General features: G+C 62.0%; 50 protein-coding genes and 1 other RNA gene (2 of these 51 cut by a window edge). 36 read left to right on the plus strand and 15 right to left on the minus strand.

Annotated features, from left to right (window positions below; genetic code table 11):
• Positions 1-174, minus strand: the start of a protein-coding gene (locus FFM53_RS20690) for a L,D-transpeptidase (protein ID WP_138387055.1). 1,230 nt of this gene lie to the left of the window's left edge; only the first 174 of its 1,404 coding nucleotides appear in the window; it begins with the start codon at positions 172-174; its stop codon lies beyond the left edge, outside the window.
• Between the two features lie 360 nt (positions 175-534).
• On the opposite strand from FFM53_RS20690, the gene FFM53_RS20695 reads away from it, so the two are divergent.
• From FFM53_RS20695 to FFM53_RS20705, 3 genes are all read left to right on the plus strand, one after another.
• Positions 535-1,371 carry an aldose 1-epimerase family protein gene (locus FFM53_RS20695; protein WP_138330491.1) on the plus strand — a complete coding sequence of 279 codons (837 nt, stop codon included), beginning with the start codon at positions 535-537 and terminating at the stop codon, positions 1,369-1,371.
• A gap of 71 nt (positions 1,372-1,442) precedes the next feature.
• Entirely contained in the window at positions 1,443-1,781 is a 339-nt protein-coding gene (locus FFM53_RS20700; RefSeq protein ID WP_138330492.1) for a protein tyrosine phosphatase family protein, read from the plus strand.
• 73 nt (positions 1,782-1,854) lie between these two features.
• A complete protein-coding gene (locus FFM53_RS20705) occupies positions 1,855-2,199 on the plus strand; it encodes a RidA family protein (protein ID WP_138330493.1) in 345 nt (114 codons plus the stop codon).
• A gap of 45 nt (positions 2,200-2,244) precedes the next feature.
• Here the strand turns inward: FFM53_RS20705 and FFM53_RS20710 are convergent, their stop codons facing one another.
• From FFM53_RS20710 to FFM53_RS20725, 4 genes are read right to left on the minus strand one after another with little or no spacing between them, the layout of a single operon-like run.
• On the minus strand, positions 2,245-3,903 hold the full coding sequence (locus FFM53_RS20710; protein WP_138387056.1) for a thiamine pyrophosphate-binding protein: 1,659 nt from the start codon (positions 3,901-3,903) through the stop codon (positions 2,245-2,247).
• Between the two features lie 13 nt (positions 3,904-3,916).
• Positions 3,917-5,119 carry a succinate--glutarate CoA-transferase gene (gene caiB / locus FFM53_RS20715; protein WP_138387057.1) on the minus strand — a complete coding sequence of 401 codons (1,203 nt, stop codon included), beginning with the start codon at positions 5,117-5,119 and terminating at the stop codon, positions 3,917-3,919.
• A 38-nt stretch (positions 5,120-5,157) separates the two neighbouring features.
• Complete coding sequence (locus tag FFM53_RS20720; protein WP_138387058.1) at positions 5,158-6,111, minus strand: DMT family transporter; 954 nt, start codon at positions 6,109-6,111, stop codon at positions 5,158-5,160.
• 48 nt (positions 6,112-6,159) lie between these two features.
• Positions 6,160-7,089, minus strand: a complete 930-nt coding sequence (locus tag FFM53_RS20725; protein ID WP_138387059.1) for an alpha/beta fold hydrolase — start codon at positions 7,087-7,089, stop codon at positions 6,160-6,162.
• A gap of 158 nt (positions 7,090-7,247) precedes the next feature.
• On the opposite strand from FFM53_RS20725, the gene FFM53_RS20730 reads away from it, so the two are divergent.
• From FFM53_RS20730 to metF, 4 genes are all read left to right on the plus strand, one after another.
• Positions 7,248-7,988 carry a ribonuclease T2 family protein gene (locus FFM53_RS20730; protein ID WP_138387060.1) on the plus strand — a complete coding sequence of 247 codons (741 nt, stop codon included), beginning with the start codon at positions 7,248-7,250 and terminating at the stop codon, positions 7,986-7,988.
• 97 nt (positions 7,989-8,085) lie between these two features.
• A complete protein-coding gene (gene ettA / locus FFM53_RS20735; protein ID WP_011652822.1) occupies positions 8,086-9,735 on the plus strand; it encodes an energy-dependent translational throttle protein EttA in 1,650 nt (549 codons plus the stop codon).
• A gap of 162 nt (positions 9,736-9,897) precedes the next feature.
• On the plus strand, positions 9,898-10,923 hold the full coding sequence (locus FFM53_RS20740) for an ArsR/SmtB family transcription factor (protein WP_138387061.1): 1,026 nt from the start codon (positions 9,898-9,900) through the stop codon (positions 10,921-10,923).
• Position 10,924: 1 nt separating this feature from the next.
• Positions 10,925-11,827: a methylenetetrahydrofolate reductase [NAD(P)H] gene (gene metF / locus FFM53_RS20745; protein ID WP_138387062.1), complete on the plus strand. Its 903-nt coding sequence runs from the start codon at positions 10,925-10,927 to the stop codon at positions 11,825-11,827.
• Between the two features lie 480 nt (positions 11,828-12,307).
• On the opposite strand, the gene FFM53_RS20750 is transcribed toward metF, so the two are convergent.
• The 5 genes from FFM53_RS20750 to FFM53_RS20770 all read right to left on the minus strand — a co-directional run bounded on the left by FFM53_RS20750 (position 12,308) and on the right by FFM53_RS20770 (position 17,575).
• On the minus strand, positions 12,308-13,213 hold the full coding sequence (locus FFM53_RS20750; protein ID WP_138387063.1) for a DMT family transporter: 906 nt from the start codon (positions 13,211-13,213) through the stop codon (positions 12,308-12,310).
• Positions 13,214-13,437: 224 nt separating this feature from the next.
• Positions 13,438-14,655: a lytic murein transglycosylase gene (locus tag FFM53_RS20755; RefSeq protein WP_138387064.1), complete on the minus strand. Its 1,218-nt coding sequence runs from the start codon at positions 14,653-14,655 to the stop codon at positions 13,438-13,440.
• An 81-nt stretch (positions 14,656-14,736) separates the two neighbouring features.
• Positions 14,737-15,534, minus strand: a complete 798-nt coding sequence (locus FFM53_RS20760; RefSeq protein WP_129419869.1) for a glycoside hydrolase family 25 protein — start codon at positions 15,532-15,534, stop codon at positions 14,737-14,739.
• 125 nt (positions 15,535-15,659) lie between these two features.
• Positions 15,660-16,334: a class I SAM-dependent methyltransferase gene (locus FFM53_RS20765; RefSeq protein WP_138330502.1), complete on the minus strand. Its 675-nt coding sequence runs from the start codon at positions 16,332-16,334 to the stop codon at positions 15,660-15,662.
• On the minus strand, positions 16,331-17,575 hold the full coding sequence (locus FFM53_RS20770; RefSeq protein ID WP_138330503.1) for a BtaA family protein: 1,245 nt from the start codon (positions 17,573-17,575) through the stop codon (positions 16,331-16,333). Before FFM53_RS20770 ends, FFM53_RS20765 begins: the two co-directional genes overlap by 4 nt.
• A 217-nt stretch (positions 17,576-17,792) precedes the next feature.
• Here FFM53_RS20770 and FFM53_RS20775 point away from each other — a divergent pair, with 217 nt between their 5' ends.
• Positions 17,793-19,220: a serine hydrolase domain-containing protein gene (locus FFM53_RS20775; RefSeq protein WP_138387065.1), complete on the plus strand. Its 1,428-nt coding sequence runs from the start codon at positions 17,793-17,795 to the stop codon at positions 19,218-19,220.
• Between the two features lie 44 nt (positions 19,221-19,264).
• Here the strand turns inward: FFM53_RS20775 and FFM53_RS20780 are convergent, their stop codons facing one another.
• The 3 genes from FFM53_RS20780 to FFM53_RS20790 form a co-directional block, all read right to left on the minus strand.
• Complete coding sequence (locus FFM53_RS20780; RefSeq protein WP_138387066.1) at positions 19,265-20,209, minus strand: lytic transglycosylase domain-containing protein; 945 nt, start codon at positions 20,207-20,209, stop codon at positions 19,265-19,267.
• A gap of 115 nt (positions 20,210-20,324) precedes the next feature.
• The gene (locus FFM53_RS20785) at positions 20,325-20,960 is read right to left on the minus strand and encodes a LysE family translocator (protein ID WP_003541440.1); all 636 of its coding nucleotides are present in this window, start codon (positions 20,958-20,960) and stop codon (positions 20,325-20,327) included.
• A 57-nt stretch (positions 20,961-21,017) separates the two neighbouring features.
• Positions 21,018-22,229: a pyrophosphate--fructose-6-phosphate 1-phosphotransferase gene (locus tag FFM53_RS20790; protein ID WP_029873407.1), complete on the minus strand. Its 1,212-nt coding sequence runs from the start codon at positions 22,227-22,229 to the stop codon at positions 21,018-21,020.
• A gap of 411 nt (positions 22,230-22,640) precedes the next feature.
• On the opposite strand from FFM53_RS20790, the gene FFM53_RS20795 reads away from it, so the two are divergent.
• The 18 genes from FFM53_RS20795 to murB all read left to right on the plus strand — a co-directional run bounded on the left by FFM53_RS20795 (position 22,641) and on the right by murB (position 42,380).
• On the plus strand, positions 22,641-23,348 hold the full coding sequence (locus tag FFM53_RS20795; RefSeq protein ID WP_025395328.1) for a J domain-containing protein: 708 nt from the start codon (positions 22,641-22,643) through the stop codon (positions 23,346-23,348).
• The gene (locus FFM53_RS20800) at positions 23,345-24,106 is read left to right on the plus strand and encodes an N-acetylmuramoyl-L-alanine amidase (protein ID WP_138330507.1); all 762 of its coding nucleotides are present in this window, start codon (positions 23,345-23,347) and stop codon (positions 24,104-24,106) included. The genes FFM53_RS20795 and FFM53_RS20800 overlap by 4 nt, the downstream gene beginning before the upstream one ends.
• Positions 24,107-24,367: 261 nt before the next feature.
• Positions 24,368-24,988, plus strand: a complete 621-nt coding sequence (locus FFM53_RS20805) for a lytic transglycosylase domain-containing protein (RefSeq protein ID WP_138330508.1) — start codon at positions 24,368-24,370, stop codon at positions 24,986-24,988.
• 81 nt (positions 24,989-25,069) lie between these two features.
• Positions 25,070-26,260, plus strand: a complete 1,191-nt coding sequence (locus FFM53_RS20810) for an NAD(P)/FAD-dependent oxidoreductase (protein WP_138330509.1) — start codon at positions 25,070-25,072, stop codon at positions 26,258-26,260.
• Between the two features lie 87 nt (positions 26,261-26,347).
• Positions 26,348-27,523: an NAD(P)/FAD-dependent oxidoreductase gene (locus FFM53_RS20815; RefSeq protein WP_138330510.1), complete on the plus strand. Its 1,176-nt coding sequence runs from the start codon at positions 26,348-26,350 to the stop codon at positions 27,521-27,523.
• A 157-nt stretch (positions 27,524-27,680) separates the two neighbouring features.
• Positions 27,681-28,078: RNase P RNA component class A (gene rnpB, locus FFM53_RS20820), an RNA gene on the plus strand.
• Between the two features lie 413 nt (positions 28,079-28,491).
• Positions 28,492-28,929 carry a division/cell wall cluster transcriptional repressor MraZ gene (mraZ, locus tag FFM53_RS20825; protein WP_026188472.1) on the plus strand — a complete coding sequence of 146 codons (438 nt, stop codon included), beginning with the start codon at positions 28,492-28,494 and terminating at the stop codon, positions 28,927-28,929.
• A 17-nt stretch (positions 28,930-28,946) separates the two neighbouring features.
• Positions 28,947-29,972, plus strand: a complete 1,026-nt coding sequence (rsmH, locus tag FFM53_RS20830) for a 16S rRNA (cytosine(1402)-N(4))-methyltransferase RsmH (protein ID WP_138387067.1) — start codon at positions 28,947-28,949, stop codon at positions 29,970-29,972.
• 1 nt (position 29,973) lies between these two features.
• Positions 29,974-30,450, plus strand: a complete 477-nt coding sequence (ftsL, locus tag FFM53_RS20835) for a cell division protein FtsL (RefSeq protein WP_138387068.1) — start codon at positions 29,974-29,976, stop codon at positions 30,448-30,450.
• Positions 30,450-32,210 (plus strand): peptidoglycan D,D-transpeptidase FtsI family protein, encoded by a 1,761-nt coding sequence (locus FFM53_RS20840; protein ID WP_138330513.1) that lies wholly within the window; start codon positions 30,450-30,452, stop codon positions 32,208-32,210. The genes ftsL and FFM53_RS20840 overlap by 1 nt, the downstream gene beginning before the upstream one ends.
• 6 nt (positions 32,211-32,216) lie before the next feature.
• Positions 32,217-33,737, plus strand: coding sequence for a UDP-N-acetylmuramoyl-L-alanyl-D-glutamate--2,6-diaminopimelate ligase (locus FFM53_RS20845; protein WP_138387069.1), 1,521 nt, complete (start codon positions 32,217-32,219; stop codon positions 33,735-33,737).
• On the plus strand, positions 33,734-35,167 hold the full coding sequence (locus FFM53_RS20850; RefSeq protein WP_138387070.1) for a UDP-N-acetylmuramoylalanyl-D-glutamyl-2,6-diaminopimelate--D-alanyl-D-alanine ligase: 1,434 nt from the start codon (positions 33,734-33,736) through the stop codon (positions 35,165-35,167). The genes FFM53_RS20845 and FFM53_RS20850 overlap by 4 nt, the downstream gene beginning before the upstream one ends.
• A gap of 22 nt (positions 35,168-35,189) precedes the next feature.
• Positions 35,190-36,290: a phospho-N-acetylmuramoyl-pentapeptide-transferase gene (gene mraY, locus FFM53_RS20855; protein ID WP_003541415.1), complete on the plus strand. Its 1,101-nt coding sequence runs from the start codon at positions 35,190-35,192 to the stop codon at positions 36,288-36,290.
• A 7-nt stretch (positions 36,291-36,297) separates the two neighbouring features.
• Positions 36,298-37,710 carry a UDP-N-acetylmuramoyl-L-alanine--D-glutamate ligase gene (gene murD / locus FFM53_RS20860; protein ID WP_138387071.1) on the plus strand — a complete coding sequence of 471 codons (1,413 nt, stop codon included), beginning with the start codon at positions 36,298-36,300 and terminating at the stop codon, positions 37,708-37,710.
• 1 nt (position 37,711) lies between these two features.
• Positions 37,712-38,866, plus strand: coding sequence for a putative lipid II flippase FtsW (gene ftsW / locus FFM53_RS20865; protein ID WP_017988955.1), 1,155 nt, complete (start codon positions 37,712-37,714; stop codon positions 38,864-38,866).
• 6 nt (positions 38,867-38,872) lie between these two features.
• Positions 38,873-39,997: an undecaprenyldiphospho-muramoylpentapeptide beta-N-acetylglucosaminyltransferase gene (gene murG, locus FFM53_RS20870; RefSeq protein ID WP_138330517.1), complete on the plus strand. Its 1,125-nt coding sequence runs from the start codon at positions 38,873-38,875 to the stop codon at positions 39,995-39,997.
• Complete coding sequence (gene murC, locus FFM53_RS20875) at positions 39,994-41,409, plus strand: UDP-N-acetylmuramate--L-alanine ligase (protein WP_027683743.1); 1,416 nt, start codon at positions 39,994-39,996, stop codon at positions 41,407-41,409. Before murG ends, murC begins: the two co-directional genes overlap by 4 nt.
• On the plus strand, positions 41,406-42,380 hold the full coding sequence (gene murB / locus FFM53_RS20880; RefSeq protein WP_138387072.1) for a UDP-N-acetylmuramate dehydrogenase: 975 nt from the start codon (positions 41,406-41,408) through the stop codon (positions 42,378-42,380). The genes murC and murB overlap by 4 nt, the downstream gene beginning before the upstream one ends.
• Before the next feature lie 4 nt (positions 42,381-42,384).
• Here the strand turns inward: murB and FFM53_RS20885 are convergent, their stop codons facing one another.
• Both FFM53_RS20885 and FFM53_RS20890 read right to left on the minus strand, forming a co-directional pair.
• Positions 42,385-43,314: a UDP-glucose 4-epimerase family protein gene (locus FFM53_RS20885; RefSeq protein ID WP_138387073.1), complete on the minus strand. Its 930-nt coding sequence runs from the start codon at positions 43,312-43,314 to the stop codon at positions 42,385-42,387.
• A 115-nt stretch (positions 43,315-43,429) separates the two neighbouring features.
• A complete protein-coding gene (locus tag FFM53_RS20890) occupies positions 43,430-44,743 on the minus strand; it encodes an MFS transporter (RefSeq protein ID WP_138387074.1) in 1,314 nt (437 codons plus the stop codon).
• 269 nt (positions 44,744-45,012) lie between these two features.
• Here FFM53_RS20890 and aqpZ point away from each other — a divergent pair, with 269 nt between their 5' ends.
• The 10 genes from aqpZ to ligA all read left to right on the plus strand — a co-directional run.
• Positions 45,013-45,699 (plus strand): aquaporin Z, encoded by a 687-nt coding sequence (gene aqpZ / locus FFM53_RS20895; protein ID WP_138387075.1) that lies wholly within the window; start codon positions 45,013-45,015, stop codon positions 45,697-45,699.
• Between the two features lie 272 nt (positions 45,700-45,971).
• On the plus strand, positions 45,972-46,898 hold the full coding sequence (locus FFM53_RS20900) for a D-alanine--D-alanine ligase (RefSeq protein ID WP_138387076.1): 927 nt from the start codon (positions 45,972-45,974) through the stop codon (positions 46,896-46,898).
• Positions 46,886-47,818 carry a cell division protein FtsQ/DivIB gene (locus FFM53_RS20905; protein WP_138387077.1) on the plus strand — a complete coding sequence of 311 codons (933 nt, stop codon included), beginning with the start codon at positions 46,886-46,888 and terminating at the stop codon, positions 47,816-47,818. The genes FFM53_RS20900 and FFM53_RS20905 overlap by 13 nt, the downstream gene beginning before the upstream one ends.
• Positions 47,815-49,146 carry a cell division protein FtsA gene (ftsA, locus tag FFM53_RS20910; RefSeq protein WP_012758279.1) on the plus strand — a complete coding sequence of 444 codons (1,332 nt, stop codon included), beginning with the start codon at positions 47,815-47,817 and terminating at the stop codon, positions 49,144-49,146. Before FFM53_RS20905 ends, ftsA begins: the two co-directional genes overlap by 4 nt.
• A 56-nt stretch (positions 49,147-49,202) precedes the next feature.
• A complete protein-coding gene (gene ftsZ / locus FFM53_RS20915) occupies positions 49,203-50,915 on the plus strand; it encodes a cell division protein FtsZ (protein WP_138387078.1) in 1,713 nt (570 codons plus the stop codon).
• 262 nt (positions 50,916-51,177) lie between these two features.
• Complete coding sequence (gene lpxC, locus FFM53_RS20920; protein WP_012758277.1) at positions 51,178-52,134, plus strand: UDP-3-O-acyl-N-acetylglucosamine deacetylase; 957 nt, start codon at positions 51,178-51,180, stop codon at positions 52,132-52,134.
• 256 nt (positions 52,135-52,390) lie between these two features.
• Complete coding sequence (locus FFM53_RS20925; RefSeq protein ID WP_029873425.1) at positions 52,391-53,260, plus strand: outer membrane protein assembly factor BamD; 870 nt, start codon at positions 52,391-52,393, stop codon at positions 53,258-53,260.
• Positions 53,261-53,265: 5 nt separating this feature from the next.
• A complete protein-coding gene (gene recN, locus FFM53_RS20930) occupies positions 53,266-54,939 on the plus strand; it encodes a DNA repair protein RecN (protein WP_138330524.1) in 1,674 nt (557 codons plus the stop codon).
• 99 nt (positions 54,940-55,038) lie between these two features.
• Entirely contained in the window at positions 55,039-55,566 is a 528-nt protein-coding gene (locus tag FFM53_RS20935) for a DUF6886 family protein (RefSeq protein WP_138330525.1), read from the plus strand.
• Between the two features lie 308 nt (positions 55,567-55,874).
• Positions 55,875-57,671 carry the 5' portion of an NAD-dependent DNA ligase LigA gene (gene ligA / locus FFM53_RS20940; protein ID WP_138387079.1) on the plus strand. The gene runs 360 nt beyond the window's last position, so only the first 1,797 of its 2,157 coding nucleotides appear in the window; the start codon lies at positions 55,875-55,877; its stop codon lies beyond the right edge, outside the window.

Consider the following 57,671-nt stretch of genomic DNA (forward strand, 5'->3'; position numbering starts at 1 on the left):
GGCGTAGATATAGCCGGCTGGAATATAGTCGAGGATTTCGCCGCTCGGCGTCACAAGCACGATATCGCTCTGGCGGCGGTCGCGGAACTGCTGCGCGCCTGCCTCTGGCGGTGTAGCCGCAAGGGCAGTCAGAACGGCCGCGAAGCAAAATGCCGACTTCAAAAAGCGATTCACGTCTCATACCTCGAACAGTGACTGGCAGACACACACCTGCGAATTTTGACGCTAGTGTGGAATTTATGAAAGCGTGCTGAACAAAATATGAAAATCACTAAGATTTCCTTTTGCTCATAAACGTTTGCGTCCTTGTGTCAGTTCCGCAAAATCCACGGTTGCTGCAAAAACGCAAGATACGGGCGACGCCGATTGACGAATGGCGGCCCGAAACCTAACGCTAGCGCATCCTTCTTTGCGAAAATCGATTCCGTTTTTCGGAAAGCATGATGCGTTGTTTCAAAGTGTTAGAGCGTCCTTTGTGCGTCCGAAAGGACGCATGGCGCTCTAAGGGGCCGACCATTCCCCGAGGAGACCGTGATGATCGAATTTGCCGCCGCAAGCGGGCCGCGCCTGATGCTGGACGAAACATCGGTACTGGATATCGGCGGATGCATCGTCGAAGGCGTCGACATCGCTCCGAAACGCGCCATTCCCGATGACGGCGACCCGCGAATCGATCACTCGCTCGAGGGCTTCCTCTTCACCTGCGGGCCGGACCATATCCGCCACCGCCAGCCGATCCCCGGCCGGGACGGCGGCAAGGTCTATCCGCTGCACGGATCGGCTTCTAGCCATGCGGCAAAGGTGTTGTGGACGAAGTTCGAGAACGGCAATGCCGAATGCCGCGCCGATATCGACATCACGACTGTCGAGGGACTGCCGCAGCGCATCGAGCGGCTGTGGCGGATCGATGGGGCGACCGGCGAGGTGCGGCTCGAGGATCGGGTCGTCAATACAAGCGATCGGACGGTGCCGACCTTCCTGATGTACCACATGAACACCGGCGGCAAATGGCTGGACGAGGGCACGCGGCTCGAAGGCCGCATGCTGGAAAATGGCGGTTTCCCCTGGACGTTCGGCGAGGAGCCGGGCGGCATCTTCTGCGTCGCAGCGCCGGCAACGGAGGGGTTCGCGGAGGTCCGCCTCGGACCGATCGCCGCTATCGGCGGCAGGACGCTGCGAGTGCGTTTCCGCGCCGACACGCTGCCCCATCTGCAGGTCTGGCGGAACCAGAAGGCGCCAGCCCACATCATCGGCATCGAGCCGGTTTCACATCGGTGGATCTCGCGCGACGAGCTTGAGGCAGCCGGTGAGTTCAACATGCTGGCGCCCGGCGAGAGCCGCAGCTATGCGCTGACCTTTGCCTTCCTGTGAGCGAAGTGTTGTTGACGCTGGCAGACCTCCGTCGTAGACCTTCAGCCCACGATTTTTGAGGAGACAAGACGATGGATATTCGCCAGATCGACGATGAATATTCGGTTTCGGGCCAGATCACGCTCGAGGAGCTCGACGAGATCAAGGCGCTCGGGTTCAAATCGATCGTCTGCCACCGCCCCGACCATGAGAGCCCGGATCAGACATCGTTCTCCGTCATCGAGGCGCGCGCCAAGGAGCTCGGCCTCGAGATCGCCCATGTGCCTGTCGGACCGATGGGCGTGACCGAGGAAGCGGTGCAGGGCATGGTCGATGCGCTCGACGAATTCCCGCGGCCGATGCTCGGCTATTGCCGCTCCGGCGCCCGCTCGACGGCGATCTACCAGAAGACCCACCATATTCGTAGCTAGGCCCCGTTCCGGCTGCCGATTTTCCGGCGCTGCGCCGCAGCGCCATCACCTTCCATTCACTCAGGAGACTAGAATGAGCATTAAGCGTATCGACGTCGGCGCGCGCATGAGCGGCGCCGTCATTCACGGCAACACGGTCTATCTCGCAGGCCAGGTCGGCGAGGGCGAAAGCGTCACCGATCAGTGCAAGTCATCGCTTGCCGAAGTCGACCGTCTGCTGGCTGCATCAGGCAGCAGCAAGTCGAAGATCCTTCAGACGATCATCTACCTTTCCGACATCGCCGATTTCGCCGAGATGAACGCCGTCTGGGAAGGCTGGATCGATCCGGCCAATCCGCCGGCCCGTGCCACCAGCGAAGCCAAGCTCGCTGCGCCGAAATACAAGGTCGAGTTCATCATCACGGCGGCACTCGACTAAATCGCGCCATTCCGATTACCTGAAGCCGGTGAGCACTGCGCGTGCTCACCGGCTTTTTGTTTGCGCGATTTCCGAGAGCGTGCGCGTCGGCGTGATCGCTTCGGGATCGAGTTTGATTTCGATGATTGCGGGCTTGCCGCTGGCGCGTGCCCGCTCGAAGGCGGGGGCGAAATCCGCCGTCGTCTCCACCGTCTCGCCATGGCCGCCATAGGCGCGAGCAAGGACTGCGAAGTCGGGATTGGTCAGATCGGTGCTGCTGACGCGGCCGGGATACTCGCGCTCCTGATGCATGCGGATCGTGCCGTAGATGCCGTTGTTGACGACGACTGCGATGATCGGCAGACCGTAGCGGATGGCGGTGGCGAATTCCTGTCCGTGCATCAGGAAGCAGCCGTCCCCGGCAAAGCAGATGACCTCGCGCTCGGGAAAGAGCCGCTTGGCGGCGACGGCGGCCGGCAGGCCGTAACCCATCGAGCCGGAGGTGGGGGCGGCTTGGGTGTTGAAGCGGCGGAAACGATGGAAGCGGTGCACCCAGGTGGCGTAGTTGCCGGCGCCATTGGTAAAGATCGCGTCCGGCCCGGTATTGGCCTCCAGCCACTCCATGATCGGCCCCATATGGACGGCGCCCGGACCTGTCGAAGGCGGCTTCGACCAGGCGAGATAGGCCTGGTGCATGCGTTCCGTGCGCTCCGCCCAGTGCGGCTCGGCCGGCGCTTCCAGATCGGCGAGCGCTTCAACGAAATCGGCAGCAGCGGCGCAGATCGCAAGATCAGGACGGTAGATACGGCCGAGTTCGGATGCATCGGGATAGATATGCACCAGCGATTGCTGGGGGTATGGGATATCGATCAGCGTATAGGATGAGGAGGGCATTTCCGACATGCGGGCGCCCAGCAGGATCAGCAGGTCGCTCTCCTTGATCTCCTTTGCCAGCGCCGGATTGATCCCGATGCCGACATCGCCGGCATAACAGGGATGCAGATGATCGAACAGCATCTGCCGGCGGAACGAGCAGCCGACCGGCAATTTGAAACGTTCGGCGAAAATTGCAAAATCGGCGACGGCATCGGCATCCCAGCGCGTGCCGCCGAGGATCACCATCGGCCGCTCGGCCTTGAGCAGGCGCAGATAGAGATCGTCGATCTGGCTGCGACCGGGGTGGGCTTCGACGCCGACATAGCGCTTGGCGCGGGGCGCCTCGACTTCGTCGCGCAGCATGTCTTCCGGCAGGGTCAGCACCACAGGGCCGGGACGGCCGGAGGTTGCGATCGCAAAGGCGCGGGTGACGAACTCGGGAATGCGGGCGGCATCGTCGATCTCGCCCACCCATTTGGCGAATTCGGTAAAGGCGCGGCGGAACTCGACCTCCTGGAAGGCCTCGCGTTCTCTCGCTTCCCGCTGCACCTGGCCGATGAAGAGGATCATTGGGATCGAGTCCTGCTTGGCGATATGCAGGCCGGCGGAGGCGTTGGTGGCGCCGGGGCCACGGGTCACCATGCAAATGCCGGGTTCGCCGGTCAGCCTGCCCCAGCAATCCGCCATCATCGCCGCTCCGCCCTCCTGGCGGCAGACGAGGACGTCGATATCGCTGTCGCGCAACGCGTCGAGCACGGCGAGGAAGCTCTCGCCGGGCACACAGGAGAGACGCTTGACTCCGTTCGCCTTCAGCGCCTCGACGATCAGTTCCCCGCCCGTCTTCTTCATGACAATGCCTTCCTCATGACGATGCCTTCCTCTCGCGCTCTGCGAGTTCGGCCAGAATTTCTGCCTGGTGTTCGCCGAGACGCGGGCTTGGCCTGATATAACGCAGCGGCGTCTCCGACAGCACCACCGGCGTCCTGACCCCTGGGATCACGGTACCGGCGGCATCCGCAAGGTCGATGCGCAGGCCGCGGGCCTGCACCTGCGGATGGGCGAACATTTCCTCGATCGTATTGATCGCGCCTGATGGAACCGCGTTCTCTTCACAGGCCTTCAACAGATCCGCCTTTTGCCATTTCAGCGTCTCGGTGGAGATGAGGCGGCGCACTTCGGCGCGATTGCCGACGCGTGCCTTGTTGGTGGCGAAACGCTCGTCGCTCGCGATGGCCTCCAGGCCGAGGATGGTGCAGAGGCGGCGGAACTGGCCGTCGTTTCCAACCGCGAGAATGAGATAACCATCCGCCGTCGGCACGACCTCATAGGGCGAGATATTGGGATGGGCATTGCCGAGGCGGGTCGGCGCCTCGCCGGAGACCAGGTAATTCATGTTCTGATCGGCGAGCACGGCCGATTGCACGTCGAGCAGGGCCATGTCGACCAACTGGCCTTCGCCTGACTTCAGGGCATGGATCAGGGCGGCTTCGATCGCCGAGACGGCATAAATGCCGGTGAAGATATCGGCGATGGCGACACCTGCCTTCATCGGCTGGCCACCCGGCTCCCCGGTAATCGACATGAAGCCGGACATGCCCTGGACGATGTAATCGTAGCCGGCGAGGCTGGCATAAGGGCCGTTCTGGCCGAAGCCGGTGATCGAGCAATAGACGAGCTTCGGGTTCACCTTGCGCAGGCTGTCATAATCGAGCCCGTATTTGACGAGGCCGCCGACTTTGAAATTCTCGATGACCACATCGGCGGTGGAGACGAGGCGGCGGACGAGATCCTGGCCTTCGGCGCTCTTCAGGTCGGCAGTGACGGAGCGCTTGCCGCGATTGGCGGCGTGGTAATAGGCGGCCGAGAGATTTTCGCCGTCGGCGCCCTCGACGAAGGGTGGCCCCCATTGGCGCGTATCGTCGCCGCCGTCGGGATTTTCGACCTTGATGACGTCGGCGCCGAGATCGGCGAGCATCTGTCCCGCCCAGGGGCCGGCGAGCACGCGAGCAAGCTCGATCACCCGGATGCCGGCAAGCGGCGGTTTTTTCGTCACGGTCTCCGTCATGTTCCTCCGGGCTCTCGTTCTTAGATCTGGGCTTAGATCTAGGGCGCCAGCGTCGCCTCTGATGTACCGGATACCGGTTTCGATGCAAAGCGGCGCTCACGCCAGACAATGTAGAAGCCCGACGCCATGATAATCATGATGCCGAGCCATTTGACCGCATCCGGGAAGTCGCCAAAGACCAGCCAGGCGAAGATCGTCGCCGAGACGATCTCGAAATATTGCAGCGGTGCGAGCGTCGAGGCTGGTGCTGCGCGATAGGCATAGACGCCGAGGATGCCCGATATCGCGGCCATGGCGCCGACGCCGGCGACGTAGAACCAGGCGCGGCCATCCGGCATGACCGGATCGAGATCGGAGCCGGTTCCCTGGCCCAGGAAAAGCAGGATGGCGCAGAAGAGCAGGCCCCAGATGCTCATCTGGAACTGCATCGCCCAAGGGTCCTCCTTGTGCGAGAGGACGCGGGTCATCAGCACGAAGATGGCGATGCAGAGCGCGCTGACGACAGGCAGAAGCGCGATGTAGCCGACTTCTTCGAAACTCGGCTGGATGATCAGCATTGCCCCGAAGAAGCCTACGCCGCAGGCGCTATAGCGCCGCCAGCCGATCGTCTCCTTCAAGAAGATACCGCCGAGGATCGTCAGAATGATCGGCTCGACGAAGAAGATCGCAATCGCGTCGGCGACCGCCATGTATTTCAGCGTGGTGACGAAGGAGATCATCGAGACCGTGATGATCGCGCCGCGGATGGCATGGAACAGGTTCTGGCGCCAGGAAAAATCGGCAAAGCTGCGCCGCCATATCACAATCGGCAACATGCAGAGCGCCTGTACGGCGAAGCGGCCGGCGGTGATCTCCGCGGAAGGGACTGTGACGATGGCAAGCTTGGCGAAAATATCGATGAGCGGCGAGAACATCACCGAGACAAACATCAGCACAAGCCCCATCGTCACGTCGGAGGCGGACGAAACGGGGCGGACGGAGGTGCTGTTCATGATGAAATCCCTGTACTCAGGATATTGGTCACTCAGGATATTGATCGCTCAGGATCTTGCGACGGCCCTGTCGCACCAGTCCGCAAAGGCCGCGATCGCCGCATCCGCGCCGATCTCATTCAGTGTTTCGTGCCGCATGTCCTGATATATCTCAGTGCTGATACGGGAGAAGCCTTGGCCTTTCAAATGATTTGACAGCCAGAGCACGGCTTTTCCACGCTCCGTCGCCGGGTCTTCTTCGCCGCCGACGAGATGGATCGGCATGTCCCGCGGCAGCCGGTCGAGGTGGATTTTCTGCGGCGCGCGGAAGGTCAGCTCGAAGAGATCGAGCCAGAGAGAGACTGAGGCGTCAAAGCCGCAGAGCGGATCGGCGACATACTTGTCGACTTCATCAGGTCTGCGCGACAGCCAGTCGAACTCGGTGCGGCGGCCGGGAATGGATTTGCCCCAGGTGCCGAAGGTGAGCTTCGGCAGCAAGCCGCTCGGCACGTCGGAGCCCTTCAGCATGCGCTCGGCAAGCAGCATCGCCTGGGCGGCGCGGCCGGCGAGGCCGACGGCGAAATTCGAATTCCAGACGGCCACGGCATTGAAGTCGACCGGAGCCGTGACGGCAGCATTGAGGGCGATGAGGCCGCCCATCGAATGGCCGAAAAGGATCACCGGCAGGCGGGGATGGCGGGAGGCCGCATGGCTGCGCATGGCGATGACGTCGCCGATCACCCTTTCGACCCCACCGCGCCGGGCAAAGCGGCCGATCGGCGCGTCGGGCGCCGTCGTCTCGCCGTGGCCGCGATGATCATGGGCATAGACATGATATCCGCGCGCCGCCATCGCCTCGGCAAAGGAGCGGTATCGTTTCGAATGTTCGGCCAAGCCATGCGATATCAACAGGATGCCGCGTGCCGGGGTGATGGCCTCGGCATGGTGATAGGCCAGCGACGCCCCTGGCACGGCGAGCCTATGCGTTTCAGAAAACATGTGATCCTCCCGGCGGCAACAGACCAGATCGCCGGGTAATTGCAACATGGGTATTTGATTATCTGATAACAATTTGTGGCCTTGTTGCGATTCAGGGTTGCGGCCTTTTGATTTTGATGCTTATTTGTTCCTGTATTGTTCTTTTTTTGGGGGTTGAAATGAGCAGCATGCAGTTGCGTACCTTGTCGTTCGCTGTGTCGATGGTTATTGCCGGCGCCGCCGTGGCGCAGGAGGCTGGCGGGCGCACCCGCTTCATTCTGGCGGCGAGCTGGCAGCCGGCCTTTTGCCAGACGAACCAGAAGAAGGCCGAGTGTGCGAGCCAGACCGGCGAGCGTCCCGATGCGACGAACTTTTCCTTGCACGGACTTTGGCCAATGCGGCAGGATTATTGCGGCGTAAGCGCCGAGCAGAAGGCCGCCGACAAGGATGGCGACTGGAACAAGCTGCCGGAGGTCACGCTTGCGGCGGAGACGAAGACGGCGCTCGCAAAGGCGATGCCCGGCACGCAATCCGGCCTGGAACGGCATGAATGGGTGAAGCATGGCACCTGCACGAAGATGAGCGCCGACGACTATTTCGGTGTCGGTGTGCATCTCGTGGGCGCACTCAACGCGTCGGCGGTGCGCGATCTTTTCGCTGCCAATATCGGCAAGCCGGTCAAGGCCGACGCGATCAAGGCGGCTTTCGACAAGAGCTTCGGCCCGGGTGCCGGCGACCGCGTCAAGATGAGCTGCCGGCGGGCCGGCAATGTCAGGATGATCAGCGAGCTGACGATCGGGCTTTCGGAAGCCGCCGGGGCGGCATCGGCGAAAAGTGCCGGGCTTGCCGATCTGATCCAGGGTGCTGGAAAAACATCGTTCGGCTGTGACGAGGGCGTCGTCGATGCTGCGGGCTTTTGACCGGAAATCCTGAGTAAACCGGGTTTGGCGTTGCCCGCAGGCGCTGTTTCGCCTACATAGCGGCACAATCGAAGTTTCCCGCCCGGAGCAGCGCAGCATGGCACGTCAGTTCATCTATCATATGTCCGGCCTCAACAAGGCCTATGGCAACAAGAAGATCCTGGAGAATATCCACCTTTCGTTCTACCCGGATGCCAAGATCGGTATCCTTGGTCCGAACGGCGCGGGTAAATCCACCGTGCTGCGCATCATCGCAGGTCAGGACAAGGAGTATACCGGCGAAGCCTGGCTCGCCGAAGGTGCGACGGTCGGCTATCTGGAGCAGGAGCCGCATCTCGATCCCAACAAGACGGTGTTCGAGAATGTCATGGAAGGCGTCGCCTCGAAGACGGCTGTCCTCGATCGCTATAATGAATTGATGATGAACTATTCCGACGAGACGGCGGAAGAGGGCGCCAAGCTTCAGGACGTCATCGATAGCCAGAACCTCTGGGATCTGGAAAGCCAGGTCGAGATGGCGATGGAAGCGCTGCGCTGCCCGCCGCGCGACGCCGAAGTCACCAGCCTTTCCGGTGGTGAGCGTCGCCGTGTTGCGCTCTGCCGCCTGCTGCTTTCGCAGCCGGATCTGCTGCTGCTCGACGAACCGACCAACCACCTAGACGCCGAAACCATCGCCTGGCTCGAAAAACATCTGCGCGACTATCCGGGCGCCGTGATGATGATTACCCACGATCGCTACTTCCTTGACAACGTCACCGGATGGATTCTCGAACTCGACCGCGGCCGTGGCATCCCCTACGAAGGCAACTACTCGGCCTACCTGCAGGCGAAAGCCAAGCGCATGCTGCAGGAAAGCCGCGAAGACGCATCGCGCCAGAAGGCGATCAGCCGCGAACAGGAATGGATCGCTTCCAGCCCGAAGGCTCGTCAGGCCAAATCCAAGGCGCGTATCAAGTCCTATGAGCAGTTGGTGGATGCCGCCGAGAAGCAGCGTCCCGGCGACGCGCAGATCATCATCCCGGTCAGCGAGCGCCTCGGCCAGGTGGTCATCGAGATGGACGGCATCACCAAGGGCTTCGAGGGCCGTACGCTGATCAACGACCTGTCGATCAAGCTGCCGCCAGGCGGCATCGTCGGCATCATCGGCCCGAACGGCGCCGGTAAGACGACGCTATTCAGGATGATCACCGGCCAGGAAACGCCGGATGGCGGTTCGATCCGCATCGGCGAGACCGTGCATCTCGGTTATGTCGACCAGAGCCGTGACACCCTTGCGGCCGACAAGACGGTCTGGGAGGAAATCTCCGGCGGCGCCGAAATCATCAAGCTTGGCAAGTTCGACATGAACTCCCGTGCCTATTGCGGCGCCTTCAACTTCAAGGGCGGCGATCAGCAGCAGAAGGTCGGCAATCTCTCTGGTGGTCAGCGCAACCGTGTTCACCTTGCCAAGATGCTGAAGGCCGGCGGCAACGTTCTGCTGCTCGACGAACCGACCAACGACCTCGATACGGAAACGCTGGGTGCCTTGGAAAACGCGCTGGAGAACTTTGCCGGCTGCGCCATCATCATCAGCCATGATCGCATGTTCCTCGACCGTTTGGCGACGCATATCCTCGCTTTCGAAGGCGACGGCCATGTCGAATGGTTTGAAGGCAACTTCGAGGATTATGAACAGGACAAGGTTCGCCGTCTCGGCCCCGACGCCCTTAACCCGGGCAGCCAGGCTCACAAGCGTCTGACACGCTGATTTCACTCATTTTTGCTTTCGGAAGCCCCGGTTCGGCCGGGGCTTTTTCATGTCTGCCTCTGTCGCAATTTGAGCAGCCAATTTCGTGGAGAGAGCGAATTCTCGCTTGCCACCGCTTTTCAAATCACATAAAGATATCTTTATATCTTGATCGGATCGAAAATGAGCGAACCCTTGAAGCTTGGACTGGAGGCGCTGGTGGACGTCTTGAAGGCGGCCGGCGAGCCCACGCGCCTGCGTCTTCTGGCACTTCTTGACGGCGGCGATCTGACGGTGACCGATCTTACCGAAATTCTCGGCCAATCCCAGCCCCGCATCTCGCGCCACCTGAAGCTGCTCGGCGAGGCCGAACTGATCGAACGCTACCAGGAAGGCGCCTGGGCCTATTTCCGCCTCAAGCAGGACGGTAAGGCCGCCATGCTGGTGCGGGCGTTGCTGAAGCATGTTTCCGAGAACGATCCGACCATCCTTCGCGACGGCGAGCGGCTCTCGCAGGTCAAGCACCAGCGCGCCGAGCGGGCACAGGCCTATTTCAGCCGCAACGCGGCCGAATGGGACGAGCTTCGCCGCCTGCATGCGGCCGATGAGGAGGTCGACGCTGCCGTCATCCGGCTGCTCGGCAGCCAGCCGATCGACTCGCTGCTCGATCTCGGCACCGGCACCGGCCGCATCCTCGAACTCCTGTCCGGGCTCTACCGCCGGGCGACCGGCGTTGATGCCAGCCGCGACATGCTGAGCGTGGCACGCGCCAATCTCGACAAGTCCCGCATCACCAAGGCCACCGTGCGCCACGCCGATATCCTGAACCTGCCTTTCGAGGGACAGGATTTCGATCTGGTGACGATCCATCAGGTGCTGCATTTCTTCGATCAGCCGGAGATTGCGATCGCGGAAGCGGCGCGCATGCTCCGGCCGGGCGGCCGGCTCGTGGTCATCGACCTTGCGCCGCACACGCTCGAATATCTCCGCGACGAGCATGCGCATGTCCGTCTCGGTTTTTCGCACCAGGCGATGTCCGACTGGTTGCGCAAGGCCGGGCTCGACGTCGAGCAGGTCGTCGATCTTCATCCGGGTCAGCAAAGCGGGCAGGGGTTGACGGTCACCGTCTGGCTCGCGCGAGATCCGAGGCGTCTCATGGCTTCGCAGACGAGCGAAGGCGCCGAACCTACATTTGCCGGGAGGGTATGACATGGCTTTGAAAAACGAAGCGCGCGGCCGCAACATCAGGGTCTCCTTCGAATTCTTCCCGCCGAAATCGGAGGAGATGGAAGGGCAGCTCTGGCATACCGTCAGCGAACTGCAGGACTGGGACCCGGATTTCGTCTCGGTGACTTATGGCGCCGGCGGCACCACCAGAGCGCCGACGCTGACCGCCGTTACTCGGTTCCTGTCGCAGACGCCGCTTGCCACAGCCTCGCATCTCACCTGCGTCGGCGCGACCAAGGAGGAGACGCATCAGGTAGTCGACACGTTCCGCAAGGCCGGCGTGACGCATTTCGTGGCGCTGCGCGGCGATGCGCCCGGCGGCGCCGGTGCGCCCTACCAGCCGCATCCCGGCGGTTATGCCAATGCGGCGGAGCTGGTGGCCGGCCTGAAGGAAATCGGCGATTTCGAGATTTCGGTTTCCGCCTATCCGGAAAAACACCCGGAAAGCCGCGACACGGCGGCCGATATCGACATGCTGAAGCGCAAGGCCGAGAATGGCGCCGACCGGGCACTGACGCAATTCTTCTTCGACAACGATAATTTCGAGCGTTACCTGGAACGGGTGCGCGGCGCCGGCATCTCGATCCCCGTTGTGCCCGGCATCATGCCGATCCAGAACCTGACGCAGTTGAAGCGCTTCGCCGGGGCCTGCGGCACGATCATCCCCGCCTTTCTCGACGAGCGCTTCGCAGGCTTCGACGACAAGCCCGAGGAGCGGGCGAAGGTCGCCGCCGAAGTCGCTGCCGAACAGATCGAAGATCTCGTCCGGCGCGGCATCCACGACTTCCATCTCTATACGATGAACCGTGCGCCGCTGGTTTCCGCCGTGCTCGACAATCTCGGCCTCTCCCGCCGGCAAACAAAAAGTGCTGGCGCAGCCGCCTGATCTTTGCGCGTCTGAAAGACGCGCGGCGCTGTAAAAGTGAAAAGCGCATGTCGGGCGGGACATGCGCTTTTTCGTTGGCGGATTGATCAGCTATTCAGGAGTTTAGGCACTATCAGTCATTACACTTTCGTCGGCCAGCTCAGATGAAGAGCATGGACAAGACGAAAGCAAACGCTGCACTGACCAACAGAACATTCAAGGATTGCGTGAGTCCCATGTCTGTCTCCTCGCGTTAACCGGCCGATAATATGTCTGAAATATGTCGGTTGGGAAGCAGATCTTATGCTGCGCTGCAGAAGAGTTCAGTGGATAAGTCGAATAGTGTTTCGGCAAGCGTTTGAAATTATTTGTTAATTTGCAACAAATTTTTGTTCACAGATTTTAACATGCCGTTAAATCGGGCGATCGCACATTTACCTATGCGCCTAAAACATGGCAGGCTCGCAACTGGTTGAAAACATATGGAATTCGCAACCGGTTTCAGGCGGCCTTCGCGAGCATGCGATAGGCGCGGCCGTCGAGAATGACCAAGCCGAAACCGATCAGCGCCATGCCGGCAAACTCGCTCAGCGCGAGCCTTTCTCCGAGGAAGAGCACGCCGAGAAGGATGGCGCTCGGCGGCACCAGCAGGGTGACGAGCGAGGCATTGGTGGCGCCAGCCGCCGCCATGATCCGGAAATAGAGGATGTAGCCGAAGGCGGTCGACAGCAGCGCCAGTGCCAGGATGGCGAGGAGGGCATCGAGCGACGGTGCGGCAAGCGCCCAAGGACGATCGGCCAGCAGCGACAGCGGCAGCGCAATCAGCGAAGAGGCGGTCAACTGTCCGGCTGCGGTGACAGGGGCGGGAACATTCTTGAAGCGTTTTCCGTAAGTGGCGGCGAAACCATAGGAGATCGCGGCAAGCACGGGAAGAAGCAGCGCCCAGAGCGGGGCTTGGCCACCGGCCGATATGCCGGGGCCGATCAGCACGATCGTCCCGGCCAGCCCGACCAGGCAGCCGGCGATCTTTGCCGGCGACAGCTTCTCGTCTGAGGTGAAGTAGTTGGCGATCAACACGGTCCAGATCGGTGTCGTCGCATTCAGGATCGCCGCAAGACCGGCGCCGATGCGGGTCTGGCCGAAAAAGATCAGCGCATGCGGCAGGGCATTGTTGATGAGCCCGAGGATCAGGAATTCGCGCCAGCGGGCCTTGAGGATCGCATAGAAGTCGAAACGGCCGGCGATATAGATATGCAGCGCCAGCGCTGCGAGCAGCAGCCTGAAGAAGACGAGGGTCAGCGGCGGCACGTGCTGGACGGCGATGCGGGCAAAGAAAAAGGAGGCGCCCCAGATCAGGCCGAGCAGGACCAGCAGACCCCAGGTCCAGGCATTCATTCTGCTGTCCACGCCGGTTCCTCCACCGCAAGCCGTTTTGCCGAAAAACGGTTTTCGGTTTCATGCTGTATCGCAGGCGGCGGATCGCGCCACCCGTTTCTTGCGAAGCGGGCGGCAAGATGTCAGCTAAAGCGCGTCGCGATCTTTCGGATTCGCTCGTCGCGCTTTAGCTCTTTGTTTTTACGCATGCCGTTGTCGCAAAACCGCTGCACACTTTTGCGCGGCATGCTTTAGGATCAGAGGGCGTTGAGAAGGGCAGGCGTCGCCCAGCCGTCGGCCGGCATGCCGAGGCGCTGCTGTTCCTTCTGGATCGCGACACGCGTGCCGGAGCCGAGGATGCCATCGATCTCGCCGACATCATGGCCGAGCGACTGCAGCTTGGTCTGCAAGGCCTTCATCTGGTCGCTGGCAAGTCCCTGTTCCGGCACGCCCTTGAGATAGGGTTCGGCACCCGAAAGGCGCGTCCCGAAATAGGCGGCCGAGGTCGTGTAGATGAACGACTTGTTCCATTCGAGATAGATCTTGAAATTGGGATAGGCGATGAAGGCCGGTCCCATGCGGCCCTGCGGCAGCACGAGGTCGCCTTCGAGATCGCCGAAAGCTGTGTTGCCGTCGCGCGGCTTGACGCCGAGTGCGAACCATTCGGCGGCCTTCATCGTGCCGCCAAGACCGGATTTCTCGAAGGGCAGGTTGTCGGGCACGGTCACTTCCTGCAGCCAGGGCTGGCCGCGCTCGAAGCCGAGGTGCTGGATGAATTTCGCCGCCGTCAGGATAGCGTCCGGGCTGCTCTGTTTCAGGCGGACATGGCCGTCACCGTCGCCATCCATGCCATAGGCAATGATGTCGCGCGGCAGCATCTGCACCTGGCCGATCTCGCCGGCCCAGGCACCGGTATTGGTGGCGGGGTCGAGGTCGCCATGCTGGACCATCTCGATAAGGGCGATCAGCTGCGGACGGAAGAGTTCCGGGCGGCGGCAATCATGCGACAGCGTCACCAGGGCGTTGCGGGTGTTGAAATCGCCCTGGACGGCGCCGAAATCGGTTTCCATCGCCCAGAAGGCGGTGATGACGCCGGGGGGCACGCCGAATTCCTGCTCGGCGCGGGCAAAGACGTCGGCATATTGCTTCATCTTTTGGCGGCCGATGTCGAGGCGGGCCTGGCTGACGGTGCGCTGGGAGAATTCGAGGAAGGTCTGCTTGAAGACGCCTTGGGCGCGATCCCGGCTCAGGACCTTGGGGTCGCTATCGGCGCCGGCGAAAGCCTCGTCGGCGGCTGCCGCACTGGCGCCGGCTGCCACAGCATCTTTCTTCACGCCTTCGAGGAAAGCGGACAGATCGCCGCCGCAGGGCGCTGCCGGGGCTGCGCCCTGCGCCTGCTGGGCGGCCGCGCCGCCTGCGAGGGCGAGGGCAAACAGAAGAGCGAGTGCAGAGCGGCTTGCGAGCGAGCGGTGCATGGATGCGGTCCTTATATCAAACAGATTGCCGTCGCTTTCACAGACGAATGTGACGGAAGCAAGAAACATCGCAAGACGTTACTAAGAATTTCTATCCTTGGAAACGGCCGCGACCCAATTGTTCCAGTTCTTTGCGCTGCCGGCAAAGACATTGATATCGGTCGGCCCACTGATGCCGGGAATCACGCCGGTCGAGGTATATTGCCAGAAGGCCCAGCGGCGGTCGGAATAGGTCACCTCGGGGTGTTTTGCCACCGAACGGACCCAGAAATGATAATCCTGGAAGTAGCCGGCGAGATTTTCGCGGTGGAAATCGACCGAGGTATAGATGATCGGGCGCTTGCCGTAATAGGCTTCCAGCCGGTCCATGAAACGCTGCATTTCGGCGCGCACCGTTTCAGCGTCGGGACGGTAGCGGCAGGTCTTTGATTCAGCGTTCCACTCGACGTCGAGCACCGGCGGCAGGCGCATGGCCTCCTTCGGCACGTTGCGGATGAACCAGTCTGCCTGCTGATCGGCCGAGGAGCAGAAATAGTAGAAGTGATAGGGAGCGTGCGGGATGCCGGCGGCGCGGGCCTCTCGCCAGTATTCGTCGAAACGCGGATCGACCCTGTCCTTGCCTTCGGTGGCCTTGATGAAGGCGAAGGCGACGCCGGAATTCTTCACCGTGCCCCAGTCGATATCGCCCTGCCATTTGGAAATATCGATGCCGTGCACCTGGTTGAGCTGCGGATGCTTGGCTCCGAAATCCTGGGGATCGGTGTCCTTGAAGCGCGTCTTCGGCTTGATCGACGCCGTTTCGAGGTAGTCATAACCGGAGGAACTGCAGCCGGCCAAAAGGACGGCCAAGGGCAAAACGCAAAACAAAAGCCGGCGCATGGGCGTCCCGTCGTAGCTCGAATGATCTCTTTGCCCCACAACCTGACCTTCGAAAAAGACGAGTCAGCAGAGGATAACCCTCTTTTCATCATATCAACGTAAAAAATCGGTTAGTTTCAAGCGAATTATGAGCGCTTGCTGATAATAGCTGCCCGCCAGGCATAACCGCCGCCGACGGTATCGAACAACAATGTCGCGTTGTTTTCATGGGCTTGCGCTTCCAGGACCGGGCGCAGATCGGGGCGCGGGGTGACGTGGAATTTCGCAAGCCAGGACTGCAGCATGCGCCGGAACCAGCCCGGCAAGCCTTCCTGTTGGCCGAAATCGACGATGTGCAGCTGGCCGCCGGGATTGAGGGCAGCGATCGATGCGTCGACGGCGCGCTCCCAGTCCGGGATCATCGACAGGGCGTAGGAAATCAGGATGCGGTCGAAACCGCTGACGCCGAATTCGCGCGGTGTGAAGGCCGTGGCGTCGGCGACGCGGAATTCCGGGATCGTCGCCTTGGTGGCGAAGGTCTTGCGCGCCGAAATCAGCATTTCCTGGGAAATGTCGAGGCCGAACAGCTTGGCGGTCGGGAAATGCCTATGGGCGAAAGCCATGTTGCGCCCGGTGCCGCAGCCGACTTCAAGCAGCGTGCCGCCTTCGGGCACGTCGAGGTTGCGGATCGTGCTGTCACGGCCGAGAAGATAATATTTGCGGGTCAGGTCGTAGATATGGCGCTGGTAGCGGTACATGCCATCCATGAGGCTGGCATGTTCATCGCTCTGTCCTGCCGTCTCAGTGCCGACCTTGCTCACGCTTTCTTCCCGTAAATGTGGAAGCCGCCGTAGATTGCCGAACGATCAAGCGCAGTCAGTTCACGCGACTTCTCTTCGAAGTAATCCCATTGGTCGCGGATCGCCGGAGCCAGACGGCCTTCGATGATGCTTTTTTCGGCGGCGGTGCGGAAGATCACGCGGGCGCCTTCGCGCGCCGTGCGGGTGATTTCCGTCCAGACGTCGTTCAGCTGCTCGTCCGTCATCCAGTCCTGTGCGTCGAGCAGGATGTAGCGGTCGCGTGAGGCGGCCGGCTCGCGGGCCAGAAGCTCGGTGAAGCTTGCGTGGTGGACATTGACGCGGTCGACATTGGCGCGGATCACCTGATAGTGCTCCGACTTCAGATAGGTCGGCAAAGGGCCTTCCGATTCGGTGCCATAGCGGCGGCCGAAGGCCTGCCAGGCGAAATAGTTGTCGCTCATCGGGAAATGACAGGCGAGCTTTTCCAGGCGGTGCTTCAGCACCGGCGCGATCGAATGATCGGCGGCAAGGCTTGCGAGTTCGTCATATTGCTGCGGCGGAATGCCGAGGCCGAAGAGCGAGCTCTTGCGGCCGGTGATCCAGCGCACGACCGGCTTTTCGAAGAGCGGCGCGATCTGTTCGTCGAAGAACTGGCGCTGCTCACGGATCGAGCGGGTCTTGGTCATCTCGCGCAGCTTGACGCCATGCAGGCGGGCAAGAAGGTGGGCGGCGCCGATGAAGCGGCCGAGCAGGCCTGTTTCGTAAATGTTGCGGTCGAAGACTGTGACGCGGCGACGGCCGAATTTACGGCCGTTCCAGTAGCTGCGGGTCGCCTCATCGAGACGGGCGGCGAGATGCTGGTCGTAGGCGCGGCTGTTCGACTTCTCGTTCGGCATTGCCAGGAAGCGGACGAGATCGGCATGGCCGGGAAGATGCTTGAAGGCGGCAAGCTTCAGGCGGTTCAGCGCGATGTGGTGCGGGTTGAGATCGACCACGTCGATCGAAGCCGGCGCTTTGGAGAGATAGGCGAGCATGTTGCAGCCGCCGGAGCCGATGGTGACGATGCGATGGTTTGGCTTCAGCTCCATCGCTTGCATGTCGAGATCCGGATCCTCCCAGATCTGCGGATAGACGAGGCCGGAGAAGAGAAGGCCGAAGAGACGCTCGGAAAAGCCATCCTTCGAAAAAGCCTTATGGCGGAGAAGGGCATCCTTGAGTTTCCGGTTCTTGCGGAAGCCGGCATCCGGTGCAAATTCTGACATGAGTCTGTCACCTTTTTAGCGTTCAGGGCGTGTAGCGCGCCACTGCTACAGTTTGATGACGTGGGCTGTGGGGGAGCCGTTCCTGGGGCTTCGACCTCCTCGGGAAAGCGACCGGGATGGCTCTCCTGGGAAAGTGATCGGGAGGATCGCCCTTCTTCGCTTCGACCCCTTTCCGGCGCGTGCGATTCCTGCTTTTCTCCCGGCATGGAGGAATACCATGCGATTTGTCCTGCGTATCCTGAAGGCGCTTGCTCTCCTTCTCGTTCTCCTCGTCATCACTGCCGCCGGCTGGCTGTTCATCCGGCCGCCGGAGCTGCTGCGCGTCGGCGACGGCTATGCCGCCAAGATCGTCTGCTCCAATGTCTTCATCGCCGGCCGGGAGGCGGAGGATGTGCTCCATGACGACGTCCAGGCGCCTGGAAATCCGCTGCTGCGGCTGGTGCGCGTCAGCGTCGACCGAGACAACGACCGTGTGACGGCGCGCTTCATGGGGCTGTTTGCGCCGAGTTATGCGCTCTATCGCGGTGCTTTCGGCTGCACGAGCGTGCCGGACGGCAATTTCGAGGCGGCGGCGAATGCAGCGCCTTTCGATCCGCCGGTCAAGATGCAGGCGAACGACTCCTTGTGGCCGGAGGGCGAGGGAACCGGCAATCCAGCGGACGGGAAGATCGCGGCGCTGCTGGCAGATCCCGGTGTTGCCGGCCCGGCCATGCGGGCGATCGTGGTGGTGCGCAATGGCCGCATCGTCACTGAGGCCTATGGACCCGGCTTCTCGGCGAAGACGCCGCTGATCGGCTGGTCGATGACGAAGACGGTAAATGCGACGATCCTCGGCCGGCAGATGCTCGGCGGCAAGATCTCCTTCGACGACGATAACCTGCTGGCGCAGTGGAAGAACGATGCGCGTGCCAAGATCAAGGTTTCCGATCTGCTCGGCATGGAGAGCGGTCTTGCCTTCAACGAGAACTATGGCGACGTCGCCGATGTGACGCGCATGCTCTATCTCGATCCCGACATGGTATCGCTGCCGGCCAATGCGCCGATGGAGGCGGCACCCGGCCAGCGCTTCCGCTATTCGAGCGGCACGGCCGTGCTGCTCTCGCGCATCTGGATGGACAGGGTCGGTAATGCTCAGGCGGCCTTTTCCTATCCGCACGATGCGTTGTTTGCGCCGCTCGGCATGACGAGCGCCGTGTTCGAACTCGATGCGCGCGGCACGTTCGCCGGAAGCTCCTATCTCTATGCGACGGCGCATGACTGGGCGCGCTTCGGGCAGTTCCTGCTGCAGGATGGCGTGTGGAACGGCCAGCGACTGTTGCCGGAGGGTTTCGTCGGCGCCATGCGCACCCCGACGGCGGCTTCGAACGGGCGGTATTCGCAGGGCCAGGCCTGGCTGGCGCCCGGCCGCGGCTCGAGCGCTGGGGCCGGGCTGCCTGAGGATACGTTCTGGCTGACGGGGCACGACGGGCAGAGCGTGGCGATCGTGCCTTCGGCCAATCTGGTGGTCGTCAGGCTTGGCCTGACGCCGAGCTGGCTCGACTACCAGCCGCAGGTGCTTCTCAAGGCGATCCTGGCGGCCCTGCCGACTTCGGGGGCGTCGCAGCGGCAGGCCGGATCGCAACGACAAGCCCAGCCGCAGCCATAGGCCGCCGTTTCAGTCGTCATCCCTACTTCAGCAATTGCCCGGTTTCAGTAGTTACCTTGGGCGATGTCGGTCATGCCCTTGCGCTTGGCGTCGTAATAATAACCGCGCGCGTAAAGGCGAACGGCGTCGTCTTCCTTACTGTCGGAGACGAGCCAGGCACCGCGCAGATATTTCGCGGCATATTTGATGTTGGTCTCGGCATCGAAGAGGCCGCCCGGGGCGCCGCCGTAGCCCATGGACTTGGCGGTGTTGTACTTGATCTGCATGAGGCCGAAATAGCCGCGCTTGTTGTAGGCCTTGGCATTATAGCGGCTCTCGCGATGGACGACGCGATGGAGCAGGGTCTCGGGAATTTCGTAGATTTTCGAATATTTCTGGATGAGCTTGGTGACAAAGCTCTTCTCGACGGTCGGCGCATCGTCTTTGTCGTCGTCGCTGAACATCGGGGGTGCGGTCGGCGGATCGATCGGCCCGGATTCGTCGAAACCGTAGTCCATGCTGGCGCGCGGCGTGGTGTCGACTGCGGCAAGTGCTGCAAGCGCGCTGTTTTGCGGTGTCGCGGCAAAGGCAAGCTGCGTCGTCGGCTGTGCCGCCGTTCCCGGACGCGGCGTCGGCACGACGGACTGGATCGCCGTCATCTCGGGCGTCAGCGGGATCTGCGCATAGGCTGCCGGCTGCATGCCGGCCTGCATGGTAAGATCGCCAGGCTGGGAGGCTGTCACGGCCGGCATCGCCGTTGCGGTCAGAGAGGGGGATGATGCCTGGGGAATGGTGGCGCCTGCAACAGCCTGACCGGCTGCGCCTTCGGCTGTCGGGATCGCGGCGAGTGTTGCATCTTCGCCGGGTTTCGGCATCGGCACGACGGTCTGGGCGGCTGTCAGTTCGGCCTGGGATGTGTATTCGACGCTCGTACATCCCGTCATCACGCCGCAGAGTATCGTCGAGACGACAAGACTGCGTTTCAGGCCGGATAATCCGATCGCTACCATTCCGCCACTTTCGTGAAATCGCGCCGCCCCGGCAGCGTATAAAAGTTACCAAAAGCCTTAAGCCCTGGTGACCCCATTAACCTATTCGTGGCATTCCGGCAACCACGGAATATTACTAGGCTGCAATACGGCGATACCCGGCCGTTACAGCCCCTGCAGCGATCAGCAGAGTGCCTCCGGTTCGGTTTACTGCGCGCTGGATGCTCGCCTTGCGAATCAGTCCGCGCGCGCTATGGGCGAGAAGGGCGTAGGTAGAGGCGTTGAGGATCGCCAGAACGAGGAAGGTCGCTTCCATGATCGCCATCTGCCCGACGAAGGGCAGGGCCGGATTGAGGAACTGCGGCACGAAGGCGACGAAGAAGATGATGCTCTTCGGATTGAGGGCGGTGACGACATAGGCGTGGAGGAAGATCTTGAGCGACTTCTCCTCCGGCAGGTTGTCGTTGTCGGCAACCGGTTCGCCGATGATGGGAGCCCGCCAGAGCTTGATTCCCAACCAGATCAGATAGGCGCCGCCGATCCACTTCAAGACGGTGAAGAGGGTCGCGGAGGCGGCCAGGACGGCGCCGAGACCGAAGAGAGAAGCCGTCATCGCCGTGAAGTCACCAAGCGCCACGCCGCCCACCGTCGCGAACGCCGTCCGGCGCCCATGACCGAGCGCATAGGAAACGACGAGCAGTATCGTCGGCCCCGGTATGGCCAGCATGATGGCGGATGCGGCCGCAAAAGCGAGCCAAGCTTCAAGTGACATGGTGTCTCCTCCTATTCCTCAGGAACAAGCAAAGACATCATATTAACCATCCGTCAATCACGCTTCTTTGTATTTCTGGCCTATATTGTCCATGACTTCGGCAAACCATGCCGTCGAAAGGTCAAAAGCCTTGCCGCCTTTGATGCGCGGGAATTCTATAGTGCGCAATTTACCGTTCTGGCCTTCATCATGGCCGGTGACGCCGGAGACTTTATTGAGCGCGCTTTCGACGGCGAGATCGACCATGCTCTGGATCAGCCTGAGGTCATCGCCGTTGGCGGGCGCCGAGCGGGCAAAATAGCCCGATTTCTGCACCAGGGAACGCTCGGCGTCGAGCAGATTGGCGAACTGCTTCTGGAACCAGGCGCCGACATTGATCGTGTCGATCTTCACATGGCCGAAAGCATCGCGCTTGACGGTCTCGCCGGCGGCTTCGCGCTCGGCGACGATGGCATCGAGGCAGGCGCCTTCCGAGACGAAGACCGTGGCGTGGCCGTTGCGGTCCATGCTTTCCTTCAGGCGGGCGGCCTCGGCGTCGAGGTCGAAGGCCATCTCAGGCAGGTAGACGGCGTCGATACTCTTCAGGTGCGCGTCCATCATCAGGCCGTCGACATACTGGTTGCGGCTGGTGCGCTGCAGATAGGCGCGGGCGGTGGCGGCCGTCAGCCAGCCGCAATGGCGGCCCATGACTTCATGGATGACGAGGGTGCGGGGGGCGGCCGTCTGCTCGTTGCCGACATTGTCGAAGAAATGCGCGCCGACTTCGGCGGCCGTCCAGGCGCCGAGCGACTGGCGGATCGGCACGACGTCATTGTCGACAGTCTTCGGAAGGCCGACGACGGTCAGATCGTAGCCGTTGGCGGCGAGGTAGGCGGCGAGGTCGGCGGCCGTGGTGTTGGTGTCGTCGCCGCCGATCGTGTGGAGAATGGTGATGCCGTCATTGGCGAGGCGTTCGGCGGCGACCCGCAGCGGATTCTCGCCTTCCTTGACCAGACCGCGCTTGACGCAGTCGGCGGCATTGGTGAGCTTGACGCGGCTGTTGCCGATCGGTGAGCCACCATAGCGGTGCAGCAGCGGCGCCTTTTCGCGCATCGCGCGGGTGATCTCGATGCTGTCGCCAAGGAGGACACCCTGATAGCCCGACTTGTAAGCGACGATTTCGAGCTCGGGCGCGACGTCGCTATAGCGTTCGATAAGGCCGCCGACGGCGGACGAAAGACAGGGCGCCAGGCCTCCGGCGGTCAGCATTGCGACTTTCTGTTTGGCCATGATCCCTCCTACGGTGTTTCGGTGCGGCAGCGTTAGCTAGCGCATGGATGCGGCAGGGAAAGGGCCCTGTAAAGTAAAGAATTTACGAAAAATGCGCGTTTCTGCCGTGTTGGATCGCAAAGGCGACGCGAAGTGCTGATATAATCGTTTCAACCCGGTCTACGTGTCGGGAACTGCCCGTGGAAATTTCCGCCGCGCGCTCCGGAATCCACGTGCCCGGGCGATGCCCGCGACTGCCGGCCATGCCCTCACGCGAGATGAAAGCGGGCGTGATGAATCGTTTGTTGCGGTGCGACAATTACCAAATCGTGAAAACTGTGTTCGGCCCTACGACGAATAGTCGCCTTGCAAAGGCTGCGATTCTTTGGTCAAGCTGTTTCTCTATAAGTTGACAAGTGTGTGAGATTTTCGATGTCCTTCTGGGAAAAACTGTTGAATGCCATTGGCAATACCGCAGGCAATGCGCTGTCTGCGGTGGTCGAGGCTATCCGCACGGTTTTTGAAGGCGATCCCGAGACCCGGCGTAAGGTGGCTTTCTCGGTGGCGATCATCGCGCTGTCGGCCAAGATGGCCAAGGCCGACGGCATCGTCAGCGAGAAGGAGGTCGAAGCCTTTCGCGAAATCTTCGAGTTTCCGCAGGATCAGGCGAAAAATGTCGCCAGGCTTTACAATCTCGCGCGTCAGGACGTCGCCGGCTACGAAGCCTATGCCGAACGGCTCTCCACGCTCTGCGTTACCTGTGCAGCCAATTGCCCGGTGCTGGAAGACGTGCTCGACGGGCTCTTCCACATCGCCAAGGCCGACGGGCTGATCCACGAGAAGGAACTGAATTTCCTGGGCCATATCGGCGAGATCTTCCAGATGAGCGAGACCCGCTTCGAGCAGATCGCCGCCCGTCACGTCTCGACCGGCGGTGATCCCTACAAGGTGCTCGGCGTCTCGCCTTCGGATGATTTCCCGACCATCCGCCGCCGCTACCACGGCCTCGTCAGCGAACATCATCCCGACCGGCTGATCTCGCGCGGCGTGCCGAAGGAATTCCATGTGATCGCCAATGAGCGCATGGCGGCGCTGAACGCGGCCTATGAGGCGATCGAGAAGGAACGCCGCGCCGCATGACCTCTTTCGAGGCCGACTGCAGAAGCGCCCACGTGCAGCCTTCGCCGAACCACGGCGAACGGGCGGACGGGCGCCGTCCGGATATGATCCTCCTGCACTATACCGGCATGCCGACGGCAGATGGTGCGCTCGACTGGCTCTGTCGCGCCGAAAGCCAGGTTTCCAGCCATTATTTCGTGCATGAGAATGGCGAGGTCGTGCAGCTCGTGCCGGAAATGCGGCGTGCCTGGCATGCGGGAAAAAGCAGCTGGCACGGCGAGACCGATATCAATTCGCTGTCGATCGGCATCGAGATCGCCAATGCCGGCCATCCGGGCGGGCTTCCTGATTATCCGAAAGAGCAGATCGCCGCGGTGATCGAATTGTGTCGCGACTGTGTCAAACGTTGGTCGATCACGCCTGAACGGGTCCTCGGGCATTCCGATGTTGCTCCGATCCGCAAGGTCGATCCGGGCGAGAAATTCCCCTGGGCCGCGCTCTACCAAGCGGGCATTGGGCACTGGGTCGAGCCGGCAACGATCACCGGCGGGCGCTTCTTCCAGCGCGGCGATACCGGCCAACCTGTGGAAGCGCTGCAGTCGATGCTGTCGCTTTATGGTTACGGCACTGAAATCACAGGCGAATTCTCGGAAAAAATGGCCGGTGACGTCGAAGCTTTCCAGCGGCATTTTCGGCCCGAACGGATAGATGGCATCGCCGATTTCTCGACGATCGACACATTGCACCGGCTGCTGTCGGCTTTGCCGCGTTATTCCTGATTCCTCGACAATTACTGAAACGCCGAATTTCGCACTGCAGCGCGAAATTCGGCCTGCCACATCATTTCCCTATTATCTCCTCATTGCGATGGTCTAAGAACGTCGCCAACCGGGGCTCGGGGTTGTTTTCGAGTTAAACCACTGGCGTTATGTGAAACGATAAGAATTACCGCGAATCCTGATCTGCCATTGATCTGGTATTCATTATGACAGCGAGGCGCGCCGTCCGGTAATTCTTTGGGTCGGAGTGATCAAGACTACATGAGAAAACTGATTGTTGTTGCTGCAACATGCGTTGGCATGGTGCTGGCCGGAAATAGCTTTGCCTTTGCGAATGATTGGGGTGTGCGAGCTGATGCGCCGGTGAAGAAGGTCGAGCGTCCTTCAAAGAAGACAGAGCGCCCGTTGAAGAAAGCGGAGCGTTCGGTCAAGCCGGCGAAGCGTCCGCTCAAGACGGCGGAGCGCCCGCTGAAGACGGTCGAGCGCCAGAGCGGTTATCCCGTCGCCAATGTTTCCGGCAATTCCTATTCCGCACTGATCAGCAAATATGCGAGCCAATATGATGTACCGGTTGCGCTTGCGACCGCGGTCATCCGCATCGAAAGCAATTTCAATCCGAATGCGCGCGGCAGCCACGGTGAAATCGGCCTGATGCAGATTAAGCCTGCAACTGCCCGCATGATGGGCTATTCCGGCAGCGCCAAGGGCCTGTTCGATCCGGAAACCAACATCAAGTACGGCATGAAATATCTGGCTGCCGCCCATGATCTCGGTGGTGGCCAGACCTGCAACACCATCCTCAAATATAATGCCGGTCATGGCGCCACGCGCATGAACCCGGTGTCCAAGTCCTATTGCGGCAAGGTTCTGGCAATGCTCTGAGCCTGAAGCGCTTATCCCTGACAAGAGCTGGATGATTCAAGATGATTGCCATGGTATCGCTGGAATTTAGCGAGGTGGGATATGGCAGTCGATTTCAGGTTCATCATCATCGGACGCGGCATGATGGGTGCCGCCGCCGCACGGCATCTCTCCTCGATGGCCGACGGCATCGCACTCATCGGCCCGCGCGAGCCAGAGGAGCGCAAGGCCCATCACGGTGTCTTCGCCAGCCATTACGACGAAGCGCGCATCACCCGCACCTTCGATGGCAATCTTGCCTGGGGGACCTTCGCCGCCCGCGCGCTTGACCGCTACGGCGAGATCGAGGCAAAGAGCGGCATCTCCTTCTATTCGGAGGTCGGCTGCCTCTTTGCCGGTCCTGAGAAGGACGAGCAGGACTATATCGAAAGGGCGCTGACGGTCAGCCGGACGCTCGGCAGCGATATCGAGACCATCGCACCGTCGGAACTTAGCCAACGTTTTCCCTATCTTGCCGTCGCCGCCGATTTCACAGGATATTTCGAGCGCAAGCGCGCCGGCTACATCAACCCGCGGGCGCTAGTGCGCGCGCAGGCAAAGCTTGCCGAACAGGGCGGCGTATCGCTGATCGAGGCGACCGCAACATCGGTGCGCGATGCGGGTTCCCATGTCCAGGTGATGGCCGGCGGCAGAAGCTACAGCGCCGAGCGCGTGCTGGTCGCCGCTGGCGGTTTCAGTAATTTCCATGCCTTGCTGCCGCGTCCCGTCGATACCAGGGTCATGGCGCGAACGGTCGCCTTCTATGAGATCGGCGAACGCGAGATGGCGATCTTCGGCGATATGCCGTCGACGATCGTGCTCGGTGACCGGGAAGAGGATCACATCTATATCCTGCCGCCGGTGCGTTATCCCGACGGCAAGACTTATCTGAAACTCGGTGGCGACACCGAGGCGCTTTCCTTCGGCAGGCTGGAGGATGCGGGGGCGTGGTTCCGTTCCGACGGCAGTGCCGCCGAGCGCAATCATCTCTCGCGCGTCGCCCTGCAGCTGATGCCGGGGCTTGCCGGCTGCCCGGTCACCTCGGCGCCCTGCGTAGCGAATTTCACGCCGACCGGTTATCCCTATGCCGGATTTACGCAGTCGCCGCGCATCGCGGTGCTGACCGGCGGCAATTTCGTTGCGGCCAAATCTTCCGACGAACTCGGCCGCTTAGGAGCCGTGCTTCTGGCGGAAGGGCAGCTGGGCGAAGCGGATTTCGGCGGCGCACTGACGCCGGTTTTCGCTGCAGCATGATTCCTTAAATCGAATGCAGCAATTCAAAGTGTTACAGCGTCCTCTGCGCGTCTGAAAAGGCGCGCGGCGCTGTTGAGAGGAGACAGCATGGCAGTCGATTTCAAATATATCGTCGTCGGCCGCGGGTTGATGGGGGCAGCAGCGGCGCGGCATCTGGCGCGCCAAGCGGACGGTGTCGCGGTGATTGGCCCGGACGAGCCTGATGACCGCAAGGCGCATCAGGGCGTCTTCGCCAGCCATTACGACGAGGGGCGCATCACTCGCACCATCGATCCCGACCGCAATTGGGCACTGCTCGCCAACCGCTCGATCGACCGCTATGGCGAGATCGCCCGCGACAGCGGCATCGATTTCTATCGCGAGGTCGGCTGCGTTGTCGTCGCGCCGACGGGGGGCGATTATCTCGAGAAGACCCGACAGGCCGCCGTTTCGCTCGGCGTCGAAACCAGCCTGCTCGATGAGGCGGGGCTGAAGGCCGCCTTTCCCTTCTTCGCCTTTCCCGATGGGGGCGCGGGCGTCTTCGAGGCGAGGGGGGCCGGCCACATCAGTCCGCGCAAGCTTGTGAAAGCCCAATCGCTGCTGGCGGAAAAGGCAGGCGCCGCGGTCATCCGCGATCACGCTGTCTCGATCCGCAGCGAAGGTGGATCGGCTGTTGTCGAGACGGCCGGTGGCCTGACCCATCGTGCTGAAAAGGTGCTGCTGGCAGCGGGCGGATTTTCCATTGCGGAGAATCTGTTGCCGCAGCCTGTTGCCATGACGGTTTATGCCCGGACCGTGACGCTTTTCGAGGTAAGCGAGGCCGACGCGGCGCGCCTGGCCGCGATGCCGTCGCTCATTCTCCGGGCGCCCGGCATCGATATCTACCTGCTTCCGCCGATCCGGTATCCCGACGGCAAATTCTACCTGAAGATCGGCGGCGATCCTGACGATCTGGCGCTCAGCGACGACACGGAAATGCGCGCCTGGTTCAAGACCGAGGGGCGCGATAAGGTGCGCGCGCATCTCAAGCGCATCGTTGAAGGTCTCGTGCCCGATATGGTGCCGCTTTCGATTTCGGCGGCCGCCTGCGTCGTGTCGCATACGGAAAGCGGCTACCCGATGATCGGCTATAGCTCATCGCCGGAGATCGCGGTGCTGACGGGCTGCGCCGGCACGTCGGCCAAGAGCTCGGACGAAATCGGTCGGCTTGGGGCCGAGCTGCTTTTGTCAGGCGGAATCGGCGAACAGGGCTACTCGACGGATTTCACACCGCAATTTCGCTAGAGCATTTCCGTTTTTCTCCGAATCACGGAGGTGCTCCCTGTTTTTGTTCTTGCGCAATTCCGGACGCAAAACCGCTGCGCAGTTTTGCTGGAATTGCTCTGAGCGATATCATTTATTTCGATAGCAATTGCGATCTCTCTCGTTTATGGGAGCCCTGCCAGTTGGCTGGGCAGCCGCGCTTTACCAATGCCGAAAGGCGGTAGGGTGAGGAAAGTCCGGGCTCCACGGAAACACGGTGCCGGATAACGTCCGGCGAGGGCGACCTCAGGGAAAGTGCCACAGAAAGCAAACCGCCTGTCATGACAGGTAAGGGTGAAAGGGTGGGGTAAGAGCCCACCGCATCTCCGGCAACGGAAATGGCACGGTAAACCCCACCGGGAGCAAGACCGAATAGGGATGACGCGGTAGGCCGAAAGGCTTTCCGGCTGGTTTCCAGGCCAGTCATCCGGGTGGGTTGCGTGAGGCAGCGTGCGAACGCTGTCCCAGAGGAATGGCTGCCACGTTCCGGTTCACGCCGGAGCCATACAGAACCCGGCTTACAGGCCAACTGGCGATTATTATCTTGACGGCGCGGCAGCCGGATTTTCAGCGTAAGTCGCTGAAACCGGCTGTTTTTCAAGCAGATGTTTATGCATCCATTGGATGGATTTTTCATGCAGGAATACCAATGCGTGTCATATGTAAGATGACGCCGCTAACCCTTTGTTAAACTTAACGGCTTATAAATTTTTGATCATGCGTCTATTGCAAAATAAGCGTATCCCATTGACGCCCATATGGTCCCATGCTATCCCAAATGCGCACTGCACCAGGGCAATCACCTGCCCATTCATCGCAAAGCAAAGGCGCCTTCCTCTCCGGAAGCGTCGGAGGGGTTTTTGCTCATCCGGCTTGCGAAGCTGTGCCTGATATCGGGAGTTTCGGTCGTCTTTTGGTCCGGATCCCTGCGGGAACGGATGTTTCGTGTCATGAACCGCTTCCTTTCGAACGCGACCAACAGGATCGACGCCAAGGGCAGGGTTTCCGTGCCTTCGGCTTTCCGTTCCGTGCTGGCGCAGCGCAACGTCCAGGAGCTCTACTGCTTCCAGGACTTTGTGTTTCCGGCGATCAGCATCGGCGGTCCGGATCTTCTCGAAAGATTCGAACGGCAGATTGCTGCGGAGGATCCGTTTTCGCCGGATGCGAACGAGATGTCGCTTCTTATTCATGGAGGCGGGGTCTTCATGAAGCTCGACGCCGAGGGGCGGCTGATGGTCACGGATTTCATTCGTGGCTTTACCGGCATCTCGGACGAAGTGACCTTCGTCGGTCGGGCGGATCATTTTCAGCTCTGGCAGCCGCAGGCTTTTGTGGCCGCACAGGCGCAGGCACGAGGGGAGCGCAAGCTGGCGGGCAAGCGTTCCTGAAAGAACGAGGGAACGGAATGGTGGCGAATCCTGGCGGAGGTTCAACTGATGCTGGTGGCGGACCGGTTCGTCACATTCCTGTTCTTCTGGGTGAAGTGCTTGCGGCATTGGCGCCCGCGCCCGGCAAACTCATCCTCGACGGTACATTCGGTGCTGGCGGTTACAGCTTGGCCATCCTTGCGGCCGGCGCCGAGGTAATTGCGCTCGACCGCGATCCGACGGCGATTGCGGCTGGCCAAGCGATGGTCGCCGCCCATGGCGGTCGTCTCAGGCTCGTTCATTCGCAATTCTCGCATCTTGCCGATCATGCGCCGCAAGGCGGGCTCGACGGCGTCGTGCTCGATATCGGCGTCTCCTCCATGCAGATCGACGAGGCCGAACGTGGCTTCTCCTTCCAGAAGAACGGGCCGCTCGACATGCGCATGTCGGCCGAAGGCGTTTCGGCCGCCGATGTCGTCAACCGCGCCAAGGTCGCGGATCTCATCCGCATCTTCCATTTTCTCGGCGAGGAAAGCCAGGCGCCGCGCATCGCCCATGCGATCGAGAAGCGCCGCGCCGAAAAGCCATTAGAAACGACACGCGATCTCGCCGGTCTCATCGAGCTCGTCACGCCGCGCAAGATGAAGGACAAGATCCATCCGGCAACGCGCGTCTTCCAGGCATTGCGCATCTTCGTCAACGACGAGCTCGGCGAACTGGCGCAGGCGCTGTTTGCGGCGGAAGCGGTGCTGAAACCCGGCGGTCGGCTTGTCGTCGTCACCTTTCATTCGCTCGAAGACCGCATCGTCAAGAAATTCTTCTCCGACCGCGCCGGCAAGGCGTCGGGTTCGCGGCATCTGCCGGTCGCGCATGAGCGGGCGGCAACCTTTGCAGCGATCGGCAAGCCGATGGTTTCGGCAAGCGAGGCGGAGGCGGAGATCAATCCGCGCGCCCGCTCCGCCAAGCTGCGCGCCGGTCTGAGGACGGACGCCGCCGCCGAAGCCGCGGATATGTCGCTCTTCGGGTTTCCCAATCTTGCCAGTCTCGGAAAGCTTGGAGGTTGATATGCTGAAAACGTTCGATCTCGTGCTCATCGGCGTCATGACGGCCACCGCCGCCGTGACCTACACGATCAAGCACCGCGCCGAATTGAAGCTCGAGGAGGTTCATCGCCTCGAAGCCGAGATCAAGCTCGAGAAGGACACGATCGACCTTCTCAAGGCCGACTGGGCGCTGCAATCGCAGCCGAACCGGCTGGAGCGGCTAGTCAAGGCCTATAATGAAGAGTTGAAGCTGCAGCCGACGGAATCGACGGCGCTCGTGCATGCCAAGGAATTGCCGATGCTGAAATCCGAGGTTCCCGTGCCTGACGTGACGGAGGCAAAGGCCAGCGCCAAAGGCGCGACCGTGGCCAGCGCCAAAGGCGCACCAGACACCAAGGGCGTGCAAGCCACCGCCAAGGCGCAGCCCATTCCGGTGCCCGCGCCACGCGGCGAGGCAGAGGATGCAGACCAGATCGAAACCGGATCGGTGGAGGAATAATGTCGTTTCTTTCCCGCATCATGGTTTTGAAGAGCCAGGCGCATTTCTCCGCCGGCGTCTATAACCGGTTCGGCGGTCCTTCCCCCGCCGGCCTGGCGATCGAGGGATCGCGCAAGAAGAAATCAGGGCAGGCAAAAAGCCGCGTCGGCCTGCTGATCCTTGGCTTCATGGGTGTCTACGCCGTCATCGGCGGCCGTCTCGTCGAATATGCGATGAAGGATCAGGAGGTCGTCTCCAGCATCCTGCCGCCCGACCGGCTGATGGCCTCGCGCCCCGACATTCTCGACCGCAACGGCGAGGTGCTGGCCACCGACATCCGCACCGTCTCGCTGTTTGCCGAACCGAACAAGATCGTCGATGCCGACGAGGCGGTCGAGAAGCTTGCAACGGTGCTGCCCGAACTCGACGTCAGGGACACTTATAAGAAGCTCTCGGTCAAGACCTCGCATTTCGCCTGGCTGCGCCGGCAACTGACGCCGAAGCAGCAGAGCCAGATCCTGGCGCTCGGTATTCCCGGCATCGGCTTCCGGCCGGAGAAGCGCCGCTTCTATCCTGGTGGGGCGACCGCCGCGCACATCCTCGGTTACGTCAACATCGACAACCGCGGTGTCGCCGGCATGGAGAAATTTATCGACGACCAGGGGCTTGCCGATCTCGCCTCCGTCGGCATGACCAGCGACCAGCCGCTCGAGCCGGTGCGGCTATCGATCGACCTGCGCGTGCAGAACATCGTCCGGGACGCGGTCGTCAACGCCGTCAACAACTTCCAGGCCAAGGGCGCCGGTGCTGCGGTCATCGACGTGCATACGGGGGAAGTGCTGGCCATGGCATCGGCGCCGGATTTCGATCCGAACGATCCGCAGGAAGGCGCCAAGGAGGGTTGGCTCAACCGGATGACCAACGGCACCTTCGAAATGGGCTCGACGTTCAAGACCTTTTCGCTGGCCATGGCGCTCGATAGCGGTAAGGTGAAGATGACCGACAGTTTCGATGCCAGCAAATCGATCTATATCGGCGGCTTCACCATCCACGATTTTCACGGGCAGCGCCGCTGGCTGACCGTTCCCGAGATTTTCCAGTATTCTTCGAATATCGGTACGGCGCGTGTCATCGACATCGTCGGCATCGACGCGCAGAAGGACTATCTCACCAAGTTCGGCCTGCTGACGAAGATGCAGACCGAACTGCCCGAAGTGAAGATGCCGAGCCAGCCGCGCGTTTGGAAGAAGATCAATTCGATCACGATTTCCTTCGGCCATGGTGTCTCGACGACGGCGCTGCAGACAGGGGTGGCGGCTGCCGCTCTCGTCAACGGCGGCAAACTGATCGAGCCGACATTCCTACCGCGCACACGCGAACAGGCCGATGAGATTGCCACGCAGGTCATCAAGAAGACAACCAGCGACGAGATCCGCTATCTCCTCGACTTCAACGGCTACAAGGGGTCCGGACGTGTTGCCCGCGTGCCGGGCTTTTCCGTCGGCAGCAAGACGGGCACGGCCGACAAGGTGGTGAACGGGCGTTATTCGGCAACCCTGAATTTCAATTCCTTTATCGCCGCATTCCCCATGAACGATCCCAGATATGCCGTGATCACTTTCTGCGACGAGCCGAAGACCGGCGAGAAAGCCTATGGCGGAACGATATCCGCCGGTACCGCCGGCCCGATCGCCCGCGAGATCATCAGGCGTGCGGCCCCTATTCTCGGCATCGAGCCGAAATTCGGGGAGGGCGGATCGGCCTTGCTGGTGTCTTATTGAGTGTGAATGAATATCGACGCCGATTCGCGAGGGGTGAATCGGCTTCAAGAGAGAAAAGTGCATTCGATGAAATTGCGAGACTTGGCCGGAGATCAGTTTCCGGAACTTGAAGCACAGCTCGAAGGCCCGGCAGGCCTGCTTGATATTTCGGGCCTGTCTTCGGATAGCCGAAAGGTGGCGCCGGGCAATGTCTTCGTCGCGGTCGCCGGCACCAAGGCGGACGGCGCGGGCTTCATCGTGGATGCCGCCGGCCGCGGCGCTGCCGTCGCGATCGCCTCCCAAGCCGTCGATGCTTCGATCCCCGTGCTTGCGGTCAAGGAGCCGCGCCGTTTCCTTTCCATCGCCGCCGCGCGTTTCCACGGCAGGCAGCCCGACACTATGGTCGCCGTCACCGGCACCGCGGGCAAAACCTCCGTCGCTTCTTTCACCCGGCAGATCTGGGCGCATGCCGGCCACGCGGCCGCGATGATCGGCACGACGGGCGTCGTCTCGCCGACGCGCAACGAGTATGGCTCGCTGACGACGCCCGATCCGGTGTCGCTGCATGCGCTGCTGGCGGAACTTGCCGGAGAAGGCGTGACACATGCCGCGATGGAGGCCTCCAGCCACGGTCTCGACCAGTGCCGGCTTGATGGCGTCAGGCTTGCCGCCGCCGCCTTCACCAATCTCGGCCGCGACCACATGGATTATCATCCGACCGTCGAGGCCTACATGGCCGCCAAGATGCGGCTTTTCGATACGCTGTTGCCGAAGGGATCGCCGGCGGTGATCTTTGCTGACGATCCGTGGTCGGCGCAGGCGATCAAGGCCGCGACAGATGCCGGTCACGACATCCGCACCGTCGGGCGTAAGGGCGATTACCTATCGTTGAAGCGCGTCGAGCATTTCCGCCACAAGCAGATGGCCGAGATCCATATCGGCGGCGAGATCTTCGAGGTGGACATTCCGCTGGCCGGCGATTTTCAGGTGGCCAACGCGCTGGTTGCAGCAGGGCTTGCCATGTCGACCGGCGTTGAGGCGAAGGTTGCGATGGCCGCGCTCGAGAAGCTCGTCGGCGCGTCCGGCCGTCTCGAACTCGTCGGCCATACGAAAGACGGGGCGCTCGCCTATGTCGATTACGCCCACAAGCCGGATGCGCTGGAAAACGTGCTGGGCTCGGTCAGACCCTTCACCACCGGCCGCGTCATCGTCGTTTTCGGCTGCGGCGGCGACCGTGACCGTGGCAAACGGCCGATCATGGGCGAAATCGCCTGCCGTCTTGCCGACGTCGTTATCGTCACCGACGATAATCCGCGTTCGGAGGAGCCGGCCTCCATCCGGGCGGAGATCATGGCGGCCGCGCCTTGCGCCTCGGAAGTCGCCGATCGCGCCATGGCGATCCGCGAGGCGGTCGGCATGCTGAGATCCGGCGATACGCTGATCGTCGCCGGCAAGGGGCATGAGGAAGGGCAGACGATCGGCGGCGTCACCCTGCCGTTCTCCGATCATGCGGAGGTGCGCAAGGCCTTGGAGGAGTTGAAATCTTGAGCTGGCTCTGGACGATGGAAGACATGATCGCAGCGATGGCGGGGCGCCCCTTCGGCACGCTGCCCGAGGGCATCACCGGCATTTCCATCGACAGCCGCTCGATTACTCCAGGCGAAGCTTTCTTCGCGATCAAGGGCGACCGCGTCGACGGTCACGACTACGCCTCGATGGCGATGGCGAACGGCGCTTCCCTTCTCGTCGTCAGCGAGGCGAGGCTTCCCGCCATGGGCCGCCTGACGGTGCCGATGATCGTCGTGGAAGACGTGCTCGCGGCACTTGGCCGGCTCGGCCTTGCCTCGCGCGAGCGCTCAAAGGCCCGGATCATCGCCGTGACGGGATCTGTGGGAAAGACGACCACCAAGGAGATGCTGCGGCATGTGCTGTCGCCCTCCGGCAAGGTGCACGCCTCCGTCGCCTCCTTCAACAATCATTGGGGCGTGCCGCTGACGCTGGCGCGCATGCCCGAGGATACGGATTATGGCGTCTTCGAAGTCGGGATGAACCACCCCGGCGAGATCCGGCCGCTGGTGGCGATGATCCGTCCCGATGTCGCCATCATCACCACGATCGCGCCGGCGCATCTCGGCAATTTCAAGAACATCAAGGAAATCGCCGCCGCCAAGGCCGAGATCTTCGAGGGGCTCGAACCCGGCGGCCATGTCGTGCTCAACCGCGACAACGACCAGTTCAATTTCCTCGACCGCACGGCGCAGTCGCTCGGCATCGAGCATATCCATTCTTTCGGCCAGCATGCCAAGGCCGAATTCCGGCTCGCAGAATTCAATGGTTCCGACGAGAATTCGACCCTGTGGCTGACGATCGGCGGCGAGACGCTGGAAGTCGCGCTCGGCGCACCGGGCCGCCATATCGCCGAGAATGCGCTCGCAGCGCTCGGCGTCGTTAGGATCGTCGGCGCCGATATGCAGAAGGCGATCGAAGCGCTTGCGACGCTGAGGCCGGAAAAGGGCAGGGGAAAGCGCCACCGGCTTGTGATCGGCGGCGGCAGCTTCACGCTGATCGACGAGAGCTACAATGCCAATCCGGCCTCGATGCGCGCGGCGATCGCGCTGCTCGCAGCCTCCGAACCGACCGGCCGCGGACGCCGTATCGCCGTGCTCGGCGACATGCTTGAGATGGGCGAGTATGCGCAGAAGGTCCATACCGACCTTGCCGTGCCGCTGCTTGCTGCCGGCATCGAGCATGTGTGGCTGGCCGGAGCCGAGATGGCTGCGCTCAAGGAATCGTTGCCGGAAAGCGTCCATGTCGAATATCGCGAGAACACTAGCGAATTGACGGATTATGTATTGAACTCGGTCGTGCCAGGCGACGTGTTGATGGTGAAATCGTCTCTGGGCATCGCTTTCGGCAAGATCGTCGCCGCGCTCCTTGACAAGTTCCCGCCATTTGCCGACACGCAACGCGAATTTTGATCGGGTAAACAAGGGGCCCTGAATGCTGATCTGGCTTGTCGAACTGTCGGAATATTTCAAATTTCTGAACCTGTTCAGATATATTACCTTCCGCACGGGGGCTGCTCTCTTCACCTCAGCACTGATCGTCTTCCTGTTCGGGCCGACGATCATCAATTCGCTGCGCATCCGGCAGGGCAAGGGCCAGCCGATCCGCGCCGACGGGCCGCAGACGCATTTCAAGAAGGCCGGCACGCCGACCATGGGCGGACTGATGATCCTCGCCGGCATCGTCGGCGCGTCGCTGCTCTGGGCCGATCTTTCCAACGTCTATGTGGTCGCCACGCTGCTGGTGACGCTGGGCTTCGGTGCGATCGGCTTCTACGACGATTATCTTAAGGTCACGAAGCAGAGCCACATGGGCTTTTCCGGCAAGGCCCGTCTCGGTATCGAATTCGTCATCGCCGGCATCGCCGTCTATTTCATGATGCGCACCGCCCTTGCCTCGGGGATTGCCGGCTCGACCTTCGGCTCCTCGATCGCCTTTCCCTTCTTCAAGGACTTCATGATCAATATCGGCATCATGTTCGTCGTCTTCGGCGGCTTCGTCATCGTCGGCGCCGGCAATGCCGTCAACCTGACCGACGGTCTCGACGGGCTTGCCATCGTGCCTGTGATGATCGCCGCCGCCTCCTTCGGCGTCATCGCCTATCTCGCCGGCAACGTGGTGTTTGCGAATTATCTGCAGATCAATTTCGTGCCCGGCACCGGCGAACTCGCCGTGGTGCTTGGCGCGGTCATCGGCGCCGGCCTCGGCTTTCTCTGGTTCAACGCGCCGCCGGCCGCCATCTTCATGGGCGACACGGGGTCGCTGGCACTCGGCGGCACGATTGGCACCGTCGCCGTCGCCACCAAGCACGAGATCGTCATGGCAATCATCGGCGGCCTCTTTGTCATCGAGACGCTGTCGGTCATCATCCAGGTCGGTTTCTTCAAGATGACCGGCCGGCGTGTCTTCCTGATGGCGCCGATCCATCATCACTTCGAGAAGAAGGGCTGGACCGAGAGTCAGGTGGTGATCCGCTTCTGGATCGTCGCCGTCGGCCTTGCGATGCTCGGCCTTTCGACGCTGAAGCTCCGGTGAGGCAGCGATGATCCCGGTCACGACGCTCAAGGACAGGAAGGTCGCGCTCTTCGGGCTCGGCGGCTCCGGCTTTGCCACCGCCCGGGCGCTGATATCAGGCGGTGCCGAGGTGACCGCCTGGGACGACAATCCCGACAGTGTCGCCAAGGCCGCTGCCGAAGGCATCAGGACGGAAGACCTGCACAACATCGACTGGAGCCAGCAGGCGCTGTTCGTGCTGTCGCCCGGCGTGCCGCTCACCCATCCGAAGCCGCACTGGACCGTCGATCTTGCGCGGGCGGCCGGCGTCGATATCGTCGGCGACGTCGAACTCTTCGTGCGCGAGCGCCGCGCCCATGCGCCGGATTGCCCTTTCATCGCCATAACCGGCACCAACGGCAAGTCGACCACGACTGCGCTGATCGCCCATATCCTGAAATCATCAGGCTACGACACGCAGCTCGGCGGCAATATCGGCACGGCCGTGCTGACGCTCGATCCGCCGAAGGCCGAGCGTTATTACGTCGTCGAATGCTCCTCCTACCAGATCGATCTGGCGCCGACGCTGGACCCGTCGGCCGGCATCCTGCTCAACCTGACGCCGGATCATCTCGACCGTCACGGCACGATGCAGCATTATTCCGATATCAAGGAAAGGCTGGTCGCCGGCAGCGATGTCGCGATCGTCGGCGTCGACGACAGCCATTCGGCGCTGATTGCCGATCGTGTCGAGCGGGCAGGCGTCAAGGTGGTCCGTATTTCGCGCCGCAACGTGCTGGCCGACGGCATCTATGCCGAGGGCACCAAACTCATCCAGGCCGCCGGCGGCGCCATGCTGCCCTTCGCCGATCTCGACGGCATCCAGACGCTGCGCGGCAGTCATAATGCGCAGAACGCCGCCGCAGCCGTTGCCGCCTGCCTCGCCGTCGGGATTTCCGCTGACGACATCCGCACCGGCCTTGCCTCGTTTCCCGGACTGAAGCACCGCATGCAGCCGGTCGGGCAGCGTGGCCGCGTCGTTTTCGTCAACGATTCCAAGGCGACCAATGCCGATGCCGCAGCGCCGGCTCTTTCGAGCTATGATCGCATCTATTGGATCGCCGGAGGCTTGCCGAAGGCTGGCGGGATCACGACGCTTGCTCCCTATTTTCCGCGCATCGCCAAGGCCTATCTGATCGGCGAGGCGGCGGCGGAATTCGCCGCGACGCTCGGCGAGGCCGTGCCTTACGAGATCTCGGACACGCTGGAGCGCGCCGTCGCGCATGCGGCCGCCGATGCCGAACGCGACGAGAGCGCTGCTTCGGCCGTGATGTTATCCCCGGCTTGCGCAAGCTTCGACCAGTATAAGAACTTCGAAGTCAGGGGCGAAGCCTTCGTCGGCCACGTGGCGGCGCTTGACGGGATTGCGATGCTGATCGGTCCGGCAACAGGAGAGAAATGACATGGTAAGCCGCGCGGAACGTGGGCCTCTGGCCGATTGGTTCTGGACCATCGACCGCTTCTTCCTGGCAATGTTCATCTTCCTGATGGGCATCGGCTTCATGCTGTCGTTTGCGGCATCTCCTGCGGTCGCCGAGCGCATCGGGCTCGAGCCCTTCCACTTCGTCAAGCGCCATGCGGCTTTCATGATCCCTTCGATCGGCGTCATGCTCGGGCTGTCGTTCCTGACGCCACGCCAGGTGCGGCGAACTGCGATCCTGATCCTGATCATCTCGGTCGCCATGATGGTGCTGGTGCTGTTCGTCGGGCAGGAGGTCAAGGGTGGCAGGCGCTGGATCTGGATCGCCGGGCTTTCCATCCAGCCGTCGGAATTCATGAAGCCTGCCTTCGTCGTGGTCTGCGCTTGGCTGTTTGCCGAACATGCGCGCCAGCCGGAGATCCCTGGCAATCTCTTTGCCATCATCCTGTTCGGCATCGTCGCGGCCCTTCTCGTCGCGCAGCCGGATCTCGGCCAAACCATCCTGACCACAGCCGTCTGGGGCGGAATGTTCTTCATGGCCGGCATGCCATGGATCTGGATCATGCTGCTCGGCATCGGCGGCGCCGGCGGCCTGCTCAGCGCCTATTACGTCTTCCCGCACGTCGCCGGCCGAATAGACAAGTTCATGACCGGCGAGGGCGACACGTTCCAGATCGACACCGCGCGCGAGGCGATCATCCGCGGCAGCTGGTTCGGCCAGGGACCGGGCGAAGGCATCGTCAAGCGCATCATCCCGGATGCGCATACCGACTTCATCTTCTCGGTCGCGGCCGAGGAGTTCGGCATCGTGTTCTGCATGGCGCTCGTAGCGCTGTTTACCGTGCTGGTGCTGCGCGGCCTCTCGCATGCCTATCGCGAGCGGAACGACTTCAACCGCTTCGCTGTCGCCGGCCTGGTGCTGCAGATGGGCATCCAGTCGATCATCAATATCGGCGTCAATCTCGAACTGCTGCCGGCAAAGGGCATGACGCTGCCGCTGATTTCCTATGGCGGCTCGTCTATGGTGGCGATCTGCGTCACCGCCGGCTTCATTCTGGCGCTGACGCGCCATCGACCGGAAAAACGCGCACAGGACCGGAGCCTCTTCCGTGTCCCGCACGGCATGCCGGCGGAGTAGAAGACCATGAGCAAAGGCATCGTGCTGCTTGCCGCCGGGGGAACCGGCGGCCATGTGTTCCCGGCGGAGGCGCTGGCCTTCAAGCTGAAGGAGCGCGGCTATTCGGTGCATCTCGTCACGGACAGCCGGGCCGAGCGTTATGCCGGCAAGTTCCCGGCCGAGGAAATCCATGTCGTGCCGTCGGCGACGATCGGCTCAAAGAACCCGATCGCCGTCGCCCGCTCGCTATGGACGCTCTGGAGCGGCATGCGGGCGGCAAAGAAGCTGATCCAGCGGTTGCAGCCGGTCATCGTCGTCGGTTTCGGCGGTTATCCAACCGTGCCGCCGCTTCTTGCCGCCACCCGGCTCGGCGTGCCCGCGATGATCCACGAGCAGAATGCGGTGATGGGGCGCGCCAACAAGGCCTTGGCAACTCGCGTGCAGGCCATCGCCGGCGGTTTCCTGCCGGAGGGAGGCGCTGCCTTTTCAGACAAGACGGTGACGACTGGCAATCCCGTCCGCCCGGCAATCATCGCCGCAGCCGAGGTGCCTTACACGCCGTCGCATGCGGGCGAGGCCTTCAACCTCGTCGTCTTCGGCGGCAGCCAGGGCGCGCAATATTTCTCCAAGGCGCTGCCGACGGCGATCAGCCTGCTCGACGATGCGCTTCGCCTTCGCCTGCGCATCACCCAGCAGGTGCGTCCCGAGGATATGGAGATGGTCAGCGGCTGCGTCGCCAGGCTAGAGATGGGAGCCGATATCGCACCCTTCTTCACCGACATGGCCGAGAGGCTGGCAAGGGCGCATCTCGTGATCTGCCGTTCGGGCGCCTCGACGGTTTCGGAAATCTCCGTCATCGGCCGGCCTGCCGTGCTCGTGCCTTACCCGCACGCTCTCGATCACGACCAGGCGGCGAATGCGGCGGCACTTGCTGCGACCGGCGGGGCGAAGGTGATCGCCCAGTCGGAGCTTTCGCCGGAGAAGATCGCGGCGATCCTGACGGCTGTGATGAACGATCCAGAAAAGCTTTCGCACATGGCGGCGGCGGCGAAACTCGCCGGGAAACCCGATGCCGCGAACTTGCTTGCCGACCTGGTTGAGGCTATTGCCGCCAGACGGACAATTGCGGAATTCAAGAGGACACGCGCATGAAACTGCCGAAGACGATCGGTCTCGTCCATTTCATCGGCATCGGCGGCATCGGCATGAGCGGTATTGCCGAGGTGCTGCACAATCTCGGCCACAAGGTGCAGGGATCGGACCAGGCCGACAGCGCCAATGTCCAGCGCCTGCGCGACAAGGGCATCGAGGTCTTCGTCGGCCACCGGGCCGAAAACCTGGGTGAGGCCGAGGTCGTCGTCGTCTCGACGGCAATCAAGAAGAGCAATCCGGAACTCATCGCCGCGCGCGAAAAGCTCCTGCCGGTGGTGCGCCGTGCCGAAATGCTCGCCGAGCTGATGCGCTTCCGCAATGCAATCGCCATCGGCGGCACGCATGGCAAGACGACGACCACCTCGCTGGTCGCCACACTGCTCGAAGCCGGCGGGCTGGACCCGACCGTCATCAATGGCGGCATCATCAATGCCTACGGCACCAATGCCCGCATGGGCGAGGGCGAGTGGATGGTGGTCGAGGCCGACGAATCGGACGGCACCTTCCTGAAGCTTCCGGCCGATGTTGCGGTCATCACCAATATCGACCCGGAACATCTCGACCATTACGGCAATTTCGACGCCGTGCGCGCCGCCTTCCGGCAGTTCGTCGAGAACGTGCCGTTCTACGGCTTCGGCGTCATGTGTCTCGACCATCCCGAGGTGCAGTCGCTGGTTGGCCGCATCGAGGACCGCAAGATCATCACCTATGGCGAGAACCCGCAGGCCGACGTGCGCTTCAAGAATGTGCGCATCGACGGCACGCGCTCGATCTTCGACGTCGAAATCCGCCGCCGCCGCACCGGCCAGGTAATCGAGCTCAAGGGGCTGGTCATGCCAATGCCCGGCCGGCATAATATTTCCAACGCGACGGCGGCGATTGCCGTTGCCAACCGGCTCGGCATATCGAGCGCAGATATCGCCAAGGGGCTCGCCTCCTTCGGCGGCGTCAAGCGCCGCTTCACGCTGACCGGCGAGTGGAATGGGGTGCAGATCTTCGACGATTACGGCCACCATCCGGTCGAGATCAAGGCGGTGTTGCGCGCCGCCCGAGAGTCCTGCAAGGGCCGTGTCATCGCGGTCCACCAGCCGCATCGCTTCAGCCGTCTTGCGAGCCTGTTCGAGGAATTCGCCGCCTGCTTCAACGATGCCGACAGCATCTTCCTGGCACCTGTCTATGCGGCGGGTGAGGATCCGATCGAGGGTATCGATTCCGTGTCGCTGGTCTCGCGCATAAAATCCGGCGGCCATCGCGACGCCCGCTTTCTAAGCTCGGCGGAGCTTCTGCCGCAGATGGTCGCGGAGGTTGCAAAGCCTGGCGATTTCGTGGTTCTGTTGGGGGCTGGGAGCATTACATCCTGGGCAGCGGCGCTGCCCAAGCAACTGGAAGGCCTATCGGGAAAGTCCGTATGAAACAGGTGAATGGGGAAAAGCTTCTCGCGTCTCTCGGAGACGGTGTAAAGGATATCCGCGGCCGTATCACGCCGGATGCCCCGATGGACCGCGTCACCTGGTTCAGGGCCGGTGGCCTGGCCGAGCTGATGTTCCAGCCGCATGACGTCGACGATCTCATCGCTTTCCTGAAGATATTGCCGGAAGAGGTGCCGCTGACGGTGGTCGGCGTCGGCTCGAACATCCTGGTGCGCGACGGCGGCATTCCCGGCGTCGTGCTGCGCTTGTCGGCCAAGGGGTTCGGCTTCGTCGAGCTTGCCGGTGAAAACCGCATTCTCGCCGGCGCCATCTGCCCGGACAAACATGTGGCGGCGATGGCGATGGACAACGGCATCGGCGGCTTCCATTTCTTCTACGGGATTCCGGGCGGCATCGGTGGCGCGGCGCGCATGAATGCTGGCGCCAACGGTGTGGAGACGCGGGAGCGGCTGATCGAGGTCCATGCGGTCGACCGCAAGGGCGACAAGCATGTGCTTTCCAATGCCGAGATGGGCTATTCCTACCGGCATTCCATCGCATCGACAGATCTGATTTTCACCTCCGTGCTGTTCGAGGGCTATCCGGAAGAGCGCGCGCAGATACGCGCCGAGATGGACGCCGTGCGTAACCATCGCGAGACGGTGCAGCCGGTACGCGAAAAGACCGGCGGCTCGACCTTCAAGAACCCGGCTGGTCATTCGGCCTGGAAACTGATTGACGAGGCAGGCTGCCGCGGTCTCGTCATCGGCGGAGCACAGATGTCGTCGCTGCACTGCAACTTCATGATCAACATGGGGCAGGCGACCGGCTACGACCTCGAATATCTCGGCGAACAGGTGCGTCGCGAGGTCTTCGAAAAAGACGGCATCAAGCTTGAATGGGAAATCAAACGCCTCGGCGTCTTCATGCCCGGCCGCGAAGTGCGTCCATTCCACGGCGTGACGAGCGAATAACGGTTTACCTCACCGCAAGCTTCAGGCCGTCGCGCGGCGTGACGAGGGGCGACCAGCCGAGCACATCGCGGGCATGGGATATATCGACCTGCAGGGAACCGCAAAGACGCTGGTAGACGGCGTCCTTTCCGGTGAGTCTCGCGCCCATCTGCAACAGGGCGGGAGGGAAATGGAGCAGCATCGGTTTGACACCCAGCCCCGCGGCAATCCCTTCGATAAGCCCGGGAGTCGATAGATCTTCACCATCGCCTGCGAGAAAGGTCTGGCCGGCAGCACCCGGATGCTTCATCCCGACGATGATCAGGTCGACGAGATTTGGAAGCGCGACCAGTGTCCGGCGGTTCTTCAGCGAGGCGAAGGGGAGCGGTATCTTCCTCCGGACAAGTCCGACGAGCAGGGCGAAGTTGCCCCGCGCACCGGGTCCATAGACGAGCGGCGGGCGAATGACGACAACTTCCATGCCTGTTCGGGCGGCGATTTCATGCAGCCCGATTTCAGTTTCCAGCTTCGAGATCCCATAGGGATCGATCGGCATTGGCGTATCGTCATGCCGGAAAGGCCGATCGTTCTCCTCACCATTGACCTTGATGCTGCTGATAAAGACGAACCTTTTTACGCCCGCGCGGGCGGCCTGCTCGGCGAGGTTCAACGTGGCGGCGGTGTTGATCCGACGAAATTCCGCAAGCGGATCGGCTGCGCGGTCGTGCATGATGTGAACACGAGCGGCGAGATGGACGATGACATCAATACCCTCGAGAGCAGCCGTCCAATCGGTTTCACTGGATATCTCGACGGGAAAATGCCGCACAGATGTCGGGAAGCTGGCGGCTGCAGATCGCGTCGTCACCGCAAGCTCGCATATCTGCTCTCCATGCAGTCTTTCGACGAGAGGCCCACCGACAAAGCCGGCTGCGCCGGTAATGAGGCATCGCATGATCTGTTCCCCGTTTTACCGTGAGTGTTCCGGTTAACCGGAAGTGCTGACGGCATCAATAAAAAAGCCGCGACGATAGAGCGCCGCGGCTTGTTATTCATTTGTTGATCGAGGTTCAGACTTCCTCGTGGCCCGACAACCGGATGCAGACCAGCGAGATCACTGCCGAGGCAGCGAGGTAGTAGCCGACATAGTCCAGACTATAATGGGTGGCGAGCCAGGTGGCGATATAAGGGGCGAGCGAAGCGCCGAAGATGCCGCCGAGGTTGAAGGTCATCGAGGCGCCGGTATAGCGCACTGTGGTCGGGAAGGGGGCGGCGAGCGCAGCGCCGATCGGACCATAGGTGAAGCCCATCAAGCCGAGGCCGATGATCGAGCACAGGAAAGCGCCTGTGAGACCGCTGGTCAACAGCGTCGCGTAGAAGAAGCCGAAGATGGCGATGGCAATCGTCGTCAGCGTCAGGATGATGCGGCGTGAATAGAGATCGGAGAGCCAGCCGGAAAGCGGGATCGTCAGGCCGAAGAAGAGGACGCCGACAAGCTGGACGACCAGGAACTGCTCGCGGGAGTAACCGAGCCCACCCTTTTCCAGAGGTGTCGTACCCCAGGAGAGCGTGAAGACCGTCATCAGATAGAACAGCACAAAGGTCGCAACGGCGATGAAGGTGCCGAGGATCAGGCTACGCAGATGGTTGCGGAAGACCACCTCGATCGGCACGTCGACGCGCTCGTGCTTTTCGACGGCTTTGCGGAATTCCGGCGTCTCGGCGATCTTCAGACGGACATAGAGGCCGACGGCGACGAGGGCGAGGCTGGCGATGAAGGGAATGCGCCATCCGTAGTCGAGGAAATCCTCGTTGCTCATCGTTTCCGCCAGGATGAGGAAGAAGCCGGAGGAGAGGATGAAGCCGATCGGCGCGCCGAGCTGCGGGAACATGGCGTACCAGCTGCGCTTGCCGGGAGGAGCGTTTTCGGTGGCAAGCAGAACGGCGCCGCCCCATTCGCCGCCAAGGCCGAGGCCCTGACCGAAGCGGCAAAGCGCCAGCAACAAGGGTGCCGCGATGCCGATCGCATCATAGCCCGGCAGCATGCCGATCAGGACGGTCGAAAGCCCCATCGTCATCAGCGCGGCGACGAGCGTCGCCTTGCGGCCGATGCGATCGCCGAAATGGCCAAAAATCACGGCGCCGATGGGGCGGGCGAAGAAGGCGATCGAGAAGGTGACGAGCGACTGCAGCGTTGCGGCGTTCGAATCACTTGCCGGGAAAAAGAGATGCGGGAAGACGAGGACGGCTGCCGTCGCGTAGACGTAGAAGTCGAAGAATTCGATGGTGGTGCCGACAAGGCTGGCGATGAGAACGCGAGCCGGGGAATTGACTTGCGCACTGTTCGAGGCAGGAGTCGGCGATGCGGAGATCGCGTCTGTCATGTTCATTCCAATCAGTATTTTTGTGAAGCGCCTTGGGAGGCGGGCGGGTCTTAACGCAATTTCAGATCCGAGAAAATGTCAAAACATGCAGTCGCTATAGTGGACGCGGCCCGCATGGGTTACCGGCTCGCGTCCCCCGGTGTCATCTCAAATCCTTGGGTTTTACTTCCTTGCGCGAGGCTTGCCACGGCGGCGGCCGCGCGCTTGACCGGAATCGAATTGTAACAGATTCATTGTTAACCCTCTGGTTGAGGGCAGAGGAGATATCCATGCAAAAGAGTCTTGTTGCCGAATTTCTCGGCACGTTCTGGCTGGTCTTCGGCGGATGCGGCAGTGCCGTGCTGGCCGCGGCCTATCCCGAGCTTGGAATTGGTTTTGTCGGCGTGGCCTTTGCGTTCGGTCTGACGGTGCTCACCATGGCCTATGCCGTGGGCGGCATTTCGGGCGGTCATTTCAATCCGGCGGTCTCGCTTGGCCTTACAGTTGCCGGACGGTTTCCGGCGGGGCGCCTCGTTCCCTACATCGTCGTGCAGGTTGTCGGCGCCATCGCCGCGGCGGCGCTGCTTTATCTCATCGCCAGCGGCAAGGCGGGTTTCGAACTCGGCGGCTTTGCCGCCAACGGATATGGCGAGCACTCTCCGGGTGGTTATTCACTGCTTTCGGCGCTGCTGATCGAAGTGCTGCTGACCATGTTCTTCCTGATCATCATCTTGGGGTCGACCAGCAGCCGGGTGCCTGCGGGCTTCGCGCCGCTGGCGATCGGCCTCGGGCTGACGCTGATCCATCTCGTTTCTATCCCGGTGACGAATACCTCGGTCAATCCGGCCCGTTCCACCGGCCAGGCGCTTTTCGTCGGCGGCTGGGCGCTGCAGCAGCTCTGGTTGTTCTGGATTGCGCCGCTTGCGGGTGGGGCGCTCGGCGGGCTCGTATGGAAATTCCTCGACGACGCCGACTGACTGCAAACAACGAGCTATCCCATTGAGCCCGCGCGGTTTTTCCGTGCGGGTTTTTCTGTTTTCGCGGATCGGCGGCGTCTTCGATCTGGCAATCCCGAAGAAGAGAAGGTTAAAAAATCAAGGGCGCGGCAATACGAAGTTAACGAAAGTAAACACTTCATTAACCATAATGATGCTCTAATGCACCCAGGTCGGACAAAGGCCCGAAACGGCGCAGACAGCTTCGCGCAAGCGTCGATTTCGAAAATCGAAGTTATTTTTTGGGGGTGTTGATGAGTCGCAAGCATGTCGCTGTCCTGATGGGCGGATTTTCCTCGGAAAGGCCTGTCAGCCTTTCCTCGGGAAAGGCTTGCGCAGAAGCTCTCGAGGCAGAGGGCTTCGACGTGACGCGCATCGACGTGGCGCGCGACGTTTCCGAGAAGCTTGCCGCGCTGAAGCCCGATGTCGTCTTCAATGCGCTTCACGGCCCGTTCGGCGAGGACGGCACCATTCAGGGCATCCTCGAATATCTCGAGATCCCCTATACGCATTCGGGCGTGCTTGCCTCGGCGCTGGCGATGGACAAGGACAAGGCGAAGCTCGTTGCCGGCGCCGCCGGCATTCCGGTGGCCGAATCACAGGTGGTCAACCGTTTCGCCTTTCCCTCGACGCATCCGATGAAGCCGCCCTATGTGGTGAAACCCGTCCGCGAAGGGTCGAGCTTCGGCGTCGTCATCGTCACCGAAGATCAGGCGCATCCGCCACAGATCGTCAGCTCGCCCGAATGGCGTTACGGTGAAGAGGTGCTCGTCGAGCGCTATGTTTACGGTCGCGAGCTGACCTGCGGTGTCATGGGCGAAACTCCGCTTGGTGTCACGGAAGTGGTGCCGCAGGGACACAATTTCTATGATTACGACTCCAAGTATGCGGCAGGCGGTTCAAAACACGTCATCCCCGCGAAAATTTCACCGAATATTTACCAAAAAATACAAACATTGTCCCTAAGGGCGCATCAGGCAATCGGTTGTCGCGGCGTCAGTCGGTCCGACTTTCGTTACGACGATCGTTTCTCCGAAGACGGCGAAATCATCTGGCTGGAGGTCAATACCCAGCCAGGGATGACTCCAACCTCGCTCGTGCCCGAAATGGCCGGCCATGCCGGCTATTCCTTTGGTCGGTTTCTCCGGTGGATGGTGGAGGACGCGTCTTGTTTGCGTTGACAGTCAAGAGGATAGGGCGCCCCAGCCATCATGCCGTGCTTCCGATCGTGGAGGCCGAAGAGCGGTTCGTGCTGCCGCGTCCGCTGCGCCGGGTCACGCGCTTCCTGATCAGTCTCTGCAGTGGCCGCATCTACATTCCTGTTCATACGGGCACGGTCTCGGCGCTCGCTTTCTTAGGCGCGACGGGGCTTTACGGCATGTCGCTCGGCGGCCACACGGAAGCCGTGGCGCAGGCGACGACGACGGCCGCAGGTTTTGCGATCGAGGACGTCAAGGTCTCCGGCAATTCGGAGACCTCCGAAATCGAGATCCTGCAGTTGATCGGCCTTGACGGCACGACCTCGCTGGTCGCCCTCGACGTCGATGCCGCCCGCCGGAAGATCGCGCATCTTCCCTGGGTCGAGAATGTCGAGGTCCGCAAGATTTATCCGAAGACGATCGAGGTGAAGCTCAAGGAGCGCCAGGCCTATGCGATCTGGCAGCACGGGCAGGAGCTTTCCCTGATCGAGAAGAACGGCAGCGTCATTGCGCCGCTGCGCGACAACAAGTTTTCGGCGCTGCCGCTCGTCGTCGGCCGCGATGCCGAAACGGCGGCGGCTTCGCTGGACGACGCCTTCTCGAAGTGGCCCGACGTGAAGGCCCGCGTGAAGGCCTATGTCTGGATATCCGGCCGTCGCTGGGATCTGCATATGGACAATGGCGTCGTCGTCAAGCTGCCGGAAGACGGTATCGACCAGGCACTGGCGACGCTTTCGAAGTTCGACAAGGAGCATCAGCTGCTGGAGCGGGACATTGCCGCAGTCGATCTCAGGCTGGCCGACAGAACCGCGATCCAGCTGACGCCGGAGGCGGCGGTCCGCAGGCAGACGGCAGTGACGGAGCGTACCAAGGAATTGAAGAAGGCGGGGCAGAATATATGAGCTTGTTCGGTTCATCCCATTTCGGATTGCCGCGCCTGAAGCCGCTTTCGTCGAAGCGGTCACATGTCGTTTCGGTGCTCGACATCGGTTCGACCAAGGTCGTCTGCATGATCGGCCGGCTGACGCCGCGCGAGGAAAGCCAGATCTTGCCGGGCCGCACGCACAATATCGAGATCATCGGCATCGGCCACCAGCGTTCCCGCGGCATCAAGACCGGCGTCATCGCCGATCTCGACGCACTGGAAGGTGTCATCCGCCTTGCCGTCGACGCGGCGGAGCGCATGGCGGGACTGACCGTCGAGAGCCTGATCGTCAACCTGACGGCCGGCCGGCTCGGCAGTGACATCTACACCGCGACGATCGATCTCGGTGGCCAGGAAGTCGAGCTCAACGATCTGAAGAAGGTGCTGTCGGCCGCTTGCCAGCAGTCGCTGCGTCAGGACCGTTCGGTGCTGCATTCGCTGGCGACCGGCTTCTCGCTCGACGGCGAGCGCGGCATCCGCGATCCGCTGGCGATGTACGGCGATGCGCTCGGCGTCGACATGCATGTGGTGACGGCGGAGCGCTCGGCGCTGAAGAACCTCGAACTCAGCGTCAATCGTGCACATCTGTCGGTCGAGGGCATCGTCGCAACGCCCTATGCATCGGGTCTTGCTGCTCTCGTCGACGACGAGGTCGAACTCGGCTGTGCGGCGATCGACTTGGGCGGCGGCACGACGACGATCTCGGTCTTTGCCGAGGGCAAGCTCGTTCATACGGATGCCGTCGGCCTCGGCGGCCATCACGTCACTACCGACCTGGCGCGCGGCCTCTCGACCCGCATCGAGGATGCGGAGCGGCTGAAGGTCGTGCATGCCTCGGCCCTTTCGAATTCCTCCGACGAGCGCGAGCTGATCTCGATCCCGCCAATCGGCGAGGACGATCGCGACCAGCCGTCGCAGGTGCCGCGGGCGCTGGTTTCGCGCATCGTCTCGGCCCGAATCGAAGAGACGATGGAACTGATCCGCGACCGCATCCAGCGCTCCGGCTTCAGTCCGATCGTCGGCAAGCGCGTCGTGCTGACCGGCGGAGCGAGCCAACTGACCGGCCTTGCCGACGTGGCGCGGCGCATCCTTGCCCGTAACGTCCGCATCGGTCGTCCGATGGGCGTCTCTGGGTTGCCGACGGCGGCCAAGGGCCCGGCCTTTTCGACGGCCGTCGGCCTGATGATCTATCCGCAGGTCGCGGACATGGAGACACATGCGTCACAGAGCGGCCTGCTCATGTCGCTTGGGGGAAATAACAGCCGCATAGCCCGCATGGGCCAGTGGCTGAAGGAAAGCTTCTGAAATTTGAGTAATTGGCCGGCGTGGCGATGCGGCCAGAGAGAGAAGGAACAGGTACCATGACCATCAAGCTGCAAAAGCCTGACATCACAGAGCTGAAGCCGCGCATCACCGTGTTCGGCGTTGGCGGCGGTGGCGGCAATGCCGTCAACAACATGATTACCGCCGGCCTCCAGGGCGTCGACTTCGTCGTCGCCAACACGGATGCGCAGGCGCTGACGATGACGAAGGCCGAGCGCATCATCCAGCTCGGCGTCAACGTCACCGAAGGCCTCGGTGCCGGCTCGCAGCCGGAAGTCGGCCGCGCGGCCGCCGAGGAGTGCATCGACGAGATCGTCGATCACCTGAACGGCACGCATATGTGCTTCGTCACCGCCGGCATGGGCGGCGGCACCGGCACAGGTGCTGCTCCGGTTGTCGCGCAGGCCGCCCGCAACAAGGGCATCCTGACGGTCGGCGTCGTCACCAAGCCGTTCCATTTCGAAGGTGGGCGCCGCATGCGCCTGGCCGAGATGGGCATCCAGGAACTGCAGAAGTCTGTCGATACGCTGATCGTCATTCCGAACCAGAACCTCTTCCGCATCGCCAACGACAAGACGACCTTCGCCGATGCTTTCGCCATGGCTGACCAGGTTCTCTATTCGGGCGTTGCCTGCATCACCGACCTGATGGTCAAGGAAGGCCTCATCAACCTCGACTTTGCCGACGTCCGCTCGGTGATGCGCGAGATGGGCCGCGCGATGATGGGCACTGGCGAAGCTTCCGGCTCCGGCCGCGCGCTCCAGGCCGCAGAGGCTGCGATCGCCAACCCGCTGCTCGACGAAACCTCGATGAAGGGCGCCCAGGGCCTGCTGATCTCCATCACCGGCGGTCGCGACCTCACCCTCTTCGAAGTCGACGAAGCCGCGACCCGCATCCGCGAGGAAGTCGATCCTGACGCCAACATCATCCTCGGCGCCACCTTCGACGAATCGCTCGAAGGCATCATCCGCGTCTCGGTCGTCGCAACCGGCATCGACCGGGCGATGAACGAAGCCGCCGAGCGCAACCTCCAGCCGGCCGCAAGGCCCGCTATCCGTCCCTCCGCGGCTGTTGCTCCGGCAGCGGCCGCAGTGCAGCCTGCCCCCGTGATGCAGGCACCGAAGGCCATGGATCCGATCGCGCAGACCATCCGCGAAGCCGAGATGGAACGCGAGCTCGAAATTCCGGCCCCGCGTGCTGCCGCACCGCTGCAGCAGCCCGTAGTACAGCAGGAAACCTTCCGTCCGCAGAGCAAGATCTTCGCGCCTGCGCCGGAAGCTCCGGCAATGCGTCCTCAGGTGCAGCAGCAGGCTCCGGCGCCCGTCATGAGCCAGCCGGTCATAAGTCAGCCGGTCCAGCAGCAGCCGGTCCGGCAGGAGCCGACCATCCGCCAGGCCGAACCGGTGCGCATGCCGAAGGTTGAGGATTTCCCGCCGGTCGTCCAGGCCGAACTCGACCACCGCACGCAGCCGGCTTCCGCGCACGCGGCGGAGGAGCGCGGCCCGATGGGCCTGCTCAAGCGAATCACCAATTCGCTTGGCCGCCGCGACGACGACGCCGTTGCCGCCGATATGACGGCAGCACCGGCGGCCGCTTCGCAGCAGCGCCGTCCGCTGTCGCCCGAGGCAAGCCTCTACGCACCGCGCCGCGGCAACCTCGACGACCAGGGCCGCGCGGTTCCGCAGGCCCGGATGATGCAGGAAGACGACCAGCTGGAAATCCCGGCATTCCTGCGTCGCCAGTCGAACTGAGGAGCTGCTTCAGCACCGTTCATGCCCGGGATCAAGGTCCCGGGCATTGCTGTTTTTCAGCCTGCGATTCGCGAGCAATTTCAATCGCGTGACTTCGTAACAAAGCGAAAGAAACAGTGATTTGGATTGGAGCGCTGGCGCACGTAAGTATGGTGCAATGAAACTGCCCTAGGAGACCTTTCGACAGGCTCCGGTTGCAGAATGAACGATGACCGTGCCGATCGGACAGACCGCCGGTACGGAAGAATAAAAGGCAGAATTTATGGCGATTGGCTTGCTGGGTTTTCAAACGACGGTATCGCGTCCGGTGACGCTTTCGGGCACCGGGGTCCATTCTGGTGCGGAAGTCTCGATCACCCTGAATCCGGCCGAATCGGACACCGGCGTCGTTTTCCAGCGCCTGCATGACAATGGCGACATCACCGAACTCAAGGCCGTCTCCTCGCAGGTCGGCAATACCGACCTCTGCACCGTGCTCGGATTCTCGCCGGCCCATTCGGTTGCGACGATCGAGCATGTCATGGCCGCCGTCTATGCGCTCGGCCTCGACAATGTGGTGATCGAGGTGCAGGGCTCCGAAATGCCGATCATGGACGGCAGCTCGCTGCCCTTCGTCGAGGCAATCGAGCAGGTCGGTCTCGTCTCGCTCGGCGTCAAGCGCCGCTATATCCGTATTACCAAGCCGGTGCGAATCGAGCATGGCGGCTCCTGGAGCGAATTCCGTCCTTATGACGGTACACGCTTCGAAGTCGAAATCGATTTCGAGTGCCCGCTGATCGGCCGGCAGAAGTGGGCCGGCGACATGACACCCGCCGTCTTCAAGGCCGAGCTTTCGCGCGCCCGCACCTTCGGCTTCATGCGCGATGTCGAGCGTCTCTGGGCGTCAGGCCACGCGCTCGGGTCCTCACTCGAAAATTCCGTCGTCATCTCGGACGACAACACCGTCATCAACGTCGAAGGGCTGCGTTACGCCAAGGATGAATTCGTCCGCCACAAGACGCTCGATGCCGTCGGCGATCTGTCGCTTGCCGGCGTCCAGTTCATCGGTTGCTACCGTTCCTATCGCGGCGGTCACAAGATGAATGCCAATGCGCTGAAGGCGCTGCTCGCCGATTCCTCCGCCTACGAAGTGGTCGAGACGTCGACGCCGCGCCAGCGCGTCGCTGCCCGCGAACTGATCGCGGTCAGTGCTTCGGAATTCGCTCCCTGGTCGGCATGACCTCCAGCATATTCTCAAGACCAGGCCGCCTCTTTCCCGGAGGCGGTTTTTTTATGTCGGGCGTGTCTACGGCAATAGACCGATGCTTGGCCGCCACAGGTCGGGAAGAAGTTGAAAAGCCGATCATTCTGCGGCTGCTGCCACAAAAATGCGTTAATGCCTTATCATTGCGTTGCTCTTGATGCACATTTGTGGCTAGAAACGCCAGCGAGGCGTGGCTGCCGTGGAGAGAGCGGCAGCAGTGGGGTTCTTTCGAATGGGTTATGCAGGATCTGAAGGTATGATGAAGACAGCGCGCGCCTTGTTCGCATCGCTTCTGGTGCTCAGCGCAGGCGCCTTGATCTCCGGTTGCCAGTCGGATCCCGACATCGACATCACCAAGCTCGGTCTCGAAACCGATCCGCCTGACGTGCTCTACACCCAGGGCCTGGCCAATATGAAGGCCGGCAACATGGCGGAAGCGGCGCGCAAGTTCGACGCGATCGACCGCGAGAACCCTTTTTCCGAATGGGCGCGCAAAGCGCTCGTGATGAGCACCTTCGTCAAATATCGCCAGGGCCGTTTAGACGATGCGCTTGCTTCCGGCAACCGCTACATGTCGCAATATCCGAAATCCCAGGATGCCGCCTATGTGCAGTATCTCATTGGTCTCACCTATTCCAAGCAGATCGTCGACGTGACGCAGGACCAGCGCGCCTCGGCCAAGACGATCGAGGCGATGCAGGCCGTCATCGACAACTATCCGAACTCCGAATATGTCGACGACGCACAGGCCAAGATCCGCTTTTCGCGCGACCAGCTCGCCGGCAAGGAAATGCAGATCGGCCGCTACTACATGGAGCGGAAGGAATATCTCGCCGCGATCTCGCGCTTCCGTATCGTCGTCGAGAAATATCCGAATACGAACCAGATCGAAGAGGCCTTAGCGCGTCTCGTCGAAGCTTATTATTCCATGGGCATCGTCGACGAGGCGCAGACAGCCGCTGCCGTTCTCGGTCACAATTATCCCGACAGCCAGTGGTATGCTGATTCCTACAAGCTGCTGCAGAGCGGCGGTGCCGAGCCACGTGAAAACAAGGGCTCGTGGATCGCCGCAGCGGGCAAGAAACTTCTTCTCGGTTCCTGAGGCCAATGCTGATCCAGCTTTCGATCCGCGATATCGTCCTGATCGAGCGGCTGGATCTTGCCTTCGAGACCGGCCTCTCCGTGCTGACGGGCGAGACCGGGGCGGGCAAATCCATCCTGCTCGACAGCCTGTCGCTGGCGCTCGGTGGACGCGGCGACGGCGACCTGGTGCGTCATGGCGAGGACAAGGGCCAGGTGACGGCGGTGTTCGACGTCGGCATGGAACACGGCGCCCGCACACTCCTGCGTGAAAACGGCATCGACGACGAGGGCGATCTGATCTTCCGCCGCCAGCAATCAGCGGACGGACGCACCAAGGCCTATGTCAACGACCAGCCGGTCAGCGTGCAACTGATGCGCCAGGCCGGTCAGATGCTGGTCGAAATCCACGGTCAGCACGACGATCGCGCCCTTGTCGACACCAATGCCCACCGCACTCTGCTCGATGCCTTCGCCGGCCTCACCGACGAGGTTTCGGAGGTCTCCCGGCTCTATCGCCTGTGGCGCGACAGCGAGCGGACGCTGAAGAAGCACCGCGAGAAGGTGGAAAGTGCGGCGCGCGAAGCCGACTATCTGCGCTCTTCCGTCGAGGAACTCGAGAAGCTCTCGCCGCAGGATGGCGAGGAAGAAGAACTCGCCGATCGCCGGCAGAAGATGATGAAAGCCGAGCGAATCGCCGGCGATATCGCCGAGGCGTCCGAATTCCTGAACGGCAATGCCTCGCCGGTGCCCCATATCGCCTCGCTGGTGCGCCGGCTCGAGCGCAAGAGCCATGAGGCGCCGGGACTGCTCGAAGACACTGTGACGCTGCTTGATGCCGCGCTCGACCAGCTTTCCAACGCGCAGATGGAAGTCGAGGCGGCGCTGCGCAAGACCGAATACGATCCTAGGGAGCTGGAGCGGGTGGAGGAGCGGCTTTTCGCGCTCAGGGCCGCCTCGCGCAAATATTCCGTGCCCGTCACTGAGCTGCCGGCGTTAGCTGTGCGCATGATCGCCGATCTTGCCGATCTCGACGCGGGCGAGGAGCGGCTTGCGCGGCTCGACGCCGAGGTCGGCCTAGCGCGGGAAAATTACGATGCGGCGGCGCGCTCGCTGTCTGACAAGCGCCATCGTGCCGGCACCGCACTGGCTGGGGCCGTCATGGCCGAGCTGCCGGCGCTTAAACTCGAACGCGCCCGTTTTATGGTCGAGATTACCACGGATGCAGGGGAGGCGCTCGCCGAAGGCATCGACGTCGTCGAGTTCCATGTTCAGACCAATCCCGGCACGCGGCCGGGCTCGATCATGAAGGTCGCCTCGGGCGGCGAGCTGTCGCGTTTCCTGCTGGCGCTGAAAGTGGCGCTTGCCGATCGCGGATCGGCTCCGACGCTCGTCTTCGATGAAATCGATACCGGCGTCGGCGGCGCGGTGGCCGATGCGATCGGCCAGCGGCTGAAGCGGCTGTCGGAGCGGGTGCAGGTGTTGTCGGTCACGCATGCGCCGCAGGTCGCGGCGCGGGCTGCGACGCATCTGTTGATTTCCAAGGGACCGTCGGCCGACGGTTCGGAAAAGATCGCCACGCGCGTCGCCACGATGGCGCAAAAGGATCGCACCGAGGAGATCGCCCGTATGCTGGCCGGGGCTTCGGTCACCGAAGAGGCGAGGGCGGCGGCGAAGCGGCTGCTCGCCGGCAACGGCTGATTTTTCTTCCGATGCTCTTTCCGCTCGGGCCGGCGGGATGACAATCATCCCGCGGCGCGATATGCGCTGAAGCTTCCCGATCGGCGGCGAGCTCATGCCATGCGGCTTTTCCATTTCAGCGACGATTCCGGTATTGCTGCGTTCGAGCCACGTTCGGTTCGCGTCCCGTCTGCCCGCGCGCCCGGCCGGGAATGGCTGAACGGTCCGCTCGTCTGGGCAATCGATGCCGATCATGATTTCATGTATCTCTTTCCGCGCGATTGTCCCCGCATCCTGCTCTGGGCGACAGCCGATACGCTGGAGGCCGAACGGCGGCGCTGGCTCGGCGACTGGCGGGCCGTTGCCTACGTAGAGCGCCATTGGCTGGAGAGGCTCGAAGCGGATACCATCCACCGCTACGAGCTGCCGGCCGAGGGCTTCGAGGATCTGGATGATGCTGGCATGTGGGTGGCCCGCAGACGCGTTGTTCCCATCGAGCGCACCGCCATCTCGCGGCTCGACCAGGAGTTTGCGCCGCGCAAGGTGGAGCTTCGGGTGGTGGACACGCTGACGCCGCTGAAAGGGCTCTGGGGCACCAGCCTGCATGTCAGTGGCATCAGGTTGCGTAATGCGAACGATTGGGAATAGGCCGGGGAGGGCGGTGACAAGGGTTCCAAGGCATGAAAGTCGGCGCGAAAGCTCACCTCAATCTCCCTCATCCCTGTGCTCGTCACAGGGATCCAGCGCGACCAAGTCCTTGGGCGCGGGAGATTCTTCTTCCTTGAAAGAGAGTCATTCACGGCGCAGAGGCGCCGTGGCTGGATTCCTGTGACAGGCACAGGAATGGAGGAGGAGAGGTGAGCAGGCCGATCCTCCCGACGGCGGATACGCGGCCTCTCTTTTCATCCGGAAATTTTGCTCTAAAAAACAATGCAGATTCTCTGGAGTGATGTTCCATGCCCACCGAAGGTTCCACCGTCGACACGTTGACGATCGAAGAGGCTGCCGTCGAGCTTGAACGGCTGGCAAAGGAGATTGCGCATCACGATGCGCTCTATCACGGCAAGGACCGGCCGGAGATTTCGGATGCTGATTACGACGCGCTGAAGCGCCGCAACGATGCGCTGGAAGTGCGGTTTCCCGAGTTGATCCGCGAAGACAGCCCATCGCGGCATGTCGGTGCAGCGCCCTCCGTCACGTTCTCGCCTGTCGTCCATGCGCGGCCGATGCTGTCGCTCGACAATACTTTCTCGCAGGAGGACGTGCAGGATTTCGTCGCCGGCGTCTATCGCTTCCTCGGCCGGCTGCCGGACCAGTCGATCGCCTTTACCGCCGAACCGAAGATCGACGGGCTCTCGATGTCGATCCGTTACGAAAACGGCAGGCTGGTGACGGCAGCGACACGCGGCGACGGCACGACGGGTGAGAATGTCACCGCCAATATCCGCACCATCGCCGAGATCCCCAACGAGCTGCCGAAGGGTGTTCCCGCCGTCGTGGAGATCCGCGGTGAAGTCTATATGGCCAAGAGCGACTTCCTGGCGCTGAACCGGCAGATGGAGGCGGAGGGCAAGCAGACCTATGTCAATCCGCGTAATACGGCTGCCGGATCGCTGCGCCAGCTCGACGCCAAGGTGACGGCGAGCCGCAAGCTGAAATTCTTCGCCTACGCCTGGGGCGAGATGTCGGAAATGCCCGCCGACACGCAATTTGGGATGGTGCAGACCTTCAAGGATTGGGGTTTCCCCGTGAACCCTCTGATGAAGCGGCTGAACTCGGTCGCCGACATCCTGTCGCATTATGACGAGATCGGTCTCGAGCGCCCGGATCTCGACTACGACATCGACGGCGTCGTCTACAAGGTCGACAGTCTCGAGCTGCAGGCCCGTCTCGGCTTCCGCTCGCGTTCGCCGCGCTGGGCGACGGCGCACAAGTTTCCTGCCGAACAGGCATTCACGATCGTCGAGAATATCGACATCCAAGTCGGCCGCACCGGCGCCCTCACACCTGTCGCGCGATTGACGCCGATCACCGTCGGTGGCGTGGTCGTCACCAATGCGACGCTGCACAACGCGGATTACATCCAGGGCATCGGCAATAGCGGCGAACGCATCCGCGACGACGAGCACGATATCCGCATTGGTGATACCGTCATCGTGCAGCGCGCCGGCGACGTCATTCCGCAGGTACTCGACGTCGTCATGGAGAAGCGCTTGGCCGAGGCCAGGCCCTACGAATTTCCGAAGACCTGCCCGGTCTGCGGTTCGCATGCCGTGCGCGAAAGACATGAGAAGACCGGCAAGCTCGATTCGGTCACCCGCTGCACCGGCGGTTTCATCTGCAGGGCGCAGGCGACCGAGCATCTGAAGCACTTCGTTTCGCGCAACGCTTTCGATATTGAAGGGCTCGGTTCGAAGCAGATCGACTTCTTCTTCGAAAACGAGGACGCGTCGCTGCAGATCCGCACTGCGCCCGATATCTTCACGCTGGAGAAGCGTCAGCAGCAATCGCTGACCAAGCTGGAGAATATCGACGGCTTCGGCAAGGTCAGCGTCGGCAAGCTCTATGCGGCGATCACCGAACGGCGCAGCATTGCGCTCCACCGCTTCATCTACGCGCTCGGCATCCGTCATGTCGGCGAGACCACAGCGAAGCTCTTGGCGCGCTCCTACGGCACCTATGCGGCCTTTGAAACCGCAATGCGCGAGGCCGAGGCGCTTTCCGGCGACGCCTGGAACGATCTCAACGCCATC

Source organism: Rhizobium indicum (genome assembly GCF_005862305.2).
GTDB lineage: Bacteria > Pseudomonadota > Alphaproteobacteria > Rhizobiales > Rhizobiaceae > Rhizobium > Rhizobium indicum.

Coding starts and splice junctions, on each gene's coding strand:
- FFM53_RS20695 (WP_138330491.1), top strand. CDS start 535: ATGATCGAATTTGCCGCCGCAAGCGGGCCGCGCCTGATGCTGGACGAA.
- FFM53_RS20700 (WP_138330492.1), top strand. CDS start 1,443: ATGGATATTCGCCAGATCGACGATGAATATTCGGTTTCGGGCCAGATC.
- FFM53_RS20705 (WP_138330493.1), top strand. CDS start 1,855: ATGAGCATTAAGCGTATCGACGTCGGCGCGCGCATGAGCGGCGCCGTC.
- FFM53_RS20710 (WP_138387056.1), bottom strand. CDS start 3,903: ATGAAGAAGACGGGCGGGGAACTGATCGTCGAGGCGCTGAAGGCGAAC.
- caiB (WP_138387057.1), bottom strand. CDS start 5,119: ATGACGGAGACCGTGACGAAAAAACCGCCGCTTGCCGGCATCCGGGTG.
- FFM53_RS20720 (WP_138387058.1), bottom strand. CDS start 6,111: ATGAACAGCACCTCCGTCCGCCCCGTTTCGTCCGCCTCCGACGTGACG.
- FFM53_RS20725 (WP_138387059.1), bottom strand. CDS start 7,089: ATGTTTTCTGAAACGCATAGGCTCGCCGTGCCAGGGGCGTCGCTGGCC.
- FFM53_RS20730 (WP_138387060.1), top strand. CDS start 7,248: ATGAGCAGCATGCAGTTGCGTACCTTGTCGTTCGCTGTGTCGATGGTT.
- ettA (WP_011652822.1), top strand. CDS start 8,086: ATGGCACGTCAGTTCATCTATCATATGTCCGGCCTCAACAAGGCCTAT.
- FFM53_RS20740 (WP_138387061.1), top strand. CDS start 9,898: ATGAGCGAACCCTTGAAGCTTGGACTGGAGGCGCTGGTGGACGTCTTG.
- metF (WP_138387062.1), top strand. CDS start 10,925: ATGGCTTTGAAAAACGAAGCGCGCGGCCGCAACATCAGGGTCTCCTTC.
- FFM53_RS20755 (WP_138387064.1), bottom strand. CDS start 14,655: ATGCACCGCTCGCTCGCAAGCCGCTCTGCACTCGCTCTTCTGTTTGCC.
- FFM53_RS20760 (WP_129419869.1), bottom strand. CDS start 15,534: ATGCGCCGGCTTTTGTTTTGCGTTTTGCCCTTGGCCGTCCTTTTGGCC.
- FFM53_RS20770 (WP_138330503.1), bottom strand. CDS start 17,575: ATGTCAGAATTTGCACCGGATGCCGGCTTCCGCAAGAACCGGAAACTC.
- FFM53_RS20775 (WP_138387065.1), top strand. CDS start 17,793: ATGCGATTTGTCCTGCGTATCCTGAAGGCGCTTGCTCTCCTTCTCGTT.
- FFM53_RS20780 (WP_138387066.1), bottom strand. CDS start 20,209: ATGGTAGCGATCGGATTATCCGGCCTGAAACGCAGTCTTGTCGTCTCG.
- FFM53_RS20785 (WP_003541440.1), bottom strand. CDS start 20,960: ATGTCACTTGAAGCTTGGCTCGCTTTTGCGGCCGCATCCGCCATCATG.
- FFM53_RS20790 (WP_029873407.1), bottom strand. CDS start 22,229: ATGGCCAAACAGAAAGTCGCAATGCTGACCGCCGGAGGCCTGGCGCCC.
- FFM53_RS20795 (WP_025395328.1), top strand. CDS start 22,641: ATGTCCTTCTGGGAAAAACTGTTGAATGCCATTGGCAATACCGCAGGC.
- FFM53_RS20800 (WP_138330507.1), top strand. CDS start 23,345: ATGACCTCTTTCGAGGCCGACTGCAGAAGCGCCCACGTGCAGCCTTCG.
- FFM53_RS20805 (WP_138330508.1), top strand. CDS start 24,368: ATGAGAAAACTGATTGTTGTTGCTGCAACATGCGTTGGCATGGTGCTG.
- FFM53_RS20810 (WP_138330509.1), top strand. CDS start 25,070: ATGGCAGTCGATTTCAGGTTCATCATCATCGGACGCGGCATGATGGGT.
- FFM53_RS20815 (WP_138330510.1), top strand. CDS start 26,348: ATGGCAGTCGATTTCAAATATATCGTCGTCGGCCGCGGGTTGATGGGG.
- mraZ (WP_026188472.1), top strand. CDS start 28,492: ATGAACCGCTTCCTTTCGAACGCGACCAACAGGATCGACGCCAAGGGC.
- rsmH (WP_138387067.1), top strand. CDS start 28,947: ATGGTGGCGAATCCTGGCGGAGGTTCAACTGATGCTGGTGGCGGACCG.
- ftsL (WP_138387068.1), top strand. CDS start 29,974: ATGCTGAAAACGTTCGATCTCGTGCTCATCGGCGTCATGACGGCCACC.
- FFM53_RS20840 (WP_138330513.1), top strand. CDS start 30,450: ATGTCGTTTCTTTCCCGCATCATGGTTTTGAAGAGCCAGGCGCATTTC.
- FFM53_RS20845 (WP_138387069.1), top strand. CDS start 32,217: ATGAATATCGACGCCGATTCGCGAGGGGTGAATCGGCTTCAAGAGAGA.
- mraY (WP_003541415.1), top strand. CDS start 35,190: ATGCTGATCTGGCTTGTCGAACTGTCGGAATATTTCAAATTTCTGAAC.
- murD (WP_138387071.1), top strand. CDS start 36,298: ATGATCCCGGTCACGACGCTCAAGGACAGGAAGGTCGCGCTCTTCGGG.
- ftsW (WP_017988955.1), top strand. CDS start 37,712: ATGGTAAGCCGCGCGGAACGTGGGCCTCTGGCCGATTGGTTCTGGACC.
- murG (WP_138330517.1), top strand. CDS start 38,873: ATGAGCAAAGGCATCGTGCTGCTTGCCGCCGGGGGAACCGGCGGCCAT.
- murC (WP_027683743.1), top strand. CDS start 39,994: ATGAAACTGCCGAAGACGATCGGTCTCGTCCATTTCATCGGCATCGGC.
- murB (WP_138387072.1), top strand. CDS start 41,406: ATGAAACAGGTGAATGGGGAAAAGCTTCTCGCGTCTCTCGGAGACGGT.
- FFM53_RS20885 (WP_138387073.1), bottom strand. CDS start 43,314: ATGCGATGCCTCATTACCGGCGCAGCCGGCTTTGTCGGTGGGCCTCTC.
- FFM53_RS20890 (WP_138387074.1), bottom strand. CDS start 44,743: ATGACAGACGCGATCTCCGCATCGCCGACTCCTGCCTCGAACAGTGCG.
- aqpZ (WP_138387075.1), top strand. CDS start 45,013: ATGCAAAAGAGTCTTGTTGCCGAATTTCTCGGCACGTTCTGGCTGGTC.
- FFM53_RS20900 (WP_138387076.1), top strand. CDS start 45,972: ATGAGTCGCAAGCATGTCGCTGTCCTGATGGGCGGATTTTCCTCGGAA.
- ftsA (WP_012758279.1), top strand. CDS start 47,815: ATGAGCTTGTTCGGTTCATCCCATTTCGGATTGCCGCGCCTGAAGCCG.
- ftsZ (WP_138387078.1), top strand. CDS start 49,203: ATGACCATCAAGCTGCAAAAGCCTGACATCACAGAGCTGAAGCCGCGC.
- lpxC (WP_012758277.1), top strand. CDS start 51,178: ATGGCGATTGGCTTGCTGGGTTTTCAAACGACGGTATCGCGTCCGGTG.
- FFM53_RS20925 (WP_029873425.1), top strand. CDS start 52,391: ATGGGTTATGCAGGATCTGAAGGTATGATGAAGACAGCGCGCGCCTTG.
- recN (WP_138330524.1), top strand. CDS start 53,266: ATGCTGATCCAGCTTTCGATCCGCGATATCGTCCTGATCGAGCGGCTG.
- FFM53_RS20935 (WP_138330525.1), top strand. CDS start 55,039: ATGCGGCTTTTCCATTTCAGCGACGATTCCGGTATTGCTGCGTTCGAG.